Annotated in this window: 57 protein-coding genes (1 of these 57 cut by a window edge); 30 read left to right on the top strand and 27 right to left on the bottom strand. The window is 62.9% G+C overall.

From position 1 onward, the window contains the following. The 3 genes in view from AMK05_RS25335 to AMK05_RS25325 are tightly spaced (at most 18 nt apart) and all read right to left on the bottom strand, a layout consistent with a single transcriptional unit that may run on beyond the window. Nucleotides 1-581: the 5' portion of an LLM class flavin-dependent oxidoreductase gene (locus tag AMK05_RS25335; protein WP_064842133.1), read on the bottom strand. Its footprint begins 817 nt before the window's first position; the window shows 581 of its 1,398 coding nt (coding positions 1-581); the start codon lies at nt 579-581; the stop codon falls past the left edge of the window. Between the two features lie 18 nt (nt 582-599). Further along, nucleotides 600-1,649, bottom strand: coding sequence for an ABC transporter permease (locus tag AMK05_RS25330; protein ID WP_064842131.1), 1,050 nt, complete (start codon nt 1,647-1,649; stop codon nt 600-602). Next, nucleotides 1,646-3,130 carry a sugar ABC transporter ATP-binding protein gene (locus AMK05_RS25325; RefSeq protein WP_064842128.1) on the bottom strand — a complete coding sequence of 495 codons (1,485 nt, stop codon included), beginning with the start codon at nt 3,128-3,130 and terminating at the stop codon, nt 1,646-1,648. The genes AMK05_RS25330 and AMK05_RS25325 overlap by 4 nt, the downstream gene beginning before the upstream one ends. A 229-nt stretch (nt 3,131-3,359) precedes the next feature. On the opposite strand from AMK05_RS25325, the gene AMK05_RS25320 reads away from it, so the two are divergent. Beyond that, a complete protein-coding gene (locus tag AMK05_RS25320) occupies nt 3,360-4,406 on the top strand; it encodes a substrate-binding domain-containing protein (RefSeq protein WP_064842126.1) in 1,047 nt (348 codons plus the stop codon). 76 nt (nt 4,407-4,482) lie between these two features. Next, nucleotides 4,483-5,691 (top strand): acyl-CoA dehydrogenase family protein, encoded by a 1,209-nt coding sequence (locus tag AMK05_RS25315; RefSeq protein WP_064842124.1) that lies wholly within the window; start codon nt 4,483-4,485, stop codon nt 5,689-5,691. A 79-nt stretch (nt 5,692-5,770) separates the two neighbouring features. On the opposite strand, the gene AMK05_RS25310 is transcribed toward AMK05_RS25315, so the two are convergent. From AMK05_RS25310 to AMK05_RS25295, 4 genes are all read right to left on the bottom strand, one after another. Continuing rightward, entirely contained in the window at nt 5,771-6,988 is a 1,218-nt protein-coding gene (locus AMK05_RS25310) for an SfnB family sulfur acquisition oxidoreductase (RefSeq protein ID WP_064842122.1), read from the bottom strand. 254 nt (nt 6,989-7,242) lie between these two features. Continuing rightward, nucleotides 7,243-7,554, bottom strand: a complete 312-nt coding sequence (locus tag AMK05_RS25305; RefSeq protein ID WP_064842119.1) for a type II toxin-antitoxin system RelE/ParE family toxin — start codon at nt 7,552-7,554, stop codon at nt 7,243-7,245. Then, nucleotides 7,544-7,825, bottom strand: a complete 282-nt coding sequence (locus AMK05_RS25300; protein ID WP_064842116.1) for a ribbon-helix-helix domain-containing protein — start codon at nt 7,823-7,825, stop codon at nt 7,544-7,546. The genes AMK05_RS25305 and AMK05_RS25300 overlap by 11 nt, the downstream gene beginning before the upstream one ends. 150 nt (nt 7,826-7,975) lie before the next feature. Further along, nucleotides 7,976-9,019: a substrate-binding domain-containing protein gene (locus AMK05_RS25295; RefSeq protein ID WP_064842329.1), complete on the bottom strand. Its 1,044-nt coding sequence runs from the start codon at nt 9,017-9,019 to the stop codon at nt 7,976-7,978. A 134-nt stretch (nt 9,020-9,153) separates the two neighbouring features. Here AMK05_RS25295 and AMK05_RS25290 point away from each other — a divergent pair, with 134 nt between their 5' ends. The 7 genes from AMK05_RS25290 (at nt 9,154) to AMK05_RS25260 (ending at nt 16,404) form a co-directional block, all read left to right on the top strand. Further along, nucleotides 9,154-10,188, top strand: a complete 1,035-nt coding sequence (locus tag AMK05_RS25290; RefSeq protein WP_064842114.1) for a Gfo/Idh/MocA family protein — start codon at nt 9,154-9,156, stop codon at nt 10,186-10,188. Nucleotides 10,189-10,199: 11 nt separating this feature from the next. Next, complete coding sequence (locus tag AMK05_RS25285) at nt 10,200-11,102, top strand: sugar phosphate isomerase/epimerase family protein (RefSeq protein ID WP_064842112.1); 903 nt, start codon at nt 10,200-10,202, stop codon at nt 11,100-11,102. A 62-nt stretch (nt 11,103-11,164) separates the two neighbouring features. Then, nucleotides 11,165-12,397 carry an ABC transporter substrate-binding protein gene (locus AMK05_RS25280; protein ID WP_064842110.1) on the top strand — a complete coding sequence of 411 codons (1,233 nt, stop codon included), beginning with the start codon at nt 11,165-11,167 and terminating at the stop codon, nt 12,395-12,397. A gap of 268 nt (nt 12,398-12,665) precedes the next feature. Next, complete coding sequence (locus AMK05_RS25275; protein WP_064842108.1) at nt 12,666-13,568, top strand: carbohydrate ABC transporter permease; 903 nt, start codon at nt 12,666-12,668, stop codon at nt 13,566-13,568. After that, nucleotides 13,565-14,392, top strand: a complete 828-nt coding sequence (locus tag AMK05_RS25270) for a carbohydrate ABC transporter permease (RefSeq protein ID WP_049731567.1) — start codon at nt 13,565-13,567, stop codon at nt 14,390-14,392. The genes AMK05_RS25275 and AMK05_RS25270 overlap by 4 nt, the downstream gene beginning before the upstream one ends. Beyond that, a complete protein-coding gene (locus AMK05_RS25265) occupies nt 14,389-15,459 on the top strand; it encodes an ABC transporter ATP-binding protein (protein ID WP_064842106.1) in 1,071 nt (356 codons plus the stop codon). The genes AMK05_RS25270 and AMK05_RS25265 overlap by 4 nt, the downstream gene beginning before the upstream one ends. 111 nt (nt 15,460-15,570) lie before the next feature. Continuing rightward, nucleotides 15,571-16,404, top strand: a complete 834-nt coding sequence (locus AMK05_RS25260) for an inositol monophosphatase family protein (protein ID WP_064842327.1) — start codon at nt 15,571-15,573, stop codon at nt 16,402-16,404. A 227-nt stretch (nt 16,405-16,631) separates the two neighbouring features. Here AMK05_RS25260 and AMK05_RS25255 read toward each other — a convergent pair whose 3' ends face one another. Both AMK05_RS25255 and AMK05_RS25250 read right to left on the bottom strand, forming a co-directional pair. After that, on the bottom strand, nt 16,632-17,495 hold the full coding sequence (locus AMK05_RS25255; RefSeq protein WP_064842103.1) for a class I SAM-dependent methyltransferase: 864 nt from the start codon (nt 17,493-17,495) through the stop codon (nt 16,632-16,634). A 37-nt stretch (nt 17,496-17,532) separates the two neighbouring features. After that, nucleotides 17,533-18,180, bottom strand: coding sequence for a TetR/AcrR family transcriptional regulator (locus AMK05_RS25250; protein ID WP_064842324.1), 648 nt, complete (start codon nt 18,178-18,180; stop codon nt 17,533-17,535). Between the two features lie 32 nt (nt 18,181-18,212). Here AMK05_RS25250 and AMK05_RS35355 point away from each other — a divergent pair, with 32 nt between their 5' ends. The 3 genes from AMK05_RS35355 (at nt 18,213) to msrA (ending at nt 20,286) form a co-directional block, all read left to right on the top strand. Beyond that, nucleotides 18,213-18,476 carry a hypothetical protein gene (locus AMK05_RS35355; protein ID WP_171899855.1) on the top strand — a complete coding sequence of 88 codons (264 nt, stop codon included), beginning with the start codon at nt 18,213-18,215 and terminating at the stop codon, nt 18,474-18,476. After that, nucleotides 18,469-19,362 carry an NAD(P)/FAD-dependent oxidoreductase gene (locus AMK05_RS25240; protein ID WP_064842099.1) on the top strand — a complete coding sequence of 298 codons (894 nt, stop codon included), beginning with the start codon at nt 18,469-18,471 and terminating at the stop codon, nt 19,360-19,362. Before AMK05_RS35355 ends, AMK05_RS25240 begins: the two co-directional genes overlap by 8 nt. A gap of 414 nt (nt 19,363-19,776) precedes the next feature. Continuing rightward, entirely contained in the window at nt 19,777-20,286 is a 510-nt protein-coding gene (gene msrA, locus AMK05_RS25235; protein WP_064842097.1) for a peptide-methionine (S)-S-oxide reductase MsrA, read from the top strand. 4 nt (nt 20,287-20,290) lie between these two features. Here msrA and AMK05_RS25230 read toward each other — a convergent pair whose 3' ends face one another. After that, complete coding sequence (locus AMK05_RS25230) at nt 20,291-21,163, bottom strand: LysR family transcriptional regulator (RefSeq protein WP_064842094.1); 873 nt, start codon at nt 21,161-21,163, stop codon at nt 20,291-20,293. Nucleotides 21,164-21,260: 97 nt separating this feature from the next. Here AMK05_RS25230 and AMK05_RS25225 point away from each other — a divergent pair, with 97 nt between their 5' ends. Together AMK05_RS25225 and AMK05_RS25220 are read left to right on the top strand one after the other, a co-directional pair. Then, nucleotides 21,261-22,046: an SDR family oxidoreductase gene (locus tag AMK05_RS25225; protein ID WP_064842092.1), complete on the top strand. Its 786-nt coding sequence runs from the start codon at nt 21,261-21,263 to the stop codon at nt 22,044-22,046. Between the two features lie 25 nt (nt 22,047-22,071). After that, complete coding sequence (locus tag AMK05_RS25220) at nt 22,072-22,770, top strand: ribonuclease activity regulator RraA (RefSeq protein ID WP_064842090.1); 699 nt, start codon at nt 22,072-22,074, stop codon at nt 22,768-22,770. A gap of 264 nt (nt 22,771-23,034) precedes the next feature. Here the strand turns inward: AMK05_RS25220 and AMK05_RS25215 are convergent, their stop codons facing one another. From AMK05_RS25215 to AMK05_RS25190, 6 genes are read right to left on the bottom strand one after another with little or no spacing between them, the layout of a single operon-like run. Next, nucleotides 23,035-24,324 (bottom strand): amidohydrolase family protein, encoded by a 1,290-nt coding sequence (locus tag AMK05_RS25215; RefSeq protein WP_064842088.1) that lies wholly within the window; start codon nt 24,322-24,324, stop codon nt 23,035-23,037. A gap of 25 nt (nt 24,325-24,349) precedes the next feature. After that, nucleotides 24,350-25,294 carry an ABC transporter permease gene (locus AMK05_RS25210; RefSeq protein ID WP_064842086.1) on the bottom strand — a complete coding sequence of 315 codons (945 nt, stop codon included), beginning with the start codon at nt 25,292-25,294 and terminating at the stop codon, nt 24,350-24,352. Next, nucleotides 25,291-26,340 carry an ABC transporter permease gene (locus AMK05_RS25205; protein WP_064842083.1) on the bottom strand — a complete coding sequence of 350 codons (1,050 nt, stop codon included), beginning with the start codon at nt 26,338-26,340 and terminating at the stop codon, nt 25,291-25,293. Before AMK05_RS25205 ends, AMK05_RS25210 begins: the two co-directional genes overlap by 4 nt. Next, nucleotides 26,330-27,862, bottom strand: coding sequence for an ABC transporter ATP-binding protein (locus AMK05_RS25200; RefSeq protein WP_064842081.1), 1,533 nt, complete (start codon nt 27,860-27,862; stop codon nt 26,330-26,332). Before AMK05_RS25200 ends, AMK05_RS25205 begins: the two co-directional genes overlap by 11 nt. Further along, on the bottom strand, nt 27,859-29,271 hold the full coding sequence (locus AMK05_RS25195; protein ID WP_064842078.1) for an amidase: 1,413 nt from the start codon (nt 29,269-29,271) through the stop codon (nt 27,859-27,861). Before AMK05_RS25195 ends, AMK05_RS25200 begins: the two co-directional genes overlap by 4 nt. A gap of 8 nt (nt 29,272-29,279) precedes the next feature. Next, nucleotides 29,280-30,266, bottom strand: coding sequence for a BMP family protein (locus AMK05_RS25190; protein WP_064842076.1), 987 nt, complete (start codon nt 30,264-30,266; stop codon nt 29,280-29,282). Between the two features lie 329 nt (nt 30,267-30,595). Between AMK05_RS25190 and AMK05_RS25180 the strand changes: the two genes are divergently transcribed. Genes AMK05_RS25180 through AMK05_RS25170 form a run of 3 tightly spaced genes read left to right on the top strand, consistent with a single transcriptional unit; the run spans nt 30,596 to nt 32,768 of the window. After that, nucleotides 30,596-31,225: a CDP-alcohol phosphatidyltransferase family protein gene (locus AMK05_RS25180; RefSeq protein WP_064842074.1), complete on the top strand. Its 630-nt coding sequence runs from the start codon at nt 30,596-30,598 to the stop codon at nt 31,223-31,225. Next, complete coding sequence (locus AMK05_RS25175; protein WP_064842072.1) at nt 31,222-31,842, top strand: lysophospholipid acyltransferase family protein; 621 nt, start codon at nt 31,222-31,224, stop codon at nt 31,840-31,842. Before AMK05_RS25180 ends, AMK05_RS25175 begins: the two co-directional genes overlap by 4 nt. Continuing rightward, nucleotides 31,839-32,768 carry a phosphatidate cytidylyltransferase gene (locus AMK05_RS25170; protein WP_064842070.1) on the top strand — a complete coding sequence of 310 codons (930 nt, stop codon included), beginning with the start codon at nt 31,839-31,841 and terminating at the stop codon, nt 32,766-32,768. Before AMK05_RS25175 ends, AMK05_RS25170 begins: the two co-directional genes overlap by 4 nt. Before the next feature lie 2 nt (nt 32,769-32,770). Here AMK05_RS25170 and AMK05_RS25165 read toward each other — a convergent pair whose 3' ends face one another. The 3 genes from AMK05_RS25165 to AMK05_RS25155 form a co-directional block, all read right to left on the bottom strand. Then, nucleotides 32,771-33,115, bottom strand: a complete 345-nt coding sequence (locus AMK05_RS25165; protein ID WP_064842068.1) for a chaperone modulator CbpM — start codon at nt 33,113-33,115, stop codon at nt 32,771-32,773. A gap of 2 nt (nt 33,116-33,117) precedes the next feature. Further along, nucleotides 33,118-34,032 (bottom strand): DnaJ C-terminal domain-containing protein, encoded by a 915-nt coding sequence (locus AMK05_RS25160; protein ID WP_064842066.1) that lies wholly within the window; start codon nt 34,030-34,032, stop codon nt 33,118-33,120. A gap of 107 nt (nt 34,033-34,139) precedes the next feature. Next, nucleotides 34,140-34,607 (bottom strand): universal stress protein, encoded by a 468-nt coding sequence (locus AMK05_RS25155; protein ID WP_064842064.1) that lies wholly within the window; start codon nt 34,605-34,607, stop codon nt 34,140-34,142. Nucleotides 34,608-34,817: 210 nt separating this feature from the next. Between AMK05_RS25155 and AMK05_RS25150 the strand changes: the two genes are divergently transcribed. Further along, a complete protein-coding gene (locus tag AMK05_RS25150) occupies nt 34,818-35,681 on the top strand; it encodes an NAD(P)-dependent oxidoreductase (protein WP_064842062.1) in 864 nt (287 codons plus the stop codon). Between the two features lie 69 nt (nt 35,682-35,750). Here the strand turns inward: AMK05_RS25150 and AMK05_RS25145 are convergent, their stop codons facing one another. Continuing rightward, nucleotides 35,751-36,575 (bottom strand): phosphoenolpyruvate hydrolase family protein, encoded by an 825-nt coding sequence (locus AMK05_RS25145; protein ID WP_064842059.1) that lies wholly within the window; start codon nt 36,573-36,575, stop codon nt 35,751-35,753. After that, entirely contained in the window at nt 36,572-37,783 is a 1,212-nt protein-coding gene (locus AMK05_RS25140; RefSeq protein WP_064842057.1) for a Tm-1-like ATP-binding domain-containing protein, read from the bottom strand. Before AMK05_RS25140 ends, AMK05_RS25145 begins: the two co-directional genes overlap by 4 nt. A 131-nt stretch (nt 37,784-37,914) precedes the next feature. Between AMK05_RS25140 and AMK05_RS25135 the strand changes: the two genes are divergently transcribed. The 8 genes from AMK05_RS25135 (at nt 37,915) to yghU (ending at nt 45,355) form a co-directional block, all read left to right on the top strand. Further along, nucleotides 37,915-38,568, top strand: coding sequence for a GntR family transcriptional regulator (locus tag AMK05_RS25135; RefSeq protein ID WP_064842055.1), 654 nt, complete (start codon nt 37,915-37,917; stop codon nt 38,566-38,568). Nucleotides 38,569-38,660: 92 nt separating this feature from the next. Continuing rightward, nucleotides 38,661-39,914 (top strand): ABC transporter substrate-binding protein, encoded by a 1,254-nt coding sequence (locus tag AMK05_RS25130; RefSeq protein ID WP_064842052.1) that lies wholly within the window; start codon nt 38,661-38,663, stop codon nt 39,912-39,914. A gap of 59 nt (nt 39,915-39,973) precedes the next feature. Then, nucleotides 39,974-40,909, top strand: coding sequence for a carbohydrate ABC transporter permease (locus AMK05_RS25125; RefSeq protein ID WP_064842322.1), 936 nt, complete (start codon nt 39,974-39,976; stop codon nt 40,907-40,909). Next, on the top strand, nt 40,906-41,733 hold the full coding sequence (locus AMK05_RS25120) for a carbohydrate ABC transporter permease (protein WP_064842050.1): 828 nt from the start codon (nt 40,906-40,908) through the stop codon (nt 41,731-41,733). The genes AMK05_RS25125 and AMK05_RS25120 overlap by 4 nt, the downstream gene beginning before the upstream one ends. A 2-nt stretch (nt 41,734-41,735) precedes the next feature. Continuing rightward, nucleotides 41,736-42,827: a Gfo/Idh/MocA family protein gene (locus tag AMK05_RS25115; RefSeq protein ID WP_064842047.1), complete on the top strand. Its 1,092-nt coding sequence runs from the start codon at nt 41,736-41,738 to the stop codon at nt 42,825-42,827. Nucleotides 42,828-42,841: 14 nt separating this feature from the next. After that, entirely contained in the window at nt 42,842-43,222 is a 381-nt protein-coding gene (locus tag AMK05_RS25110) for a cupin domain-containing protein (RefSeq protein ID WP_064842045.1), read from the top strand. A gap of 21 nt (nt 43,223-43,243) precedes the next feature. Then, on the top strand, nt 43,244-44,323 hold the full coding sequence (locus tag AMK05_RS25105; protein ID WP_064842043.1) for an ABC transporter ATP-binding protein: 1,080 nt from the start codon (nt 43,244-43,246) through the stop codon (nt 44,321-44,323). A 156-nt stretch (nt 44,324-44,479) separates the two neighbouring features. After that, the gene (yghU, locus tag AMK05_RS25100) at nt 44,480-45,355 is read left to right on the top strand and encodes a glutathione-dependent disulfide-bond oxidoreductase (protein ID WP_064842041.1); all 876 of its coding nucleotides are present in this window, start codon (nt 44,480-44,482) and stop codon (nt 45,353-45,355) included. Between the two features lie 77 nt (nt 45,356-45,432). Here the strand turns inward: yghU and AMK05_RS25095 are convergent, their stop codons facing one another. Genes AMK05_RS25095 through AMK05_RS25075 form a run of 5 tightly spaced genes read right to left on the bottom strand, consistent with a single transcriptional unit; the run spans nt 45,433 to nt 51,398 of the window. Beyond that, the gene (locus AMK05_RS25095; RefSeq protein ID WP_064842038.1) at nt 45,433-46,947 is read right to left on the bottom strand and encodes an ABC transporter substrate-binding protein; all 1,515 of its coding nucleotides are present in this window, start codon (nt 46,945-46,947) and stop codon (nt 45,433-45,435) included. 19 nt (nt 46,948-46,966) lie between these two features. After that, nucleotides 46,967-48,676 (bottom strand): dipeptide ABC transporter ATP-binding protein, encoded by a 1,710-nt coding sequence (locus tag AMK05_RS25090; RefSeq protein ID WP_064842036.1) that lies wholly within the window; start codon nt 48,674-48,676, stop codon nt 46,967-46,969. Then, on the bottom strand, nt 48,673-49,521 hold the full coding sequence (locus tag AMK05_RS25085) for an ABC transporter permease (protein ID WP_064842033.1): 849 nt from the start codon (nt 49,519-49,521) through the stop codon (nt 48,673-48,675). The genes AMK05_RS25090 and AMK05_RS25085 overlap by 4 nt, the downstream gene beginning before the upstream one ends. Continuing rightward, a complete protein-coding gene (locus tag AMK05_RS25080; protein WP_064842030.1) occupies nt 49,518-50,456 on the bottom strand; it encodes an ABC transporter permease in 939 nt (312 codons plus the stop codon). The genes AMK05_RS25085 and AMK05_RS25080 overlap by 4 nt, the downstream gene beginning before the upstream one ends. 51 nt (nt 50,457-50,507) lie before the next feature. Further along, the gene (locus AMK05_RS25075) at nt 50,508-51,398 is read right to left on the bottom strand and encodes a proline iminopeptidase-family hydrolase (RefSeq protein ID WP_064842028.1); all 891 of its coding nucleotides are present in this window, start codon (nt 51,396-51,398) and stop codon (nt 50,508-50,510) included. A 127-nt stretch (nt 51,399-51,525) separates the two neighbouring features. On the opposite strand from AMK05_RS25075, the gene AMK05_RS25070 reads away from it, so the two are divergent. Both AMK05_RS25070 and AMK05_RS25065 read left to right on the top strand, forming a co-directional pair. Further along, nucleotides 51,526-52,323: a helix-turn-helix transcriptional regulator gene (locus AMK05_RS25070; RefSeq protein ID WP_064842025.1), complete on the top strand. Its 798-nt coding sequence runs from the start codon at nt 51,526-51,528 to the stop codon at nt 52,321-52,323. 61 nt (nt 52,324-52,384) lie between these two features. Next, a complete protein-coding gene (locus tag AMK05_RS25065) occupies nt 52,385-53,287 on the top strand; it encodes a proline iminopeptidase-family hydrolase (RefSeq protein ID WP_064842319.1) in 903 nt (300 codons plus the stop codon). Nucleotides 53,288-53,315: 28 nt separating this feature from the next. On the opposite strand, the gene AMK05_RS25060 is transcribed toward AMK05_RS25065, so the two are convergent. After that, on the bottom strand, nt 53,316-54,227 hold the full coding sequence (locus AMK05_RS25060; protein ID WP_064842317.1) for an acetamidase/formamidase family protein: 912 nt from the start codon (nt 54,225-54,227) through the stop codon (nt 53,316-53,318). Nucleotides 54,228-54,406: 179 nt separating this feature from the next. Between AMK05_RS25060 and AMK05_RS25055 the strand changes: the two genes are divergently transcribed. Both AMK05_RS25055 and AMK05_RS25050 read left to right on the top strand, forming a co-directional pair. Next, nucleotides 54,407-54,661, top strand: coding sequence for a type II toxin-antitoxin system Phd/YefM family antitoxin (locus AMK05_RS25055; protein WP_064842023.1), 255 nt, complete (start codon nt 54,407-54,409; stop codon nt 54,659-54,661). Next, nucleotides 54,658-55,080 (top strand): type II toxin-antitoxin system VapC family toxin, encoded by a 423-nt coding sequence (locus AMK05_RS25050; RefSeq protein WP_064842021.1) that lies wholly within the window; start codon nt 54,658-54,660, stop codon nt 55,078-55,080. Before AMK05_RS25055 ends, AMK05_RS25050 begins: the two co-directional genes overlap by 4 nt. Nucleotides 55,081-55,164: the final 84 nt, after the last annotated feature.

The following is a 55,164-nucleotide window of genomic DNA, read 5'->3' as shown; positions in this document are numbered from 1 at the left end:
TCGGGATGGGTGAAGATGCCGGCTTCCCGGTCGCGGACGACGGCGCCGTCCTCCCAGCTGCCCTCCCACAGCTTGTAGCAGACCTCGAGATATTCCTCGGCGAGATCGTAACGATCGTCATGCCTGGTCTGGGCGGGCTGACCGATATTGAGCGCGCCGCTGTTGAGATAGGAGGTGACGATATTCCAGCCGACGCGCCCCTTTGTGAGATGGTCGAGCGTCGAGATGCGGCGGGCGAAGGTGTAAGGATGCTCGAAGGAGAGCGAGGCCGTCAGGCCGAAGCCGAGATGCTCGGTGGCGTAGGCCATGGTCGGGATGAGCTGCAGCGGATCGTTGACCGGCACCTGCGCCGAATGGCGAAGGGCCGCATCGACATTGCCGTTCAGCACGTCGTAGACGCCGAGCACGTCGGCGATGAACAGGCCGTCGAACTTGCCGCGCTCCAGCGTCTTTGCCAGATGCACCCAATAACCGAGATCCTTGTAAGTCCAGGACTTGTCGCGCGGATGGCGCCAGAGCCCCGGCGACTGGTGTCCGACGCAATTCATGTCGAAGGCGTTCAGCCTGATTTGGCGGGTCATGTCTTTCTTCCTTGGAATTTACGGATTGCTGCGGCCGAGGCCGTAGGTCAGCGCCAGGGCGCCGACGAGCACGGCGCCCTTGACGAAATCCTGGGTGTAATAGGGAGCGTTCAGCATGGTGAGGCCGTTGAGCAGGACGCCGACGAAGACGGCGCCGGCAATCGTACCGAGCACGTTCGGGCGCCGCAGGTTGAGAACCGCAAAACCGATCAGCGCGGCGGCCACCGAATCCATCAGCAACGAGCCGCCGGAGGAAATGTCGCCGCGGCCGACGCGGGCGGCGATGACGATGCCGCCGAGCGAGGCGAGCGTGCCTGAAATGACATAGGCGAGCGTCTTCAGCCTGACGGTCGAGGCCCCGGCGAGCCGGGTGGCGGCTTCGTTGCCGCCGGTTGCAAACAGCAGCCGGCCGATACGGGTGCGTTCGGTGAGAACGAAGAGCAGAACGGCGACCGTCGCCATCAGCACGACGGCGACGGGCAGGGTGCCGAGGATGCTGTAGCGGCCGATCATCAGGAAGGCCGGATCGTAGGCGCCGGTCGCCTTCGAACCATCCGGCAAGGTCAGGCCTGATGAAATCGACCGGCCGGCCGTGGGGATCAGCTGCAGGCCGGAGAGCAGAAACATCATCGCCAGCGTCGCCAGCAGATCTGGCACCTTCAGGCGGACGATCAGCAGCGCGTTGACGAGGCCGACCAGGGCGCCGAAGGCGAGCACCAGCGGCACCGTCGCATAGGCGTCGAGATCCCAGACGATCATCGCATAACTCGCGGCCATCACGCTCGATGCGGCAACGGCGCCGATCGACAGGTCGAAACCGCCGACGGCGAGCGTAACGGTGACGCCGGCGCCGAGAATGGCGACGACCGATACCGCCTGCAGGATGCTCATCAGATTGGCGATGGTGATGAAGGCGGGCTCGGCGATGGTGAAGCCGACGATCAGCAGCGCCAGCAGGATGAACACCGCGCCCGCCCGCAGGAAAGCGCCAAGGGCCGCAAGCCGATGGCGGTCGGCGCCCGGCAGGATGCCGGTGTGCGGCAGAGTTTCGTCATCGATTGTCGTCATGCGGACATTCCATGGATTTCGGGATGAAGGGCGAGCCCGCCTGCAGCAGGGCTCAGCACGTGGCGGTCGATGACGAGGATGCGGTCGGCCACCTCATAGGCCTCCTCCGGATCGGAGGTGGCGATCAGCGTCGCTCGGTCTGTGCGGGCGCGGATGGCTTGGATGATATCGCGGCGCGCGCCGACATCGACGCCCTGGAAGGGTTCGTCGAGCAGCAGCAACCGGCTCGGCTCCGCCTCCCAGCGGGCGATCACCGCCTTCTGCTGGTTGCCGCCGGAGAGCGACCAGACAGAGGCAAGCGGGCTTGCCGCCTTGATGCCGAGACGGGAGATCGCCTGTTCGGCCTCGCGCCGTTCGCGGCCGCCGGCAAGAAAACCATGCGGATACCATTTGGAAAGATGCGGCAGGCTGATCGTCGCCGCCAGCGAATGGCCAGGCCAGGCCGGCGGCATCAACGAGGACCGGTGACGGTCTTCCGCTGCCATGGCAACACCCGCCGCGATCGCTTCGGCCGGACTTTTCGGCCGGTAGGGCCGGCCGTCGAGATACATCGCGCCACCCTTAAGCGCCGTCACGCCGAAGATCGCCTTGAGCAGCCGGCTCTTGCCGGCGCCGAGCACGCCGGTCACCGCCACCACCTCGCCCTCATGCAGCGACAGATCGAAAGGCGCGCCCGCCGGCAGCAGACTGGCATCGCGCATTTCGAAAATCACAGGGCCGGTCGCGGGCCGAGCATGCGGCCGCGCCGCATCGAGCCTGCGGCCGATCATCGTCTCGATGGCGCTCGAAAAATCGATCGGCCGGGTGAAAGTGCCGACGACGCGGCCGCCGCGCATCACCAGCGCGCGGTCGGCGATCGCTTCAAGATCGGCGGTGCGATGCGAGATATAGAGGATCGCCAGCCCGCGGCTGCGAAGCCTCAAGAGAATATCGAAGAGCCGGCGGCTCTCTTCCCCGGAAAGGCTCGCCGTCGGCTCGTCGAGAATGAGGAGATCGGCGCGGTTGGCAAGGGCGCGAGCGATCGCCACCAATTGCCGGTCGGCGCTGGCGAGTTCGCCGAAATCGCGATCGAGCGGCAGGGTGAAGCCGGCGGCATCGAGCATTGCCTGCGCGACGCGGCGAATGCCGGCGCGCGAAACGAAGAAGGGCGTGCTGCGGTCGGCGAAACGGTTGAGCAACAGAGCATCGGCGACGGTCAGGCCGGCCGCGCCGACCAGATCCGTCGACTGGTGCACTGTGACGACGCCGGCTCTTGCCGCTTCGGCCGGGCTCTGCGGCGCGAAGGGGCGGCCATCGAGACGGATGGTGCCGCCATGGGCCGGCAGCACGCCGGACAGGATCTTCACCAGCGTCGATTTGCCCGCGCCGTTTGCGCCCATCAGCGCCACGATCTCACCGCGCTCGATCACAAGATCGGCGCCGGCAAGCGCCCGCGTCGAGCCGAAACTGCGGCTTATGTTTTCAACGTGAAGAAGCGGCATCGACAAGATCCGGGACTACATTTGTCTCGGAAGTGTGCCTCGTTCGGACGGTCGAATTCCAGGCACGCATTTCCCCGGCAGCCACCGCCCCGGAAACAAAGAATCTCCCGCAACCCGCAAAATCGGATCATTTAATCTACTAAAAACATAGAGATTATATCTAATAACTTGACGCGTCGCGGGGGCCGCCTGTCAGACGACGCCGCTTATTGTTAAAAGGAACGCGACGATGAAATCCCTCGCACGGCTCGCACTGTCCGCCGCCGTCATTCCGTTCATTTTCATTCAGGGTGCACAGGCCGACGGCCTTTCCGGCGCTCCGGCTCCCTTCGACAAGGGTGGGGTCAAGGTGGCGCTGATCAGCTACATCTCGGCCGGTGATTTCTTTCAGGCCTATCAGGCGGGCGCGGAGGCCCAGGCCAAGGCTCTGGATATCGACCTGCGCGTTTTCCCCGGACGTCAGGATGCCGCCGAACAGCGCGAGCAGATCCTGCAGGCAATCAATCTCGGCGTCTCCGGCATCGTCATCGACCACGGCCTGCCGGAATCGCTCGGCGACGTGGTGCAGCAGGCGCTCGACAAGGGCATCAAGGTCGTGGCCTTCGACGTCAACCTGAACAACCCGAAAATCCCGCAGGTGGAGCAGAGCGATCACGAGCTTGCCTCACTGGCGCTCGACCAGGTGGTGAAGGACAACGGCAAGAGTTTTAACGCCGGCTACGTCTATGTCGCGGGCTTTGCGCCGCTCGACCGCCGCAACGAGGTTTGGGACAAGTTCAAATCGGAGAATGTCGGCGTCGTCGAAAAGGCCCGCTTCGGCAATGTCAGCGACACCACCGCGACCTCGACCGCTGACCAGGCGAAGGCCGCGCTGACTGCCAATCCGGATATTTCGGTGGTCTTCGCCCCCTATGACGAATTCGCCCGCGGCGTGAAGCTCGCCGCCAACGACCTCGGCATATCAAGCAAGCTCAAGATCTATTCGGCCGACGTTTCCACGGCCGATATCCAGGAAATCACGGAGGAAGGCAGCCCTTGGGTTGCGACCGTCGCCACCAACCCTGCGGTGGTCGGCGCAGTCTCCATCCGCGCCGCCGCCCTCGAAATCGCCGGCCAGACGGTTCCTCACCAGATCACCGTGAAGCCGACGCTGCTGACCCAGGAGAGCCTGCGCGCGGCTGGCGTCAAAACGATCGAAGATCTGGCTGAGAAAATCCCGGCCTTCAGCACCAGCGATGCGGCGACCGCCAGCTGGATTCCCGACAAGCTGTTCTGAGGCTCTTTTACTCGATCCTTCCGGCGGGAGCGTGCGGCTCGCGCCGGATCATCTTTTAAAGAATGGAGTTCCGCCCATGAGCCAGTCCAATGTCATCTTCGCCGCGAGCCGCAACCCAACGCGGCAAGACCTCTTTGCCCGTGCCGAGACCATCTCGGACGACCTTTCCCAGCGCGCGGCCGAGCTCGACCGCGACGGCCGACCGCCGCTCGCGGAGATCGTCAAGCTGAAGAATGCCGGGCTGCTGAATGCGCTGCATCCCAAAGAGATCGGGGGCGGCGGCCTCGATTGGATCGACGGGCTGCGGCTGGTGCGCATCCTCGCCCGGGGCGAGAGCTCGATCGGCCAGTTGCTCGGCTACCACTTCGTCAACAGCCAGTACATCTACTGGGCGCTCGATCCGGCGCGTGCCCATGTGCTGGGCAGTGAAACGGTGGCGAAGAACCTCTATTGGGGTGCGGCCGTCAATCCCCGCGATCCCGGCCTGGTGCTGACGCGCCGCGGCAACGGCTATGTGCTGAACGGACGCAAATCCTTTTCCACGGCGGCGCGGGTTTCCGACTACATCAATGCCAATGCGGCGCTCGACGACAAGATCGCCGGCTTCGCCGTGCCGACCAATCGCCCGGGCTACGTTGCCAATGACGACTGGGACAATATCGGCCAGCGCCTCTCCGACAGCGGCAGCGTCGAGTTCCACGATTTCCCGGTCTACGAGGAGGATTTCGTCGGCGCGCCCGCAGCAGCCCATGTGCCGTCGCCGGTGCTGTCGACCTTCAACACGCCGTTCATCCAGCTGGTCTTCGTCAATTTTTATCTCGGCACCGCCGAAGGCGCGCTGCACGCGGCCGTCGATTATGTCCGCACCACGACCCGGCCGTGGATTACGTCAGGTGTCGAGCGGGCAGCCGACGATCCCTATATCCTCGAACGCGTCGGCGAATTCACCGCGGCGCTAAAGGCCTCGGCGGCCCTTGCCGACAGCGCGGCAGCCGCCGTGCAAGCCGGTCTCGACCGCGGCCGCGACGTGACGGCGCGCGAGCGCGGCGAGGCGGCGGCGGAAGCCTATGCCGCCAAGGTCCATGCCACCCATGTCTCGCTCGACATCACCTCGCGCGTCTTCGAACTGACGGGCGCCCGCTCGACGGCGGACAAACACCGCTTCGACCGCTTCTGGCGCAATGTCCGCACCCACACGCTGCACGATCCGGTCTTCTACAAGGCGAGGGAAGTCGGTGAATTCGTGCTGAACGACCGGATACCGGAGGTCAGCCTCTACAGCTGAGGCGCGCGCCGACGGCCGAAAAGCAAAATCCCACCGCCGGCGCCGGCGGTGGGATTTTCATTTGTAACGAGGCGAAAACTCAGAGCGCGCCGTTCTTCGGCGGCGTCACGCCGTTCAGATGGTAATTGCCGACGACGTGATATTTCCAGCGCACCGGATCGTGCAGCGTATGGGTGCGGGCATTGCGCCAGTGACGGTCGAGATTGAGACCGACCTGCACGGACGAGGTTCCGGCCAGCTCGAAGAGCGTGTTCGAAGCCTCGAGCGCCACTTCTGTGGTCAGCACCTTGGCGGCGGCGACCGCAAGCGTTGCCTCGATCACCTTCTGCTCCGTCGTCTCGACCTGCGCGGCATCGACTTTGTGGCCGGCACGCTCGACAAGGGCGGTCGCGGCTTCGAGCCGGATGGCGATCTGGCCGACCTTGGCGATCGTCAGCGGGTCGTCGGAGGCGCGGTCGAGACCGCTATCCATCCACGGGCGCGATTTCGTCCTGACGAAATCCAGCGTTTCGGCGAAAGCCGCGCGAGCAATGCCGAGATCGATGCCGGCATGGATGATCTGGCCGACGGAGCCGATCGTTGTCGGCCGTTCGAAACCCTTGTGATGGAAGACGACGGAATCGGCGCTGACATAGACATTGTCGAGAACAGTCGTGCCGCTGCCGGTGGTGCGCTGGCCGAAACCGTCCCAGTCATCGACGATCTCGACACCTTCGGTGCCCTTCGGCACGAAGGCCATGGTCAGCCGCTCCTCCAGATCGAGGGCGAAGACAGTGATCCAGTCGGCGAAGAGCACGCCTGTGGAATAGAACTTGCGCCCGTTGATCCGGTAGCCCGGGCCGTCGCGGGTGATGCGCGTGTTGTAATGGCCTACCGTCTTGGTGCCGCGCTCGGAAAGCGCATTGCCGAAACGGTCGCCGGCAAGCACTCGACTGAAGAAGTAGCGTTGCTGCTCGTCGCTACCGTCGGTGCGGAGCGCCTCGAGAATATAGAAATGGTTCTGCGGGATCTGGCCGATCGAACCGTCCGCCTGCGACAGGATCGCGGTGATTTCGGCAAGCACCGCGTTCGAAACGTCGAGCCCGCCATATTGCGCCGGCACGGTGATCGCCAGCAGGCCCGACTGAGCGAGCAGGTCGAGCTCGGCAAAAGGCAGGATCCGATCGGCGTCGCGCTCGGGAGCGCGCGCGGCAAATTGCGCCGCCAGCCTGCGGGCGGTTTCAACCGCCTCCTCATCGCTGCCGATACGGTCGGCCACCGGCCGGATCTGATCTGCTTGCCTCAGCACGGTATTCATCGATGTCTCCAATTCTGACGGTCCTATCGGTGAAAGAAATCGAGCGCCGAGATAAGAGTACAAATTCTATAGATGTGATAGAAAATAAAAAGTGTTTGCTTATCGGCCTCCGACCGCCGCGGTTAGGGTTTCGGCCAACCTTCGCGCGGCGACGCGCCCCGGGTGACGATGAAATTCCCGCCTTCGAATATTCTGCAAATGGAGAAGATTGAGGTGTTTGAGAAGCATCCGATGCTCCCGCGTCGCGCGCCAGCTTAATCGAGCGATGCGAGATCACGCCTGCCATGAAGGACGCGCACGATATTGACGGTTTGGACCGGTCCTTCGTCCGTGTCCGGAACGGTCTCATAGAGCATAACAAACGGTGCTTCGACCAACATGCGCGCGCCCGGCCGGATTTCCGGTCGGCGCCTGCCAATACGCGGCTGTTCGATCAACAGCTTCGCCTTCCGCTCGAAGCTATCGAAAAGCCGCTCGGCTGCCTGCGGCTGTTCCAGACCGACCTGAACATAAATGTCACGAATGTCGGCCAGGGCCTGGGGCAACCAAACGAGATCAACGGGCATTGTTCAGGGCAGCACTTAGTTCCTGACGAGCCTCCTCGCGAAGCCTGTCGAAATCGACCCGCACAGGGTCGCCGCTAGCCTTGCCTTCGTCCCAAAGTTCCCGCAAGCGTTTAGCATCAGCCTGGCGGGCTTCCCATTTGGCCTCCCAGTCGCGAACTGCTTCGCGCACGATTTCGCTTGTGGTGGCATAGGCGCCAGTCTTGACCGCGTCGCGAAGCAGGGCCGCCTGATGCGTGGTAACGGCCACGCTTACTTTCTCGACATTCGGCATTTCTCACATCCTCGATCTGATAGTGGTAAAGTTTACTACCGTCTAAACACTTTGCCAAGCACCACTTCGATTAATCGCCGAAGTTGCCGTTCCAGTGGTCGCCGGTCGAGGAGGGGAGGGGATGGTTCCCTGGAGGCAAGCCGGCAGCGCTCAAACCATGGCCCCAACGTGAAAGGCGTCGCTTTCCCCCGGTATCAACTCAAGCGGCCAGATGATGTTTCGTGCGCCATCAGGATAGAACGCGCGATAGGCCGGCACATGAGCGAGAAGCATTTGTCCGAGCGCGACGCCGAGATCATAGAGCGACATACGGAAGCAACTGAGCGAAGGGTTTAGGAACCGTGCGCGCGGGGCATCGCGGAAGCCGATCACGGCAAGGTCGCGCCCAGGCATGACGCCCGATTCCATCAGGCGGCGGTAGAGGCCGATCGCCATCAGCTCGTAGATCAGGATCACCGCCGTCGGCCGCTCCTCGAGCAGAAGCAGCTCATGCGCCGCCTGATAGCCGCCCTGTTCGCTCGATTTGACGCGGATGACGAGTGACGGATCGAAGGCGATACCGTGCCGCGCGAGCGCGCGGCGATAGCTCTCGAGAAAGACATAGCCGAGGTTGACCTCGCTCGACGGCGCCGTGATCGCGATCCGGCGGTGGCCGCGGGCGACCAGCCGTTCAACGGCACGCTCGGCCACGCCTTCGAAATCGAGATCGATCCAGGGGAAATTGCCTGGGGAAAGGCTGCGGCCGACCGCAACGAAGGGGATCTTTGCCCGCGACAGAAGATCGATGCGCCGGTCGATGCGCTGCATATTCGAGATGATCATCGCATCGACGATCCGGCGCGCCACGATCCGCTTCAGATATTCGTGCGGATCCTCGTCGCTCGGGCAGGGCAGCATGATCAGGTCGAGCTTGTGCCGGGCAAAGACGCTCTGCAACCCGCTGGTGACGCCGAGAAAGAAGTTGTCGGCATTTTCGACCGCCTCCGCGCTGGATTCGATCATTAACCCGATGACCTTCGTCTCTCCCTGCCTCAGGCTCCGGCCCGACTGGTTGGCGACGTAGCCCAGTTCCTCGGCCGCCTCCAGCACGCGCCGCCGCGTTTGCTCGTTGACATCGGGCTTGCCGTTCAGCGCCCGGGAAACCGTGCCGATCGAAATATCCAGGTGTTCGGCAAGCTGGCGAATCCCTTTCATCGGCTGCGTTTCCTTCCCATGCATAATTTCGCATTTGGTGTCCCTTGACATCGCAAAATGTTTCCGCCAACATTCGTAAACGTTTACGGAGTGCGTGTCACGAGGAGAGTTGGCGCCATTCCCTGGAGGAAATCGTGAAATTCAGTGCCATTCTGTGCGGGTGCGGAGCTATGTCCAAAGGTTGGTTGCGGGCCATCGCGTCCAACCCTGATCTCGCCGACTCCATCACCATTGTCGGCCTCGTCGACCTCAATCGCGAGACGGCGGAACAGCTCGCCGGGGAGTTCGGCCTTAACGACGCCGTCATCGGCTCGGATCTCTCCGAGGTCATCGCCGCCACCAAGGCCGATCTGGTCTTCGACATCGTCATTCCGGCCGCTCGTCACGATGTCGTTTCGACGGCGCTGAAGGCCGGCTGCCATGTGCTCAGCGAAAAACCGATGGCCGCCTCGCTTGCCGAGGGCGCCGCGCTGATCGATCTCGCCGCTGAAACCGGCCGCATCCACGCCGTCATCCAGAACCGTCGCTTCATCTCGGGCATCCGGCGCCTGCGCCGTTTCGTCGATAGCGGCGCGATCGGCGAACTCACCGGCATTCATTGCGACTTTTTCCTCGCGCCGCATTTCGGCGGCTTCCGTGAAGAAATGGACAATGTCCTACTGCTCGACATGGCGATCCATACCTTCGATGCCGCCCGTTACGTCGCCGACCGGAAGCCGCTCACCGTCTATTGCGTCGAGCGCAATCCGAAGGGGTCGTGGTACCGGCACGGCGCTTCCGCGAACGCCATCTTCGAATTCTCCGACGACATCGTCTTCACCTATCGCGGCTCCTGGTGCGCCGAGGGCGAGCGCACCAGCTGGGAAAGCCAGTGGCGTCTCGTCGGCTCGAAGGGCATGCTCACCTGGGACGGCGAGGAGAGTTTCAAGGCGACCGTTGCCGGCGAGGAGCCCGGGCTTCTGCGCGGCTCTGCCGCCGTAAACGTTCCCGGTCCGGAGCACGACGCGGAAACCCACGGCCATGCCAGCGTCATCGCCGATTTCATCGCGGCGATCCGCACCGGCAAGCAGCCCGAAACGGTTAATTCCGACAATATCAGAAGCCTCGCCATGGTCTTCGGCGCCATTGAAAGCGCCAAGACCGGCAAGCGCATCGAAATTTCAGCATAGGAAGACGTGACGTGAGCAACCCTGCAAAATCCATTCGCATCGGCACCATGGTCAGCGGCAACAAGGGCGATGCCGCCACCCGCATCGGCCAGATTGCCGACATGGGCTTCGAAAGCTTCGAACCCTTCTTCTGGCAGACCACCAAGGGGCAGAACCTCGCCGAACTCGGCAAGCGCTGCCTCGAGGCGATCGGCGACCGCGACATCACCATCTCGACGCTCGGCATGTTCGGCAATCCGCTGGAAGAGAGCGCCATCGACCTGGAAACGCTGCAGGGCTGGAAGGACTGCATCGACAATGCCCATCATTTCGGGGCAACCTGCGTCGCTGGCTTCACCGGCCGCATCCGCGGCAAACCGCTGACCGACAGCCTAGGCCGCTACAAGCAGGTCTGGAGCGAGCTTGCCAAGCGTGCCGCCGATAAGGGCATCAGGATCGCCTTCGAGAATTGCGCCATGGACGGCAACTGGGAAAGCGGCGACTGGAACATCGCCCATAATCCGGACGCCTGGGAGCTGATCTTCAACGAGACGCCGGATGATCATATCGGGCTGGAATGGGAACCGTGCCATCAGATGGTTTATCTGATCGACCCCATGCCGCAGATCCGCAAATGGGCGCACAAATTCTTCCACGTCCACGGCAAGGACGCGACCATCCGCTGGGAGGTCATCAAGGAACACGGCATCTTCGGCAAGGAGAAATTCGTCTTCATGCGCACGCCGGGCTTCGGCGACAGCAACTGGACCGACATCATTTCCGAGCTGCGCCTTGCCGGCTGGTCCGGCTCGATCGACATCGAAGGCTGGCACGATCCGGTCTATCGCGACGAACTCGAAATGACCGGCCAGGTCTATGCGCTGAACCACCTCAAGCATGCCCGGGGCGGCGCATTCGTCGTCGATCCGGTCTGATGATATCGTTTCCGGCAAGGAGGAATTGCCGGACACGGGGATAACCACAAAGGAGGAGAACCATGGCTATCCGCAAATATGCAATTCTCGGCGCTCTGGCGCTTGCAGGCGTTTCACTCTTCGGCCTTTCGGCCAAGGCCGAGGACGTCACGCTGACGCTCTGGTCGCTGGATAAGGACACCCAGCCGGCGCCGAACCTCGTTAAGGAGTTCAACGCCCAGAACAACGGTATCAAGATCGAATATCGGCTGATCCAGTTCGACGACGTCGTCACCGAGGCCATGCGCGCCTACGCCACCGGCCAGGCGCCCGATATCATCGCCGTCGACAATCCGGAGCATGCGATGTTCTCGTCGCGTGGCGCCTTCCTTGACCTCACCGACATGATCGCCAAGTCGACCGTGATCAAGCCGGATAATTATTTCCCCGGCCCGCTGAAATCGGTCGAATGGGACGGCAAATATTATGGCGTGCCGAAAGCGACGAACACGATCGCGCTCTACTACAACAAGGACATGTTCAAGGCTAAGGGCCTCGATCCGGCGAAGCCGCCGCAGACCTGGGACGAGCTGGTCGAGGACGCGCGCAAGCTGACCGACCCCGCCAAGAACGTCTACGGCCTCGCTTTCTCGGCCAAGGCCAACGAGGAGGGCACCTTCCAGTTCCTTCCCTGGGCGCAGATGGGCGGCGGCAGCTATGAGCACATCAATGCCGACGGCGCGGTGAAGGCGCTCGGGATCTGGAAGACGATCATGGACGAGAAGCTCGCGTCTCCCGATACGCTGACGCGCGGCCAGTGGGATTCCACCGGCACCTTCAACTCCGGCAATGCGGCCATGGCGATCTCCGGTCCCTGGGAGCTCGACCGCATGACCCAGGAAGCGAAATTCGACTGGGGCGTTACCCTGCTTCCGGTTCCCAAGGAAGGGGCCGAACGGTCCTCGGCCATGGGCGACTTCAACTGGGCGATCTTCGCCAGCAGCAAACATCCGGCCGAAGCCTTCAAGGCGCTCGAATATTTCGCCTCGCAGGACGACAAGATGTTCAAGAACTTCGGCCAGCTTCCGGCCCGTTCCGACATCTCCATTCCCGAGAGCGGCCAGCCGCTGAAGGACGCCGCGCTCAAGGTCTTCCTCGAACAGCTGAAATACGCCAAGCCGCGCGGCCCGCATCCGCAATGGCCGAAGATCTCCAAGGCGATCCAGGACGCCATCCAGGCGGCGCTGACCGGCCAGATGAGCCCGAAGGACGCGCTCGACCAGGCCGCGGATAAGATCAAGGCTGTACTAGGCTGAGGCTTGCTCCCCCTTCTCCCCAGCGGGGAGAAGATGCCCAACGGGCAGATGAGGGGGTGAGGAACGAAGCGACGAGCGTTCTGAACGCAAGGGAAGAACAGCAGACGCCGAGCCTGTCGCCCCCCATCCGACCCTTCGGGCCACCTTCTCCCCACTGGGGAGAAGGGGACTACCCACCGATGGCGAAGGCCATCAACCATTTCCTCCCGGCAGGGGCCGTCTTCCGCATCATGCGCCAGGCGGCCCCGATCGGAGCATCGGAGGACGCATGAAAAGGATCCTGATGAGCGTCAGGGACGGCCGCGGTTTCGATATCGTGCTCGTCGCTTTCCCGCTCGGCTTTCTGTTCCTGATGGCGGGTCTGCCGCTCATCTACAATGTGGTGATGAGTTTCCAGGAGGTCGACATGTTCAGCCTCGGGACGTTTTCGCGTCCTTTCGTCGGCTTCAAGAATTATACCGACCTCTTCGCGCAGCCGGAAACGCTGCCGATCCTCTACAATACCGTCATCTTCGTCACCGGCTCGATCGCCGGCCAGTTCCTGATCGGCTTCGGGCTGGCGCTGTTCTTCTGGGTCAATTTTCCCGGCGCCTCATGGATGCGCGGCCTGTTCCTGGTCTCCTGGGTGATGCCCGGCCTTGTCGTCGGCGCCATCTGGAACTGGATTCTCTCTGGTGATTTCGGCGTGCTGAACTTCATCCTCAGGGAAAGCGGCATCATCTCCGGTAATATCTTCTGGCGCTCCGATCCGCATTATTCGCTCTATGCCGTGATCATCGCCAATATCTGGCTCGGCACCTCGTTCAACATGATCCTGCTGTCCGTTGGCCTCGCCGGCATTCCCTCCGATCTCTACGAAGCGGCCGAACTCGACGGCGCCAATGTCTGGCAGCGCTTCTGGACGATCACGCTGCCGATGATGCGCTCGACGATCGGCGCTATCATCGCGCTCGGCCTGATCTTTACGCTGCAGCAGTTCGATCTCTTCGCCGCCATCACCTCGGGCGGGCCGAACAATTCATCGAACGTCACCCAATATTGGGCCTGGGACCTTTCCTTCCGCCAATATGATTTCGCCAAGGGCGCGACGATCTCCGTCATCATGATCGTCTTCGTGATGTTCGCCTCCGTCGTCTATGTCAGGTCCACACGGCACGAGGTGCGCGGATGACGACGACCAATCGCGACCGGCTGATGCTGGCAATATCGATCGTCATGGCGGCGATCTATCTCTTCCCGCTCTATTGGATGTACATCACCGCACTGAAAAGCGGCTCGGAGATGTTCGCCACGCCGCCGAGCTTCTGGCCGGCAGCACCCCAATGGGGCACCTACACCTATGTCTGGGAAAGCCGCGACATGGGCCGCTACCTCTGGAATTCGCTGGTCATCGCTCTCGGCTCCATGGCGCTGATCACCGTGCTCGGCGTCGGCTGCGCCTATGTGCTGGCCCGATACCGCAATGTCTGGGTGGATATCGGCCTGTTCCTGATCCTGATGCTGCAGGTCCTGCCGGCATCGCTGATGATCACGCCGATCTTCGTCGGCTTCTCGCAGATCGGCATGCTGTCCACGCCGCGGCTCGCCGTCATCATCGCGGTCGCGGCCAAGAGCATGCCCTTCTTCGTCATCCTGGTGCGCGCCACCTTCATGAGCGTTCCCCAGGAACTGGAGGAGGCGGCCCTCGTCGACGGCAATTCGCGCGTCGGCGCCTTCTTCAACATCGTGCTGCCGCTTGCCCGCAACGGTATCCTCGTCAGCGCCATCCTGATCTTCATGCAGGCCTTCGGCGAATTCGTCTATTCGAAGTCGATGATCCAGGCAGTCGACCTTCAGCCGGCGAGCGTCGGTCTCAATTCCTTCATGGGGCCGAACACCAACGAGTGGAACAACATCATGGCCTACGCCACGATGTATGTGACGCCGATCCTCGCCATCTTCGTTCTCTTGCAGCGCCGCATCGTATCCGGCCTCACCTCTGGAGCCCTCAAATGACCACACAGATCGAGCTCAGAGGCGTCAATAAATATTACGGCGCCTTCCACGCCCTGAAGAACATCGACCTGTCGATCGCCAAGGGTACTTTCGTCGCGCTCGTCGGCCCTTCGGGCTGCGGCAAGTCCACGCTGCTGCGCTCGCTTGCCGGCCTCGAAAGCATCTCGACCGGCGATCTCAGGATCGCCGGCGAGCTGATGAATGGCGTGCCGCCGCGCAAGCGCGACGTCGCCATGGTCTTCCAGTCCTATGCGCTCTATCCGCACATGACGGTCGAGGAGAACCTGACCTACAGCCTGCGCATCCGCGGCATCGCCAAGGCGGAAGCCAAGAAGGCGGCCGAGGAGGTGGCGGCGACCACAGGTCTTTCGCATCTGCTGAAGCGCTACCCGCGCGAACTGTCCGGTGGCCAGCGCCAGCGCGTCGCCATGAGCCGCGCCATCATCCGCCATCCCAAGGCCTTCCTGTTCGACGAGCCGCTCTCCAACCTCGATGCGGCGCTGCGCGTCCATATGCGCAAGGAAATCCGGTCGCTGCACGACCGGCTGAACGCGACTTTCGTCTACGTCACGCACGATCAGGTCGAAGCGATGACGATGGCCGACCATGTGGTGGTGATGCGCGACGGCATCATCGAGCAGCAGGGCGCGCCGCTCGATCTCTACGACCGGCCGGCGAACCGGTTCGTGGCGGGCTTCATCGGCTCGCCTGCGATGAATTTTATTCCGGCGATCGTCCCGGAAGACGGCAAGAGCCTGATCCTGGACTTCGGCGCCGTGAAGCAGACACTTGCCATCAACCGCGCCATCGAGCCTGGGCGGAAGCTCATCGCGGGTGTCCGGCCTGAACACATCGAGGTTGTCGCTCCCGGGCATGGCAGCTTCGACGTCCCGATCGCCTTCGTCGAATCCACCGGCTCGTCGACCTTCATCGTCGCCGAGACGCAGCCGGAACTGACGATCGTCGAGACCCGCCGCGACAGGGTCAAGGCAGGAGACAGGATCGGACTATCGGTCGACCCGGCACAGGTCCATCTCTTCGATGCGTCGACGGACCGCCTGATATGACAACCGGTGGACAGCGACGGCAGGCGGCTTCATAAAACCAACATCGGTCTCTGCGAAGGGAATGGTTTCGCACGAGTCACTCCGTCACATCTGCAGCATCCGGATCTTCTCATGACATCCTCCCCGATTTCAGTGCGTCTTTCGCCGACCGCATCGCCTCGCCTCGTCGTGCTTGCCGAAACGGTCGTTAAGGCCGGCGAAACCGCCCGGGCTTCGCTGCGGCGGCGAACCTCTCAGGAAATGCTGGCCAAGGCGCCGCGCGATTATCAAACCGAGATCGATGTCGCGGTCGAACGGATCATCGTCGACGAGATGATCAAGGCCTTCCCGGATTACGCCATCCAGGGCGAGGAAGCCGTCGGCAACCGCACGGCCGGACCGGAAACGCCGATCATCTACATCGACCCGATCGACGGCACCACCAACTACGCCTGGGGCCTCCCGCATTTCGGCATGACGATCGCGATCGCCGAAGGCGGCAGGCTGGTCGCCGGCGTCGTCTATGACGCCATGCAGGACGAGCTGTTCAGCGCCGAGCGTGGCGGCGGCGCCTATCTCGACGGCGAGCGCATCCGCTGCACCGATGTCGGCGACATCGAGAACGTGCTCATCGGCGCCGGCCTGCCGATCCCCGGCCAGCTCAAGGCGGTGGCGGAAGAGACCTATTTCGACGCCATCAAGCGGCTGATGGCCAACACCGCGGGCGTGCGCCGCCTCGGCTCGGCAGCGCTGTCTATCGCCTATGTCGCCTGCGGCCGGCTGGATGGATTCTTCGAGGACGGGCTTTCGATCCATGATTTCGGCGCCTCGGCGCTGATGGTCGAGGAGGCGGGCGGCATCGTCACCCGTTTTTCCGGCGCCGCCGTCGACGGGAAGGGCGATATCCTTGCCGCGAGCAAGGTGCTGCACCCCTGGCTCAAGGAAGGCTTCCGTATCAAAGCCTGATTGAAGTGGATAGCGCGGATTGGTCTGAATCGTTCGAGGGGGCGGTCAATTTCGTTCCAGAGGTAGTCGCCGATGAGCGCGATATAAACCAATGGCAGCGGTGCGACCTGGGACACAAGCCCGCCGCCCTGCCTCCTCTGCGTTCCGGCCGCAAGCGGCGCGGGGTCGATCGCGCGACGGCCAACGCCGAACCATCGAGAAGGGGCGTCTCCCCCTGTCAATCCCTGTCAGCTTGCCGGATTGCGCGCCGTGACGATCCACGCCGCGCCGTCGATCATCACCGACCGCTCACCGGGGCAGCCCGCGAAGGCGGCACGAACCGCGGCCGAGACGCGGGCGCGGATGTCGTCGGGCTGATCAGCGAGCGCGCGCGACAGCGGGCCGACCTCGAGTGTCATCTCCACCGCGTCGTCGATCGCCGCGTCCCGCGTCCCACCCTCGCCGAACGGGATGGAGGCATCAAATGGCGCGATAGCGATATCGGTGAAGCCAGCCGCCGTCAGGATACGCGCCACCCGCCCTTGGTCGCCGAACGAGAACGGGCCGGGCGCTTCGGGATCGGGCGGCGCGGTCGGCGGGAGGATGCCCCTGATCGCGCCCATCGGCAAGCGCACCCAATCGTTCTCGGCTATGCCGCGCCAGCAGACGAAAGCGACCCGCGCGCCCGGCTTGAGCGCACGGCGCATATGAGCGAACGCCCCTGTCGGATCGTCAAAGAACATCACCCCGAAGCGCGAGAACAGGATGTCGAACGCGCCCTCGGGCAGCTCGGCGCTGCTGGCGTCAGCCACCTGGAACAGGGCCGGCGTGTCCTGCGGCGCTAACGCACGCGCTCGGTCGATCAGCGGTTCAGATATGTCCACGCCCAGCACTTGGCCCCCCGCGCCGACGCGGGCGGCCAGATCCAGACTAGACGCCCCCGCGCCGCAGCCGACGTCTAGCACGCGCTCGCCTGTCGCAGGCGCGGCGGCTTCGATCGCGGTCTGGCCGAACACCGCCATCATGGCATCGAGCCGGGCCTGGTAAGCGACCCAGCGCTCCCCGCTTTGGCCATTCCAGTCGGCTACCTGATAAACATTTTCCTCTGCCATGATGCCATATCCTTGTTCTGATCCGTTCTTAGCTCGGCTATCCGCCCGCGTGGTCGCTGCCACCGTGCGCGGCGATGAACATGGCGACGGCCGACCGGCAATAGGATTCGATTTCGTTGTCGTCCTCTGCTCTCGCCTGATCGAAGCGTGCGATAATCAGGAGATCGGATCCTTTGAAAAGCGCGGCAAACAAGCGGGCGGACTGGAGAGGATCGGGCACGTTCAGAACCGCCTTCGCGTGCAACTGACACAACAGGGCCTCGATTTGGGCGATGACATGGGCGGGGCCCGCTTCGTAATGGAGCTTGCTTAGCGATTTTTGGTTCGTCTTGTCGGCCATGACCATGGCTTCGACACTGCGGACGTCCGGGCTCAACAGCGTGCGAAGGAGGGATGATCCCACCGCCATGAGTTGATCTTCGGCCGAACCGTCGATGCCTTCAAAAAGGGCTTGTGGTGCAAACTGATGGCAGCGGGCGGAGACGGCCGCGCTGAATAGCGCCTCCTTGTTCTCGAAGTGCCGATAGATGCTGAGCTTGGATATCTTCGCTCGCTGGGTGACCTTGTCCAAGGTCGTCGCTTGAAAACCCAATTCCACAAAGAGTTCGTATGCTGCGTCGACTATCGTTTGGCCAAGCGCCTCGTTGGCCGGCCGGCCGCGCCGACCTCGACTATTTTCGGTCACGACCATTAGGATCCTTGACAGTATCGTTATTCATGCTTTATGATACCACACAGTATCAAAAACATGCAAGTCAAAGAGTGGATTTTATCCTGTCCTCCAAATCAAGTTTCCCCTGGCCGCCCGGCGATATCGAATGCGGCATTGTGCCGACGGCCAAAACAGTGATGGGCGACTTTCTCGCCGATGCCGAAGCCCTGCGCGCTGCCCGTCTCGATTGCGTATCGCTGGACGATATTGCGCGCCAACCCCAGCTCAACCCCCTCCATCCGCAACACGGAGCTTATCACCATGGATGACGTCATCATCATCGGCGGCAGCTTTGCCGGTCTCGCCGCTGCCCTGCAGCTCGGCCGTGCCCGCCGCAAGGCCACCATTCTCGATACCGGCCTGCCGCGCAATCGTTTCGCCGGCCACTCGCATGGTCTGCTCGGCCACGATCACAAGCCGCCGCTGGACATCCTGGCCGAGGCGCGGCAGCAGTTGGCGCGTTATCCCACGGTCAAGCTGGTCAATGCCCGAGCCGACAGCATCTCCGGCGCCATCGATAATTTCTCCGTCCTCACCGGCGATGGCGAAAGCTTTGGCGCGCGTCGTCTGATCCTGAGCTATGGCGTCGCCGACCAGATGCCTGATGTTCCGGGCTTTGCCGAAAGCTGGGGCACCTCCATCGTGCCCTGCCCCTATTGCGATGGCTTTGAAGTCGCCGACCAGCATTGGGGCCTCGTCTGGTCCGGCCCGCCGTCGCACAATTATGTCAGGCTGTACCAGCACTGGACCGACACGTTGACGGTCTTCGCCGATGGTCACGACATTGCACCCGATATCCGCGCCGATCTAGCGCGCCGCGACATACCTGTCGTTGATGGCCGGATCGCCGAAATCGCCCATCACCGGGGCCATATCACTACCGTTAATCTCGAGAGCGGCCGCAATGCCGGGGTCGATATCCTGTTCGCGCATCCGCGCAACAAGCCGTCCGCAAGCCTGCATGAATCACTGGGCCTCGCCACGGTCAATACGCCCTTCGGCATCGCCCTCAAGGTCGACGAGCGCCGCGAAACCAGCATGCCCGGAATCTACGCCGCCGGCGATCTCGCAAACCCAGCCATGAACTCGGTCACCACGGCAATATCGCAGGGCGCGACGGCAGGTATCTCCGCCCAGCAGTCGATGTTGGCTTGAGAGCGCAGATTCCCTTCTCCGGTTGCCGCGGGCAATCATGTTCAGAATCTGGTCGACGCGCAGCAGGCCCATCCTTTCGCCGCCGTCTGGGCGGCGAAGCCAGCCTCGAATACGATGCGAAATACGGCGAACGGCGTCCGAGGCCAGGGTATCGTTATTCCGGACGAGTTGCTTTCTCAGGTCGCACCGCTTCCATGGGCCTATATCGCGCCCATCGGCGACTATCTCAGGCCGATCCGCGCGAACCGCTTCAATCCAAACAACTTCAATTCCCTTAGCGGGTATTATTGTAGAAATGCCCACGGAGCCCCGACCTCATCTTCCCTTGGGGACGATAGCAAGGCCGCGTCTCATTGCGCCGTATGGAAATCGGCGGTGCGAGACACTATCTCTGGGCAAACAAGGAGACATCCAATGACCGAAGAACGTGCAGTGCTCGCCGGCGGCTGCTTCTGGGGCATGCAGGACCTGGTCCGCCGATTGAACGGTGTGATTTCGACCCGCGTCGGCTATACCGGCGGCGACGTGCCGAATGCGACCTACCGCAACCACGGGACCCATGCCGAAGGCATCGAGATCATCTTCGATCCGGCCAAGACCAGCTATCGCGACATCCTCGAATTCTTCTTCCAGATCCACGATCCGAGCACGCGCAACCGGCAGGGCAACGACGTCGGCACGAGCTATCGCTCGGCGATCTTCTATACCAGCCCCGAGCAGGAGCGTGTCGCCAAGGATACGATCGCCGATGTCGACGCATCGGGCCTGTGGCCCGGCAAGGTCGTCACCGAAGTCGTGCCGGTGAGCGATTTCTGGGAGGCCGAGCCCGAACACCAGGACTATCTGGAGCGCATCCCGAACGGCTACACCTGCCACTTCGTCCGGCCCGGCTGGAAGCTGCCGGTTCGTCAGAAGATCGCCTGAGCCATCAGGCCTCCATCGCCGCGCGGCTGGTTTGCAGAAGTGCGGCGATGAGGTTTGCCCGCGGCGACGAACGCGTCGCGACGATGCCGACCGTGCGCATGGCCGACGCACGCGATAGGGGCAGCTTGACGATATCGAGCCCAGCCGGCCACGGCGGCGCCCAATCCGGCACGATCGAGATCCCGAGACCGCGATTGACCATCACCGCGATCGACTCGAGCGCGTCGAGTTCGTAACGCTCGATGGGGCGAATGCCGATCTCGCGCAGATATTCGTCGGCGATATGGCCGCCCCATTGGTTGCGATCGTAGCGGATGAAGGGTTCGGTCCTCAGCAGCTCGAGCGGATCGGCCCCCTGGAAGCCTCGCGGCGCGATCAGCACGAGGGGTTCCTGGCGCAGCGTATTGAAGGTCAGCGTCTTCTGCATCGGAAATCGCGGTTCGATGATGAAGGCCGCATCCAGCGCGCCGTTCAGAACCTCGGTATAGAGATCCATCGAAGCGCCCGGCCGGATGAAGATCTCGATCAGCGGAAAATCCTGGGCAAGGCGGTGGAGAATGTCGGGAACAAGGCCCGTCAGAGCCGTGTTGATCGCGCCGAGCCGCATCTCGCCCGAGATCGTCGCGGTACCGGCCATCGCCTTCAGGTCGCGTGTATCGCGCACCAGGTCCCTGCAGCGTTCGAGAATGGCAAAACCCGCCTCGGTCGGCCGCATGACGCGGCCGGAGCGCACCAGCAGCCGTACCCCCAATTCGGCCTCCAACGCACGGATGCGCTGGGCGACGGCGGCCGGCGTCAGGTTCAGCCGCTGGGCGGCCTGCGCCAGCGAGTGCCGCTCGGCAACGACAATGAAGGTTTCGAGAAAGCGCGTGTCCATCGATAGTTTTTCTATCTCTTGAACGAAGCAAAAGCGATATTTTATTTACAGTCCGATGCTCCGAAAGATGGCTCGACCATATGCGGAGACGAGCGAAATGGATTTGGGCCTCACGGACAAGACGGCTCTGGTGCTTGGCGCCGGCGGCGGACTGGGCAGTGCGATCGCCGCCAGGCTTGCGCGCGAAGGTGCCAGAATTGCCGCTGCGGATATCGATCTCGCCGCCGCGCAAATGACCGCAGCCGCGATCGAATCCGAAGGCGGCAAGGCGCTGGCGTTGCAATGGGACCTTGCGGATCTCGCCTCGATCGATGCGCATGTCACAGCAATCGAACGTGGCTTCGGACCGGTCGATATCCTCATCAACAATACCGGCGGCCCGCCGCCGACCACGGCCTCCGGCCAGGACGCTGATATCTGGAATCGGTATTTCCAGAGCATGGTGCTCTCCGTCATCTCGATAGCCGATCGTGTCCTGCCTGGGATGCGGGCGCGCAAATGGGGGCGCATTGTCACCTCGACCTCGTCGGGCGTGGTCGCGCCGATCCCCAATCTCGGCATCTCGAACGCACTGCGCCTGTCGCTGGTGGGATGGTCGAAAACCTTGGCGCGCGAGATTGGCCGCGACGGCATCACCGTCAACATCGTCCTGCCGGGCCGCATTGCCACCGGCCGCATCACCTTCCTCGATGAGCAGAAGGCCAAGCGCGAAAACCGATCCATCGATGACGTCATCGCTGAAAGTACCGGCGGCATTCCGCTCGGCCGTTATGGCCGGCCGGAAGAGTACGGCAATGTCGTCGCCTTCCTGGCGAGCGAACCCGCCTCCTATCTCACCGGATCGGTGATCCGCGTCGACGGCGGCATGATCCAGAGCATCTGAACGAAACCCGATTGGAAACGATACAATGGCTCTCGACGCTCAAGCGATAGCAATCCTCAACACCGTCTCGACGGCGACCCTGACGACCGTTCTTCTGAAGAAGGGACTGCGGAACGTCTGGATTCGCGGCGCCGTTCCGTTGAAGCCCGGCCAGCCGCGCATCGTCGGCCCGGCCTTCACCCTGCGCTTCGTCCCGGCCCGTGAAGATCTGGCGACACCCGCCTCCTGGGCCTCGCCGATCTCGACACGTGCCGCAATCGAGGCGATGCCTGAAGGTTGCGTTGCGGTCGTCGATGCGATGGGTGTAACCGATGCCGGCATTTTCGGCGATATCCTCTGCGCCCGCATGCAGAAGCGCGGTGTCGCGGCCCTCGTCACCGACGGCGTCGTGCGCGACCTCGCCGGTGTGCTCGACAGCCACCTGCCGGTCTGGTGCCGCGGCGTCGCAGCCCCGCCTTCGGTCGCCGGCCTTACATTCGTCGCCTGGCAGCAGCCGATCGGCTGTGGCGGCGTCGCGGTCTTCCCCGATGACATCATCGTCGTCGACCAGGACGGCGCGGTGCTGATCCCGGCCGATCTGCTCGGCACCGTGCTCGATGAAGCGCCGGAACAGGAGCGCATGGAAGCCTGGATCATGACCAGGATCGATGAAGGCGTGCCGCTGCCCGGCCTCTATCCGATGAACGCCGACGCCAGGGCGCTCTATGAGGCTTCGAAGAAATAGGCCTCTGAATAAGACGGATTGAAGGGGGCTGCGGCTTCGCGACCCCTCAGTTTGTTGAAAGCCTCGTTCTTCACTCGGCGTCATCCTCGGCCTTATGCCGAGGACCTGCTGAGCCGGCTGTAGATACTCGGGACAAGCCCGAGCAGGACGAAAGAGGAGTTGGCCGGCCTTTGTCAGCAGTCTGGCGGGTCGCAGCTTTGCTGCCCCATATTGCTGACTCCGATCCAAAGCCGCTCCCGTAGGCCGGCAAGCCTCCGCCGCCTCTCAATAATGAGGCACGTAATCCCGACCGCCGTCGATCCGCGTCGGGCGCCCGTCCAGGAAAAGCTCGCCGATGCGCGGCGCCGAGCGGGCGATGACCTTGCCGCGGCGGATTACCGCCAGCCGGTTCGGCTTCAGCCGCAACGCCTCCAGCGCGTCGCTTGCCTGGAGGATGACGAGGTCGGCATTGCATCCCTTCTCCAAGCCATAGGCGGCAATCCCCATCGTCCTCGCCGAATTGACGGTCAGCGCGTCGAAGATCCTCTTCTTGTCGTCGATACCGGCCATCTGGGCGACATGGATCGCCATGTGGCCGACCTCCAGCATGTCGCCCGATCCCATCGAATACCAGGGGTCCATGACGCAATCGTGCCCGAAGGAGACATTCAGCCCGGCATCCATCAGCTCGCGGACCCGGGTCATGCCGCGGCGTTTCGGATAGGTATCGTGCCGGCCCTGCAGCATGATGTTGATCAGCGGATTGGGAATCACGTTGATCTCCGCCTCCGCCATCAGCGGGATGAGCTTGGAAACATAGTAATTGTCCATCGAATGCATCGAGGTCAGATGCGAGCCGGCGACACGTCCCTGCAGGCCGAAGCGGATGGTTTGCGCGGCCAGCATCTCGATGTGGCGCGAGAGCGGATCGTCGGTTTCATCGCAATGCATGTCCACCGGCAGACCGCGATCGGCGGCGATGCGGCAGAGCGCCTCGACTGACGCCGTGCCTTCGCCCATCGTCCGCTCGAAATGGGGGATGCCGCCGACGATATCGACGCCCATGTCGAGGGCGCGGTTGAGCGCATCGATCGCGCCCGGCGAGCGGTAATAACCATCCTGCGGGAAGGCGACCAGTTGCAGATCGATATAGGGCGCGACCTTTTCGCGGACTTCGATCATCGCCTCGACGGTCACCAGTCTGGGATCACTCGTATCGACATGGCTGCGGATGAAAAGCAGGCCCTGCGTGACCGCGAGATCGCAGTAGCGCAGCGCGCGGTCGACCAGTTCCTCCTTCGTCACAATGGGGCGCAGCTCCCCCCAGAGCGCGATGCCTTCCAGCAGTGTACCCGACACGTTCATCCGCGGCAGGCCGAGCGATAGCGTGGCGTCCATGTGAAAATGCGGATCGACGAAAGGCGGGCTGGCCAGCCTGCCGGTTGCGTCGATTTCCTCCGGCGCCTGCGCCTGCAGATTGCGCTCGACGGCAGTGATCCTGTCGCCCTCGATGCCGATGTCGATGCCGGTTCGGCCATCGGGGAGATTTGCGTTTCTGACGATGAGATCGAACATCGGAACCTCGTTGGAAAAGGCGGCATCACCGCTCGCCGCGACGATAGGGCTGCATCAGCGCCTGCGGGACGCGGGCGCGGCGGGCCATGATGGCAAGAGCGGCAACGGAAAGGATATAGGGCGTCATCAGGAAAAGCTGATAGGGCACGAGCCCGCTCAGCGCCGTTTGCAGCCGAAGCTGAAAGGCATCGAAGAAGGCGAAGAGCAGCGCCCCGAACAGCGCGCGGCCCGGCCGCCAGGAGGCGAACACAACAAGCGCGATGCAGATCCAGCCGCGCCCCTGCACCATGGTCGGGAAAAAGCTGTTGAACGCCGACAATGTCAGGAAAGCGCCGCCCATTCCCATCAGCGCGCTGCCGATGATGACCGCGCCGTATCGCACCTTCATCGGATTGACGCCCTGGGCGTCGGCTGCATGCGGATTTTCACCGGTCATGCGGATTGCGAGCCCCACGGGAGTGCGGAAGATGATGTAGGCCATCAGCAGGGCGATAAGGATCGCAAGATAGGTCGGCGCCGTCTGCGTAAAGAAGGCCGGGCCGATGAACGGCAGCGTCGAGAGACCGGGGATGGCGATCGGCTGAAACGGCACGATGGTGGGCGGCGTATTGGCGAGCGGCACGATCAACCGGAAGACATAGTAGCTGAAACTGGAAGCAAAGAGCGTGACGCCGAGGCCGGAGACATGTTGGGACAGGCCGAGCGTCACCGTCAGCGACGCATGCAGCAGGCCGAAGATGCCGCCGGCGACCGCGGCGATCAACAGGCCAGTCCACAGATCGGCGCCGTGGTAGACGGAAAGCCAGCCGATCATCGCGCCGAAGGTCATGATGCCTTCGATGCCGAGATTGAGCACGCCGGCCCGTTCGCAGAGCAAAGCGCCGAGCGTGCCGAAAATCAGCGGCGTGGCGATCCGCAGGACTGCCGCCCAGAGCCCGGCGGAGGCGATGATATCGAACAGCTGCGTCATCGCCTTATCCTGTATTGGGTGAAGAACAATGCGATCAGCATCGTCAGCAGCGACAGCGCCACCGTGACGTCGGCAATATAGGTCGGGATGCCGAGGCCCCGGCTCATGCCGTCGGCGCCGACGAACATCGTGGCCGTGAAAATGGCGGCGAAGACGACACCGAGCGGATTGAGATTGGCAAGCATCGCCACCACGATGCCGGCGTAGCCGAAACCGGGCGACAGGTCGGTCGTCACGTACCCCTTGACGCCCATCACCTCGATCGCTCCCGCAAGCCCTGCAAGCCCACCGGAGAGACAGGCAACCTTCACCAATGTTCTTCCGAGCGGCACACCAGCAAAAACCGCACCGGCAGGATTGAGGCCGGCGGCGCGCGACTGCATGCCAAACACGGTGCGGGACTGGATGAAGTGAACGACGATCGCCAGGGCGATCGCGATCGCAAAACCGATATGCAGGCGCGAACGGGCGATCAGCTTCGGCAGCATGGCATGATCGCTGACGGATTGCGACTGGGGCCAGCCGAAGGCGAGCGGATCCTTGAGGACGCCGTCGATCAGCATCGAGACGAAAAGCACGGCGATGAAATTCATCAGGAGGCTGGTGACGACCTCATCGACGGAAAAGCGCAGTCTCAGCCACAGCGGAAGCAAAATCAGCACCATGCCGGCGATCGCACCGACCAGCAGCAGCAGCGGAATGAGAATGGGTGCCGGAAGATTGCCGAGCAGCTTCGAGCTTGCCGCCGCAACGGCGATGGCGCCGAGATAGAACTGGCCCTCGGCGCCGATATTCCAGAGCCGCGCCCGGAAGGCGACGGCGGCGGCAAGTCCGGTCAGCATCAGCGGCGTTGCCCGCGTCAATGTTTCGGTCGCCGAAAGCCGCGAGCCGAAGGCGCCCGTCAGGATGCGCCAATAGGCGTCCAGAACAGGCGCGCCGGCGATCGAGATCAGGATGCCGGCCAGCGCGAGTGCCGCGATGATGGCGATGACGGGTGTGGCGATCAGCAGGTAAAACGGGCGGTGCTCGCGGCGCTCAAATCGCATGATCGGCCCCGCGCGTCTCTTGCCATTCCCCGGCCATCATCAGCCCCAGCCTGCGGGCGTCGGCGCCATCGGCATCAATGGGCGGCGACAGCCGGCCGCCGACGATTGCCTGTATGCGGTCTGCGAGCGCGATCACCTCGTCGAGATCCTCCGAGATCAGCAGCACCGCAGTTCCCTGCCGGCGGGCTTCGAGCAGGCGCGCATGCACGGCGGCAACCGCCCCTTCGTCGAGGCCGCGGGCAGGCTGGGCCGCAATCAGAATGCGCGGCCGGCGATAGAGGCTGCGCCCGAGAATGAGCTTTTGCATATTGCCGCCAGACAGCAGCCGTGTGCGGATCGTCGGACCGCCGCCGCGAACGTCGAAGCCGTCGATAATCTCGCGCGCGAAGGTTATGCCGGCCTTGCGGTTGACGAGGCCGTGGCGCGAGAAGGCCGGCGAGGCGATGCGCTCCAGCACGGCGTTTTCCCAGATCGCCATTTCGCCGATCACGCCCTCGTGGTTGCGGTCCTCGGGAATGCGGCCGATGCCGGCGTCGACAACATCGGCGACGCCAAGATTGCCGACCACTTCGCCGAACAGCCTGAGATCGCCGCTGCTGCGCGCCAGCGTGCCGGAAAGAAGATGCGCCAACGCCGCCTGGCCGTTGCCGGAAACGCCGATAATGCCGAGGATCTCTCCCTGGTGCAGCCGGAAGCTGATCGATTTCAGACGCTCGATACCGCCGGTTCGCACGGTCACGCCTGAAGCCTCGAGTGCAACGGCGCCGGGGGGCGACGGTTGGCGAACGGGCCGCGTTACGCGATGCCCGACCATCAGCTCGGCGAGTTCCGCCTTGCTGGTTTCCCATGCCCTGCGCTCGGCGACCATCCTGCCAGCACGCAACACGACGATGCGGTCTGCCGCCGCCATCACCTCGTCGAGCTTGTGCGAGATGAAGATCAGCGACAGGCCCTGGCGGGCCATTTCCTTCAGCGTCGTGAACAGCCGCTCGGCTTCGATGTTGGTCAGCACCGCCGTCGGCTCATCGAGGATCAGGATGCGGGCATCGTTGTAAAGCGCCTTGAGGATTTCCACTCTCTGCTGCTCGCCGACCGAAAGGTCGCCAAGACGGGCATCCGGATCGACCTGCAGGCCGAAGCGCTCCGAAATCGCCAGGAGTTTCTTGCGCGCCTGGGATGTTGCCGAGCGCCAGGACCAAAGGCCTTCCGTGCCGGTCATGACGTTTTCGAGAACGGTCAGATTGGGCGCGAGCGAGAAATGCTGATGCACCATGCCGACGCCGGCGCGGATCGCCGCGCGCGGCTTGCCCTGCGGCAGCTCGGCGCCGTCGATCAGAATTCGGCCGGCATCCGGCACATAGTGGCCGAAAAGCATGCTCATCAGCGTGGTCTTGCCCGCGCCGTTCTCACCGAGCAGGGCGACGACCTCGCCCCTGACCAGCGTCATGGAAATATCGTCATTGGCGAGATTGGCGCCGAAACGTTTGCTGACGCCGACAATCTCGAGAACAGGCCCGGTCATGACAGCAACCCCGCCACCGGAAAACGGTGCTGCCATCGCCCCTCCGCCTCCAGGCGTGCCGCCAGCGACAGAAGCCCCGGCTCGTGACCCATCGGCATCATGAGCTGCACCGGCAGCGGCATGGCATGCTCATCCTCTCCGAAAGGCAGCGTCAAAGCAGGAAAACCCGAAACATTGGCAAGGCAGGCAAGCGGCGCAAACGCGGTCATTCGCTCCAGATGCAGATCGGTGTCGGCATGATCGGACGGAAACGAGCCGATCGCAAGCGGCGCGGAGGCGAGCATCGGCATCAGGATGCAATCGACCGTATCGAACAGCCCCCAGACCGCATGGCTCACCAGAACTGCATCGTTCAGCGTATGCCAGAGCCTGGCGGCTGAAAGCGCCCGTCCGCGCATCGCAAAAGCCTGTGTGAGAGGCTCGGCCTTGCTTTCTTCAAGCGCTGCCGTCTCGATGAGGGCTGCGAGGTTGACGGAGACGATATCGGCAAAGGCACGGCTGCTGGCGGCGACGCTCCATTCGAAGTCGGCCCAGGCCAATGGAACGATGACGTGCCCGTCCTTCTCGAGCGCACGTGCCGCGTCCGCGACGGCCGCAAGGCGATCACCCTCGGTCGGGTGGGCCGGTCCGGTGTCGGTCAACAGGCCGATCCGCAAACGGCCGGTGTCGAAATCGATGGGAGAGGAATTCGGGACGGGTCCACGTGCATTGCCGCTCAGCCGGTCAAAAATCAGCGCCGTATCCCGCACCGAGCGGCAGACCGCCAGTTCGCTCGCGATGCCGGCAAGATGATTGCCGAAAGATGGTCCGCCGGGGATAGCGCCGCGGGTCGGCTTCATTCCGACAAGGCCGCAGCAGGCGGCGGGCACGCGGATCGAGCCGCCGGCATCGGTGGCATGGGCAATCGCCACGATTCCGGCGGCAACCGCTGCCGCCGCACCGCCGGACGAGCCGCCGGCGGTGCGGGCCGGATCGAGCGGGTTGCGGCAGACAGGCCCGATTGCCGGTTCGCTGGCGAGCGAAAGGCCGAATTCCGGGCTCGTCGTCAGGCCGAACAGACAGAAGCCGGCGTCGCGGAACCGCGAAGCGAGATCGGAGTCGGCTCCGCCGCCCTTTCTCTCGAAGAGGCGGGAACCGGCCGTTACCGGCAGTCCGCGGAAGGGACCGCCAAGATCCTTCGCCAAGGTGGGCACGCCGGCAAAGGGTCGCGCCGAGAAATGCTCGGGCGCGCTCTGCCGCTCCCGGTCGCAGGCCTGCGCCGCGGCGAGACCCATGGCGCCGTCGAGATAGGCGATCGCGCCGAGCGGCTCATGCCGCGCGGCAGCCTCGAGGGAGATCTGCATCGCTTCTGCAGCGCTCAGACTGCCATGCCTGATCGCTGCCGCCAGTTCCGTCGCATCGCCCTGCATCAGCCGAGCTACTTCGGCTCTTCCATCATCTTCGGAACTTCGAAGGTGCCGGCCTTGATCTCCGCCCGCTTGGCCTCCATCGCGGCCTCAGCCTCGGCAGGCGCCACGCCCTTGACGAAGACGATATCGCTGCCGCCTTCCTTCATCAGGCCGTAGGACGTGTAGTTCCTGCCGACCGGTTTGCCGGCGGCGACATCGGCGATCGCGGCATTGAGGATCGGGCGGAAATACCACATGGCGTTGGCAAACACCGTATCGGGATAGCGCGGCGTATAATCGACCAGCGAACCGACCGACTTGATGCCGCGTTCCTTGGCGGCATCGGCCGTGCCGATGCGCTCGCCGAACAGGATATCGGCGCCGGCGTCGATCTGGGCGAGGCCGGCCTCGCGGGCCTTCGGCGGGTCGAAGAAGGTACCGATGAACGAGACGAGGTGCTTTGCGTCGGGATTGACAGCCTTGACGCCCGCGGCAAAGGCATTGATCAGCATGTTGACCTCGGGGATCGGAATGGCGCCGACCGAACCGACGACGTTCGACTTGGTCATCTTGCCCGCAAGCATGCCGGCCAGATAGGCGCCGTCATGATTCCATGTGCCGAAGACGCCGAAATTGTCGCCGGCCTGCTCGCCGCTCGAACCCAGCACGAAGGCGGTCTCGGGATAGTCGGCCGCGACCTGCCGGGCCTCCTTCTCCACCGCATAGGCTTCGCCGATGATCAGCTTGTTACCCTGTTCGGCATATTCGCGCATGGCGCGCGGATAGTCGGTGCCGGAGACACCTTCGGAAAAGACATATTCGATGACGCCTTCCTTGGCAGCGTCCTGAAGGGCCTTGTGAAGACAGGAATTCCAGGCGTTTTCAACCGGCGAGGCATGAATGCCGGCAACTTTCAGCGGGGCGGCGGCCCTTGCGAGCGGGGCGAAGCTGCTCACTCCGAGCGCAATGCCCGATGCGATCATTGCCCGTCGTGAAATCAGGATGTCTTTGGTCATCGATTGCTCCCCTTTTTTTACCATCCGGTTCAAAAATCATAGTAGCGCCTAAAAATGTGTCAAGGAGAGAGCGGGCTTAAAAATCAGGCTGATCAGCCCCTTGTGCTCGTTCATTGTACGCCGTTTTTCCGGCGTCGCGACTTGGCGCAAGGAACACGGCATGGCAGGCTGCATCCCCGATGCCACCGTGCTTTTCGGTTCAGATTTCCTCGCTTCAAGAAACGCGCTCTTGGCTTCGTGGCGAACGGGCTCCAGACCGGATCTGCAGGGCTTGGCGCGGCGGCATTGGCAGAGTATGCAGAAGGCTATCGGGCTGGGGTAACAAGAAAATGGGTGAAGAAGAGGACGCCTCGCGGCGGCCGATCGCGAGCCGGTCGTCGTCCTGGGCGATCGGCATGAGCGCATGGCTGGCGCGCACCGGTGTGACGCCGAACGGCATTTCGCTTTTTTCGATCCTGTTTGCCGGCATCGGCGCGGCGCTGATCCTGCTCACGACCCATCCGATCGCCATGATCGGCGCAGCGTTCTCGGTGCAGCTGCGGCTCGTCTGCAATCTGCTTGACGGCATGGTCGCGATCGAAGGCGGAAAGAAAACCAGAAGCGGGCCGATCTACAACGAGTTCCCCGACCGGATTGCCGACAGTCTGCTGCTCGTCGCGGCCGGTTATGCCTGCGGCTTTCCCTCGCTCGGCTGGCTGTCCGCGCTGCTTGCCGCACTCACCGCCTATATCAGGGTCTTCGGCGGATCGGTCGGCCTCGCCCAGGACTTCAGCGGCATCATGGCCAAGCAGCGCCGCATGGCGGTGCTGACGGCCGGCCTCGTTGCCCAGAGCATCGAGACGCTGGTGTCCGCCAGCCATTGGTCGCTGATCCTGAGCTCAGCCATCATCGCCGCCGGCAGCCTCGTCACCTGCATCACCCGTACGATAACGCTTTCCCATTCGCTGGAGAGACTATGACCGCGCTTGTCCGTCGCCTCCTTGTATTGTTCGTCCGTATCATGGTCGGCGCCCGAAGCGAGTGGCGGGGCTGCACGCCCGACACGCGCCGCCGCATCTATTTCGCCAATCACAACAGCCATGTCGATACGGTGGCCGTCATGGCCGCCCTGCCGTATCAGGTGCGGCGGCTGACCCATCCGGTTGCGGCGCGAGACTATTGGGGTACGAGCGCCTTTCGCCGTTTCATCGCGGAGAAGGGCCTTCGCGCCGTCCTGATCGACCGCAAGCCTCTGCCGGACAGCAACCCGCTGGAGCCGCTCGAGCGCCTGCTCGAGGAAGGGCGTTCGATCCTGATTTTTCCCGAGGGAACGAGAAGCTCTACCGATGAGATCGCCCCGTTCCGCAGCGGCATCTATCGCCTTGCCTGCCGCTTCCCCGATGTCGATCTTGTGCCGATCCATCTCGACAATCTGCAGCGCATCCTGCCCAAGGGAAGCATGCTGATCGTACCGATCACCTGCACGGCGCGCTTCGGCAAGCCGCTGCGCGTCGAACCGGGCGAAGGCAAGGACGCCTTCCTGGCCCGCGCCCGCGCCGCGATCATCGAGCTGGCAGACGGAGGGCGCACCGCATGACCAGCCTTTTTTCGATCGTCCTTGCCGCGATCCTCGGCCTGCTCGCCGTCGCCTCCACCATCGGTTTCATCCTGCAGCGGCGCGCGACCGAACCCGGTTCTGTCGCCACCGTCCAGAACCTCAATGCGCGCATCCGCTCCTGGTGGATCATGGTCGCGGTCTTCGGCGGCGCGATCCTGCTCGGCGATACCGCGGTGGTCATCCTGTTCGCATTCCTGTCCTTCATGGCGCTGCGCGAATTCTGGACGCTGACGCCATCACGGCGCGGCGATCACCTGGCACTGTTCCTGTCCTTCTTCGTCGTCCTGCCGCTGCACTATGTGCTGCTCGGAACGCTATGGTACGGCCTCTTTTCCATCTTCATCCCGGTCTATGCCTTCCTGATACTGCCGGCGGTGGCGACGCTGACCGGCGACGTCAACGAGTTCCTGGCGCGGACCGCGAGGGTGCAATGGGGACTGATGCTGACGGTTTATTCGATCAGCCATGCGCCCGCACTGCTGATGCTTGAGACCGGAACGCCGCCGGCGCTTCTTCTCGTCTACCTCGTCATCGTCGTGCAGCTCAGCGACGTCTTCCAGTACGTGTGGGGCAAGCTTCTCGGAAAACATCGTTTCTCGCCGAATATCAGCCCATCGAAGACCCTCGAAGGCCTGATCGGCGGCGGCGCCTCGGCCATCCTCGTCGGAACGCTGCTCTATCGCCTGACGCCGTTCTCACCCCTGCAGGCGGCTGCCGTCAGCACGGTTATCGTCGTCGCCGGCTTCTTCGGCGGCTTCGTGCTCTCGGCCATCAAGCGCGATCTCAACGCCAAGGACTGGGGTTATGTGATCGAGGGCCATGGCGGCGTGCTCGATCGTCTCGACTCCATCACCTTCGCCGCGCCGCTGTTCTTCCATATCGTCCGCTACTGGTTCACCGCCTGAGGTCAAGGCATGCGGCCGGCCGTTCCAAACCGGTCGATATCCTCGAGGCTCTCGAACAGCCGGCGCTGGACATCCCGCTCCTGCCTGCCGATGGCGGTCATCAGCCTCTCCATCGTTGCCCGCAGGCCGTGTAACTGGTCGACCAAGTCCATGACGACATCGACGCCGGCTTCGTTGACGCCCATATCGCCCATCAGGTCCAGGATGAGCCGCGCGCGCGCGACGTCGGCGTCGTGAAACTGCCGCCCTTCGTTCGACATCTCCGGGATCAGCCAGCCCTGTTCGATCCAGAGATCGAGCTGGACGACATCGATTTTCAAGCAAAGACGGAATTCGAGATCATCCATGATCAAGCCTCCATGTTCTTCCTCGGATCGTGTGGATGTGCCGTCGCCCATTCCTTCATCAGGGCTGTCAGCCGTTCGTCGGGATTGTCGGGCAGCACGATCTTCAGGGTGACATAGACGTCGCCGTGCCCGCCGCCGCGTGTGGCGACACCCTTGCCCTTGAGACGCAGGATCTTACCCGTATTCGAGTGCGGGGGCAGCGTCAGGTTGACCGGTCCCGACGGAGTCGGCACGCGGACCTTGCCGCCAAGCACCGCCTCGCCGAGCGAGATCGGCAGCTCCAGGCGGATGTCGTCGCCGTCGCGTGTGAAGAAGCGGTGGGGAGCCACGCGGATTTCGATGAGGGCATCACCCGGCGGCCCGCCGCCAATGCCCGGCTCGCCCTTGCCGCGCAGCCGCAAGGTCTGGCCGTCGCGGGTTCCGGGCGGGATCTGCACATCGAGCTGCGGCCCGTCCGGCAGCTTGATCTCGGTCCGGGTGCCGTTGACGGCCTCGAGAAAATCGACCTCCATGGAGAAACGCCGGTCCTGGCCCTGACTGCGCATCCTGCCGCCGCCGGCGCGGCGCGAAAAGAAATTGGCAAAGGAATTGTCGGCATCGGCGAAATCGGCAAAGCCGGAACTGTTGCGGTAGGGATCGCCGGGACCGCTCGCCGAGGCGTAGTCGCGGTAATAACTGCGCTGCGCCCGCTCGGCGCCCGTCATATCGATCTCGCCGCGGTCGAAGCGTCCGCGTTTTTCCGCATCGCTCAAGATCTCGTAGGCGGTCGAAATTTCCTTGAACCGTTCCTCAGCCTTTCTGTCGCCCGGGTTAAGGTCGGGGTGAAGTTTCTTGGCGAGCTTGCGGAATGCGCTTTGAATATCCTTCTGCGTCGCATCCCGTTTCACGCCCAGAAGCTCATAGGGATCCTGGCTCATGCATATCTCCGGTCAAGGCAGTCAATACTGCCGGTTGGCTTACCAGAGATATAGTCTCTCAAGCCGCCGGCGGGGAGGGGAGGCCGCATGCCGGTCTTCGAAGCCAATTAGAGGAGTGCTGTGTCTTCAGCTTGCGATTCCGAGCCGGAGTGCCTGCGATCGAAACGCCGATCGATGAGAACAGAGCATCCGGCGTGGCGCACGACCTTGTCGACGATCGAGGAGAAGATGTAGTCGGTGATATCGCGCGCATGCGATGACAGCAGAATAAGGTCGGCCGACGTCTCCCTGGCGACCGCGACGAGCAGGGAGGCGGCCGTGCCGACGCGAACCTCGATCGTCGCCGGAATCCCGAGCTCCTTGCAGAGTGCTGCCAGTTTCCTTTCCGCGTCGGCGATGGCAGTCGTTTCGAATTCCTCGGGAAGCTCCATCAGGTGACGGTGCGGGATATTTTCGATGACGTGCACGACGACGATGTTTCCGCCTTCCTCCACCAGCGCCGCCGCCCGGCGCAACAGGCGGTTTGCCGTTTGCCTGGAACCCATGCCGATGCCGCAGATGATCGTCCGATACATTGAGATCCATGTCCCCAGAATACAGATAGCCGCCCCCACGATACTCGTATCGACGGTGTCTGCTTTGACCAAAATCAAACAAAAATGCGCAACGACCCATCGGCGCGGCGGAAACGCCCCCTCAAGACCAGAGGTCGCCGACTGTCGCAGTTGACGGCAGCCCGATCGGCCATAGCTCTCACGCATTGCCGTCATACCATTGAGGTTCACATGCCGGATTTTGCGATTATCGGAGCGGGCGCCATGGGAAGCGCTGTCGCCAAACGACTTATCGACCATGGCGCCACGGTGCTGACCTGTCTCGAAGGCCGTAGCGAGCGGACGATTGCACGGGCTAAGGCCGCCGGCATGGTGCCGGTCAGCAGGCAGGATCTGGCGAAAGCCGACCTCGTCCTGTCGATCGTTCCGCCGGCGGAAGCGATAGGTGTTGCCGAGCTCGTCGCAAACATATCGTCGGGATTGCAGCCGCCGCCCTTTATCGACCTCAACGCGATTGCGCCGAAAACGATGCAGGCGCTGGCGGCAAGGTTCGAAGGCAGCCGGGTGGACGTGCTTGACGGCGCCATCATCGGCGGGCCGCCGGCTGCCGGCAAACCAGGTCCGACCCTCTATGTCAGTGGCGATAGCGCTGGGCGGAGCAGGCTGCTCGAAGATTACGGCTTGCGGGTCCGCGGGCTCGATGGACCGCTCGGCGCGGCTTCGGCGCTGAAGATGTGTTACGCCGGCATCAACAAGGGATTTACCGGCCTCGGCGCGGCTATGCTGCTTGCCGCATCGCGCTCCGGCGCTGCCGAAAGCCTGAAGGCCGAACTCGCCGAAAGCCTCCCCGACGTCGACCGCAAGCTGTCGAAATCCATTCCCGACATGTATCCGAAAGCCTATCGCTGGGTCGCCGAAATGCAGGAGATCGCCGATTTCCTGGGAGAGGATGATCCGGCTGCGACGGTTTTTCGGGGCATGGCTGAGGTTTTCTCCAGGCTGGCCGACGACGTTGAGGGCGACCGCATGCTGGTCAGGCAGCTGGACGAGATCCTCGGCTCCCCGGAAACCGCCGGTGCAATGGTCATGCCATAGTCTCTGTACTCTGCCGGCGCCCCACATCGGAGGCGCCGGCAACTGGTGTACGGCCGGTCCGAGCCGCGCCTAAATCTTTGCAAAATCCTCGACCTGCGCCCGGATCGCGACTTCGGTCGGCAACCGCTCCATCGAGCTTGCACCGTAAAAGCCGTTGCACCCCTTGCAGCGGGCGAGCACATAGGCGGCGTCCGCCGGCATGGCGATCGGGCCGCCATGGCAGAGCACGATGACGTCGTCGCGCACGGATCTGGCGGCATCCGTCCATGCGTTGATCTTCTCCACGCATCCGTCGAGCGTCAGCGCCGTTTCGGCGCCGATCGCGCCCCCCGTGGTCAAGCCGAGATGGCAGACGACGATATCGGCGCCGGCCCGGGTCATGGCAATGGCGTCCTCGGCACTGAAGACATAGGGCGTCGTCAGCATGTCCTTGGCGTTGGCGCGGGCGATGATATCGATCTCGAGATCGAAGCCCATGCCGGTTTCTTCGAGATTGGCGCGGAAGGTGCCGTCGATCAGCCCGACGGTGGGAAAGTTCTGGATGCCGGCAAAACCCATCGCCTTCAACTCGTCGAGGAAGAAATCGGGCAGCATGAAGGGATCGGTGCCGTTGACGCCGGCCAGCACCGGCGTGTGGCGCACGACCGGCAGAACCTCGCGGCCCATCTCTTTGACGATTTCATTGGCATTGCCATAGGCGAGCAGGCCTGCCAGCGAGCCGCGCCCGGCCATGCGGTAACGACCGGAATTGTAGATCACGATCAGATCGATGCCGCCGGCCTCCTCGCTCTTGGCCGAAAGGCCGGTGCCGGCACCGCCGCCGATGATCGGCCGGCCCTCGGAGATCTTGCGGCGAAGCTTGTTCAAAATGGCGTTCCTGTCGATACGGGTCAAAACTCTCTCCTGGAGGCATGGATGTCGTGGAAGTTGGCAACGAGTGCGGCGGCGAATTCCGGGCTGTTGATATGGGCGTCGATCTCGATGAGGCGTCTGTTTTCCGCATCGCGCCAGCCGCTGCGGATGGCTGAAAACAGTGCGGCATCGGCGTCCGGATCGTGGAAGGGCTGGCCGGCGGCATCGATGGCCGAAACGCCTTGAAGCGGCAGCAGGAAGCGGACCGGGCCTTGCATCCGGTTCAGTCGTTCGACGATGAAAGCGCCGATCCGGCTATTATCATCCGGCGTGGTGCGCATCAGCGTCACCTGCGCATTGTGGACGTGAAGCCTGCGGTCGCGGAAAGGCGCCGGCACGGTTTCGCGTGCGCCGAAATTCACCATGTCGACGGCGCCGACCGAGCCGACATAGGGCAGGCCGGTGCGGATGACGGCGCCGAAGCGATCCTCGGTCGCCGGAAATACGCCGCCGATCAGAAGATCGGCAACCTCCGTCGTCGTCACGTCGATCACGCCCTGCAGCAGACCGGAATCGACCAGTTTCTCCATCGACTGGCCGCCGACGCCGGTCGCATGAAAGACGTAGATTTCATGCGTTTCGCCGAGCAGCTGGCGCATCTCGGTGACGCAAGGCGTGGTGACACCGAACATGGTCATGCCGATGCCCGTCCGATCATCACGCGAAGCGGCGATCGGATTGCGGGCCATGCCGGCCGCCGCGTTCGCCGCATTGCCGATCACCCTGCGCGAGATCGCATTGAGGCCGGCGACATCGACGACCGAATACATCATTGTCAGATCGTTCGGTCCGACATAGGGCGCGACATTGCCCGAGGCGACCGTCGAGACCATCAGTTTCGGCAGGCCGATCGGAAGCGCGCGCATCGCCTCGGTCACGAGCGCGGTGTTGCCGGTTCCGCCAAGGCCGAGGACGGCTCCGATGTCGCCGCGTGATCTCAGGAAGGCCGTCAGCGCCTTGGCCATGGCCGAGACCGCCGTTCCCCGATCGGTTTGCCCAAGCACGGCCGCCGCACCCTCGGGATGAAATTCAGCGACGTCGCGCGCCCGGATATCGGCGTCGGCATCCTCCCCAAGCGTGCCGACATCGACCAGCACGGCACCGGTGCCGGCCCGATGTACCACCTCCTTGGCGTAATTCAGCTCGGCGCCCTTGGTGTCGCAGGTGCCGACGATATAGACCTTTCCCATTGTTTCTCCTCCTCTTTCTGGTCTTCCCCTGTGCATTCCCGATAAAATTCCAAGTTTTTGTATTTTCCATATTGTATATTCTTTCGCATATTGCATACTTAAATCACGAAGACCAGACGGAAATGGAGACCATGAACGCACCGCGCCACCTCACCCTTCGCGAGCGCATCTACGAGGAAATCGTTCGGCTGATCGTCTCCGGCGAGCTGCCGAGCGGCGTCTCGATCGATGAAAAGGAATTGACCGAACGACTGCAGGTCAGTCGCACACCGTTCCGCGAGGCAATCGGCACGCTCGCCAAGGAAGGGCTGATCGAGATCAAGCCTTATCGCGGCTTCTTCGTGCGCAGCTTCACGCCGAAGGAGATCGATGATCTCTATAATCTGCGCAAGACGCTCGAATGTTTCGCGGTCGAACTCGCCGTTCCGCAGATGAGCGACCGGCACATCGCCGGCTTCGAGCGCATCCTGGACGAGGCGGTGGCGGCACTCCGCCGCGGCGACATGGAAACCTACGGCATTCGCGACAAGGAATTTCACGAGACCATCGCCGAGCTTTCCGGAAGTCTGCCGCTGATCGAAACACTGGCGCGGCTGGCGCTGCAGATCCAAATCTGCCGCTCGATCGCCAATGAGAGCCGCGATCTGGCCGAAAGGGCAGCCGAAGAGCGAGACCAGATCCTGCAGGCTTTCCGGGCGCGCGACATTGCCCGCGCCAAGGCGCTGATGCACGCGCATATCAGTGACGTCCAGCAGGCCGTGATGACGCGATTCCAGAAGAGCTAGCCAAAGGACATGAAGGAGAGGGAGGTCTCCTTCAACAATCGAAAAACATGGGCCGAAAAACATGGGCCGAGGAGCGGCCCGGAGGAGGGACAATGCTGAAATTTCTTGCCCGCGGCACGGCACTGGCGGCGATGATCGCCGTAAGCTCACCGGCAGATGCCGAAACCCTGAAGATATGGGGGCCGGAACAGATCACCGAACCGCTGGTCGCTCAGCTCTGGAACGGTATCAAGGCCGATTTCGAAAAGGCCAATCCCGGTGTGACCGTCGAATTCATGCCGCCGACCGGCACGATCAGCAACGGCGCGGTGCAGGCGGCGATCCAGTCGGATGCCGGTCCCGACGTGGTCCTCACCAACTCGGGCATCGGCCGCATCAGCGTCGTCAAGAACGCCAAGCAGGTCATGCCGCTCACCGAGCAATATGAAAAGCGCGGCTGGAAAGACCAGATCTACCGCTGGCTCTACGCCGAGCTGAAGGGCCAGTTCGGCGGCGAGATCTATGAGGTTCCCGATGGTCTCGACGCGCTTGGAATCTGGTACCACAAGGATCTTTTCGCGCAGGCCGGCTGGAAGATCCCGGCGAGCTGGAGCGAATTCGAAGCGCTGATGAAATCGATCGAGGAGACCGGCCTGCAGCCTATCGCCATCGGTCCGCGCACAACAGGCAGCGCCGGTCACCTCTTCGGCAACCTGCTGCAATCGGCGAGCGGCAAAGAAGTGATCGGCAAGGCCTTGCGCCGCGAGATCGCCTGGGACGATCCCGCGGTCGCCGCCGGCGCCATCCGGCTGCAGAAGCTGGTCGAAGCCGGCGACATCAAGAAAGAGATGGCGGGCCTCGATCTCGACGGCGCCTCGCGCCTCTGGTTCAACAAGCGCGCAGCGATGTTCGTCGCCGGCCCCTGGTTCACCGCCAATGCCCGCAAGGCCGGCTACGACCTCACGAACGCCGGCTATGCACCGATGCCCTCCGACATCAAGGGCGCGGCGATCCCGACCGGCGGCGTCGGCTGGAGCTGGCTGATCCCCGTCAACTCCAAGCAGCCGGAACTCGCGATGAAATGGATCGACTTCATGCTGTCCGATGCCGTGATGAAAAAACGCGCGCAGGACCCGGCGAGCACGATGATCTATCCGCGCGAAATCCCTGGCCTCGAACCGCCGACCCCGGTGCTCAAGGATATCTTCGCGGCCGCGGCCGGCGGCGTCGGTTACAATCCGAGCGTCTATCTGCCCGGGCCGGTGCTCGACACCTACTTCCAGGTCATTCAGGGCCTGATCTCCGGCCAGATCGGCGGCGCGGACGGCATGAAGCAGATCCAGGCGAAGATGACAGAGGCGAAATAGTGGCCATTCCAAGAACGCCCGGCAGCAAGGCCGTGGCTCCTCTCAGCGCTGCACCTGCCATGGCAGGGCATACGGGCGGCCTGTCCGCCCGCATGCCCAAACGCCGGACGGCCGGGTCCGGCTCGGCCGGTGGGGACGCCAGCACCGCATTCTGGCTGATGGCGCCGGCGCTCGGCCTCTACGCCGTCTTCACGCTGCTGCCGATCGCCGCGACTTTCTGGCTGAGTTTCAATAGCTCGGCCGGCTTCAATACGTCCGCCAGCTTCGTCGGCTTCGACAATTATGCCAAGGCGGCGGATGATCCGATCGTCTGGAAGAGCCTCGCCCATACATTTCTCTGGCTCGCCTACCATGTGGTGATGGCGGGCGGTCTCGGCCTGCTGCTGGCGCTCGCGGTCAACAGGCTCAGGATCACCCAGGTTTTCTTCCGCACCGCTTTCTTCCTGCCGCATCTGGTGTCGCTGGCGGTGGTCGGCGTCATCTGGGCCAATATCTACGATCCGTTTTTCGGCCTGATGAATACGGCGCTGACACGGATCGGGCTCGGTGCCTTCACGCAAGGCTGGCTTTCCGATCCCGCCCTGGTGCTCTTTTCCGTCAATGTCGCAAGCTCCTGGCAGGGTTTCGGCCTCTACATGCTGCTCTTCATCGCCGGGCTGCAGAATATCGACCGCTCGCTTTACGACGCGGCTGAGGTGGACGGCGCCAACGCCTTCCAGAAGCTGATTTATGTGACGCTGCCGGGGCTTCACGAGGTGACGACCTTCGTTGTCTCGCTGGCGATGATCAACGGTCTGAAGGGTTTTGCCACGGTCTTCGTCATGACCAATGGCGGCCCCTTCTACCAAAGCGAACTGATCACGACCTATATCTACCGGCTTGCATTCCAATCCCAGGATCACGGGCTCGCGGCAGTGCTCTGCATCCTGCTCAGCCTGCTGGCGATCGCCATCACCATCGTCTTCAACCGCTGGCGCGCGAGGCTTTCGCAATGAGTATGCGTAATCGCGAATGGCCGGTGGCGCTGGCGCTGACCCCTGTTTTGATCCTGATCCTCGCCCCGTTCGTCTGGCTGCTGATCTCCAGTTTCAAGACCGAAGCCGAAATTGGCCGGGCCGACCCCTTCACCTGGCCCGCCGATCTGATGTGGCGGAATTATCTGGATGCCTGGCAAATCGGCGGCTTCGGCGACCTCGTCGGCAACAGCCTCATCAATCTTGTCGGCGTCGTCATCCTGTCGCTGATCACCTGCGCGCCTGCCGGCTACGCACTCGCCAAGATCCGTTTTCCCGGTCGCGAATGGCTGTTCTACGCCTTCATCCTCGGCCTCACCGTGCCGGTCCAGGCGATCGTCATTCCGCTTTACCAGGTGCTCTTCGGGCTGAACCTCGTCAACACGCTGACTGGAATCGTCCTGGTGCAGGTCAGCAACGGCATTCCCTTCGGCATCTTTCTCATGCGGAGCTTCTTCATCGGCGTGCCGGATGATCTGATCGAAGCCGCCAAGATCGACGGCGCCTCGCATGTCCAGATCCTCACCAAGGTCTTCCTGCCGATCTCGACACCGGCGGTGCAGGCGCTCGTCATCATCAGCGCACTCTCCACCTGGAACGATTTCTTCCTGCCGCTGATCGTGCTGATCAGCCCGGAGGTGCAGACGCTGCCGCTCGGGCTCGTCCGTTTCGCCAGCACCTATGCTTCCGACTATCGCCTGGTCTTTTCGGGCACCGTCATTTCGTTCCTGCCGATCATTCTTCTCTACATCCTGATGCAGCGCCGTTTCACCGAGGGGCTGACGCAGGGAGCAATCAAGGGCTGACCATGTCGCACCATGTCCAGCGGGAAATCCGCTACAATTTCGAGTTCGATCATCGCATCAAGGCCTGCTTCATCGGCGCCGGCGGCCATGCCTACCGCAATGTCTATCCGGCGCTGCGTTATGCCCCGGTCGAGCTTGCCGGCATCTGCGATCTCGATCTTTCCCGCGCCGAAAAATTCGCCAAGCTTTTCGGCGCCGGCAAAGCCTATACCGATCACCGTGATATGCTCGAGCAGGAAAGACCGGAGCTGGTCTTTCTCGTCACCGCCTATCATCCCGACGGCCGGGTGCAGGCGACCGACCTGGCGCTCGACGCGCTGACCGCAGGCGCGCATGTCTGGATGGAGAAGCCGACGGCGGCAAGCCTTGAGGATATCGAAAGGCTGCGGGCGGCAAGTGCCGCGGCCGGCCGCATGGTCATGACCGGGCTCAAGAAGACCTTCTTTCCGACGATCGAGAAACTCAAGGATCTGATCGGCTCGCCCGGTTTCGGCAGGCTGACTTCGATCAATGTCCGTTATCCCCAGAGCCTGCCGAAACCGGAAGAGCGCGACGATCTCGTCAGGATGCAGAGCTTCCTCGATCACATCTATCATCCCGGGGCGATCCTCAATTTCCTCGGCGGCGAGGTCGACCGCGCCAGTTATGAATGGGAAGCGCTGACCGGCGCCACCGTCACCAGCCTGCGCTTCCGCTCCGGCGCGATCGGCACGCTGCACCTGGCCGCCGGCCAATCCGGCGGCAGCATCTTCGAACGAGTCGAGATCATCGGCGAGGGCGCCAACGCCATCGTCGAAAACGGCAGCCGGCTGACTTATTTCCGCAAGGCGGACCTGCCGTCCTATGGCCGCGCCGCAAGCTTCATTCAGCCGGACGAGAATGCGGCGCTCACCTACGAGCCGGAGCATTCGCTCGGCCAGCTCTACAACAATAACCTCTTCTATCTCGGCTATGTGCCCGAGATCCTGCATCTGACCGATGCGATCCTTTCCGGCACATCGATCACCCGGGGCACGCTCGAAATCGCCCGAGAGATCATGAAACTTTTCGAATTCTACCGACGCACGGATGCCGGCGTCACCACCCATCTCTGACCCGGGAGACAGTCTTGAGCGAAACCGACATTATTTTCAGGAAAGCCGGCGGCGAATTCATGCCGACCACATGGGGCGAACTCAACTGGAAGATTACCGGCGACGGCACGCCCGGCACCGAGATGACCTTCGGCACCTGCCGCATTAATCCCGGCGAGCGCAACCAGTTGCACTCGCATCCCGATTGCGAGGAGATTCTCTACGTCGTTTCCGGCCTTTGCGAGCACAAGCTCGGCGACGCCCTTTACCGGCTCGAAGCCGGCGACGCGATCCGCATTCCCCGCAATGTCCGCCATTGGGCGCGCGCGCTTGGCACCGAACCGCTCTTCGCCCTGATCATGTTTTCCTCAGGCACCAGGACGGCGGTCAATCATGAAGGCGAAGGCGCGGCCTGAGCGTAATCTGAGGAAAATATCATGGCGTCGATAGCGCTTCACAACATCCGCAAATCCTACGGCACTCTGCCTGTCATCCACGGCGTCGACGTCGATATCGACGATGGCGAATTCATCGTGCTGGTCGGCCCTTCCGGCTGCGGCAAGTCCACACTGCTGCGCATGATCGCCGGCCTCGAAACGATCTCGGAAGGCCGGCTTTCAATCGATGGCCGAATGGTCAACGAGCTGCCGTCGAAGGAGCGGGACATCGCCATGGTGTTCCAGAGTTACGCGCTCTATCCGCATCTGACGGTGGCCGAAAATATGGGCTTCTCACTGAAGCTGCGCGGCACGGCCCGGGACGAGATCGGCCGCCGCGTACAGTCCGCCGCCAGGATCCTGGCGCTCGAACCTTCTCTCGATCGCCATCCGCGCCATCTCTCGGGTGGTCAGCGCCAGCGTGTCGCCATGGGCCGCGCCATCGTGCGCGACCCGAAAGTGTTTCTCTTCGACGAGCCGCTTTCCAATCTCGACGCCAAACTGCGGGTTGCCATGCGCGCCGAGATCAAGGAACTGCACCAGCGGCTGAAGATCACCACCGTCTATGTCACCCACGACCAGACCGAGGCGATGACCATGGCCGATCGCATCGTCGTGATGCGTGACGGCATCGTCGAGCAGATCGGAACGCCTTTGGAGATCTACGACCGCCCGGCGACCACCTTCGTCGCCGGTTTCATCGGCATGCCGGCGATGAACCTGCTCAAGGGCCGTATCCAGGCCGACGCCCCCTCGATCTTCCGCAGCGACAGCGGCGTCGCCATGCCGCTATCGCTGCGTCCCGGCACGGCCGATCCCGGCGAGGAACTGATCTACGGCATCAGGCCGGAACAGTTCATCATCGCCGAGGAGGGCACACCGGCGAAGATCGTCGTCGTCGAGCCGACTGGGGCAGAGACACAGGTTGTCGCCCGGATCGGCGAAGAAAACGTCAATATGCTGTTTCGCGAGCGTATCGCGATAAAGCCCGGCGACACGATCCGCTTCACCTTGCGTGCGGTCGGCGAACATCTGTTTTCGGCCGCGACGGGCAGGCGCCTTTCCGAAGCGAGCGCCTGACGCTGTCGTTTTCTTCAGCTTTGCCAAGAACCTGACGATTGCGTGAACAGCTCTGACACCTGTGACAAACCCTCATCGCCTCTGCTATGTCAGGAAAAAGGCAGGCCGCCCAACGAGGCGCCGTGCTCGATCCGACCAATGCCCGGAGTTTGAAAGATGAGCGGTTCTTCCGATTATATCCCCCCGAAGGTCTGGACCTGGAACAAGGCGAATGGCGGCCAGTTCGCCAGCATCAATCGCCCGATCGCAGGCCCGACGCATGAGAAGGAGCTTCCGATCGGCCGTCATCCGCTGCAGCTTTATTCGCTCGGCACGCCGAACGGCCAGAAGGTCACCATCATGCTCGAGGAGTTGCTGGCGCTTGGCCATAGCGGCGCGGAGTATGACGCCTGGCTGATCAGGATCGGCGATGGCGACCAGTTCGGCAGCGATTTCGTCAAGATCAATCCCAATTCGAAGATCCCGGCGCTGATGGACCGCAGCGGCGAAAAGCCGATCCGCGTCTTCGAATCCGGGGCCATCCTCACCTATCTCGCCGAAAAGTTCGGCGCCTTCCTGCCGATCGAGCCGGCGGCTCGCGCCGAATGCCTGTCATGGTTGTTCTGGCAGATGGGTAGCGCCCCCTATCTCGGCGGCGGCTTCGGCCATTTTTATGCCTATGCGCCGACGAAGATCGAATATGCCATCGACCGCTTCGCCATGGAGGTGAAGCGCCAGCTCGACGTGCTCGATCGCCGCCTGGCCGAAAGTGAATATCTGGCCGGCAGCGAATATACGATCGCCGATATTGCCGTCTGGCCCTGGTATGGCGGCCTGGTGAAGGGCTGGACCTATGGTGCGGCCGAATTCCTGCAGGTCGAAGACTATAAGAACGTCCAGCGCTGGGCCGACGCTATCTTCAGCCGCCCCGCCGTGCAGCGCGGCCGGATGGTCAACCGCCTCTCCGGCGACCCTTCGAGCCAGTTGCACGAGCGCCACGACGCCAGCGACTTCGACACCAGGACGCAGGACAAGCTCGCGGCCGCCGAGTAGGCAAGCGGCACGTGTCGCAGCCATAAACGATGCTCCGCCGCCTTTACGGCGACGGAGCATTTGCACGCTGCCGGAACTTAGTTCTTCAAAGTATCCTCCAGGAAAAACCGGCCGAGCGGGTTCTGGTAGAAGTTCTCGATATTCTTGCGCGAGACGTTGATGTAAGGGCTGTAATAAAGGTCGATCCAGTTGACGTCGTCCTTGGCCATCTTCTGCAGATCGACATACATCGCTTCTCGCTTCTTCGGGTCGAGCTCCAGACGGGCCTTGGCGACGAGCTCCTTCACCGCCTCGTTCTTGTAGTTGGTCGCATAATTGTTGTTGGAATCGTGGCCGAGCACGAAGGTGGTCTTCTGGTCCGGATCGAGAATGTCGTTGGTCCAGTAGTTGACCGAGACGTCATAGTCGCCGGCAACGATCATGTCCCATTCCTGGCTCGGATCGACCTTCTGCAGGTTGGCGGTGATGCCGGCCTTCTGCAGCTGCTGCTGCACCAGCACGGCCGTCTGTTCGTCGACTTCGTCGCCGGCGCGCACCAGATAATTCAGCGTCAGGTCGGAAGCGCCGGCCGCGGCCAGCAACTCCTTGGCCTTGGCGGGATCATAAGGTCGCTGTAGGTTATCGGCGTAATAATAGAGAGCCCCCTTCGGAATGTAGGAATTGGCGACCGTGCCCTGGCCGAAGGTGACGGTATCGACGATTGCCTTCTTGTCGATCGCCAGATCCAGCGCCTGGCGGACTTCCTTCTTGCCGAGTGCGCCATGCGCATGGTTGATCAGCAGATGATCCTCACGGGTGGAAGCGTCGATATCGACGTTGAGGTTCGGGTCCTTCTTCAGTTCCTCGACGCGGGAAAAAGGCACGAAGATCGCCGCATCCAGTTCGCCGGCCTGGACATTCAGCATGCGGGTATTGTCGTCGGGCACCGAGATCCACTCGACGCCGTCGAGCTTGACGCGGTCGGCCTGCCAGAAATTCGGGTTCTTCTTCAGGATGACCCGGTCGCCGCGCCGCCATTCGTCGACGGTGAAGGCGCCGGATGCGATCGGCTTTTCGCCATAGGCGTCGGACCCGAGCGATTCCATGCCCTTCTTGGAGATGACGGAGGCATTCGGCAGCGCCAACGTCGACAGGAACGGCGCGGACGGATTCTTGAGCTTGATCGTCAGCGTATGCGCGTCGGTCGCAACCGCCGTGTCGATCACCTTGTAGGAATCGCTCCACAGCGAGGCGGCATCGTCGCGGATACGCAACAGGCTGTAGGCCGCATCCTCCGCCGTCAGCGGCGAACCGTCGGAGAATTTCGCGTCACGGATCTTGAGGGTGTAGGTCAGCCCGTCATCCGAAGCGGTCCAGCTTTCGGCGAGGCCCGGCTCCAGCTTGGTGCCCGTCTTGTCGACGCGGATCAGCACGTCATAGACATTTGAAAACACCCAGTTGTCGATGTTCTGGGCTGTCTTGATCGGATCGAACGTCGTCGAATCCTCGCGGCGGCCGATGGTAAGCACACCGGCGGCCTCGGCATAACTTGCGCTGAGCGTCAGGCCGGCGAGCAAGGCTGCGAGCCCGATTGATTTCCACCTGTTTGTCATGAATTCGTTCCCTTCGTTGTTATGGCATGCGTTTGATGGGTTGGACCGCTATCGATTGCCGATCGTCCTTGCCGCCGGCGTCTTGCAGCAGCGGCTTGTCAGGATCGATGTCGGGAATGGCGGCGATCAGCGACGCCGTATAGGCATGTCTCGGCCGCGCAAAGACCTCTTCGGATCGGCCTTGCTCGACGATCTCACCGCGATACATCACGACGACGCGTTCGCAGAGGTTGCGGACGATCGCCAGATCATGGGCGATGAAGATCAGCGTGAGGTTCATCTTCGCCGTCAGTTCACGGAAGAGCTCGACGATCTGCGCCTGGATGGTGACGTCGAGGGCGGCGACGCATTCGTCGGCGATGATCAGCTTCGGGTCGACGGCGAGCGCCCGGGCGATGCCGGCCCGCTGGCACTGGCCGCCGCTCATGCTGCGCGGTTTGCGGCCGGCGAATTCGCGGTCGAGGCCGACCAGATCGAGCAGTTCGCCGATCCTTGCCGGAATATCGGCCTTCGCCACCTTGCCCTGTACTTTCAGCACTTCGGCGAGCATCTGCCCGATCGTCAGCCGCGGATTGAGCGCATTGTAGGGATCCTGGAAGACCATCGCTGTCTCGCGCCTGAGTTTTGCGAGGCCGGCGTTTTTCTGGAGGGCGAGATCGACGCCGTCGAACGTGACGTGGCCGGAGGAAAGCCGCGTCAGGCCGAGCACGGCGCGGGCAAGCGTGCTCTTGCCGCTGCCGGATTCCCCGACAATGCCGACAGTCTCGCCGGGCATGATCTGCAGGCTGACGCCGGCCACGGCGCTGACCGTCCTGGCGCCGCCTTTGAACAGGCTGCCGCCGGCGCTGAAACGCACGTGGAGATCGTCGATTTCGAGCAATGGCCTCGCCGGCCGGCTGGCCTCGGCAATGTCCGGCAGCGGCGCTGATATCTCGCCCGGCAGGGAAGGGTGGCTGTTGATCAGGTTGATCGTATAGGGGTGCTGCGGCCGCGCCAGGATCGTCCGCTTCGGCCCTTCTTCGATGAGTTTGCCGCCGCGCAACACGGCGATGCGGTCGCAGGTCTGGGCGACGATGCCGAGATCGTGAGTGATCAGAATGATCGATAGGCCGCGCCGGTCGCGAATCTCCAGCAATAGCCGCAGGATCTGCGCCTGGATGGTCACGTCGAGCGCCGTCGTCGGCTCGTCGGCGATCAGGATCTTCGGGTTGCAGGACAGCGCCACGCCGATCATCGCCCGCTGCCGCATGCCGCCGGAAAATTCGTGCGGATAGCTGTCGTACTGGCGCTTCGGATCGGGGAAGCCGACCTGCGCCAGGATCTCCGTTGCGGCAGCGCGGGCCTCGCGGGCACCGATGCCCTGGTGATAGCGGATGCCCTCGGCGATCTGATCGCCGATCCGCATCACCGGGTCGAGATGGCTGGTCGGGTTCTGGAAGATCATGCCGATCTCGCCGCCGCGCACTTGCAGCATCTCGCCGTCGCCGATCCGCATCAGGTCGCGCCCGTCGAGCAGCACGCTCCCGCTTTCGATCTTCAGCCGCGAGGAGGGCAGCAGGCGCACCAGCGAGCGGCAGAACAGGCTTTTGCCCGAGCCGCTCTCGCCGACGAGACCGAGGATCTCGCCTTTGCCGAGATCGAGCGAGACCGCATCGAGCAGCGTGCGCGGCCCGGAATCGAGATGGGCGCGGACGGTGAGATCACGGACGGAGAGCACGGCGCCGCTCATTCATGCACCCCCAGCAATTCGCCGAGCGCATCCCCCAGCATGCTGAAGCCGAAGGCAAGGCAGACGATGGAGAGGCCGGGAAACAGCGTGATCCACCAGGCGGTGGTGATGAAGCTCTGCCCTTCCGCGACCATGACGCCCCATTCGGCGATCGGCGGCTGGACGCCGAGACCGAGATAGCTGACGGCGGCGCCGCTGAGCAGCACCAGCGTCGCATCGGACATGGAAAAGACGATCGAACCGGCGATCGCGTTTGGCAGCAGGTGGCGGAACATGATGCGCGAGCGGCTGAAGCCGAGACTGACGGCGGCAACGGCATAATCGCTGCTTTTGAGCACCAGCATCTGCGCCCGGATCAGTCGTGCATAGGAGACCCAGCCGACCAGCGCCATGGCGATGTAGAAGCTGCCGAGGCCGGGGCCGAGGATGGCGATGATCGACAGCATCAGCACGAGGAAGGGGAAGGCGAGAATGATATCGACGAGGCGCATGAACAACGCATCGACGATGCCGCCGAAGAAGCCGGCGATCGTGCCCACGATCGTGCCGATCAGAAAGGGGAAGATGACGCCGATCAGCGCCATCTGCAGGTCGAGGCGCGCGCCCCAGATGACGCGGGAGAGAATATCGCGGCCGAAATTGTCGGTGCCGAACGGATGCAGCAAGGAAGGCGCCTGCAGGCGCACCTCGGCGTTCTGCAGGATCGGGTCGTAAGGCGCGATAACAGGCGCGGCGATCGCCAGCAGCACGAAGAACAGCAGCAGGCCGGCCCCAACGGCAAGCATCGGCCGCCGGCCGAAGAGCCGGCGCAAGGCGGGGGCAGGGGCGATCGCCTCGATGCTCATAGCGTCACCCTGGGATCGACGGTGACGGTGACGATGTCGGCGATAAAATTGATGAGCACGGTGGCGCAGGCAAAGACCATGGCGACGCCCTGGACCACCATGTAGTCGCGCGAAAAGATCGCCCTGACGAGCAGCTGCCCCATGCCGGGCAGCGCAAAGACGGTCTCGACCACGACGCTGCCGCCGATCAGCCAGCCGATGTTGACGGCAAGCAGATTGATCGTCGGCACCAGCGAATTCGGCAGCACATGCCGCCAGAAGACGATCCCCTCCGGCATGCCGCGGGCGCGCGCCGCGGTCGCCACATCCGATTTCAGCTGCTCGATCATCGCCGCCCGCAGGCTGCGCGTCAGCACGGTCGAGAGCGACAGTGCGACCGTCAGGCTCGGTAGCACCAGATGCGACAGTTTTTCGCCGATCGTCGCGCCATAGCCCGAAACCGGCAGCACGCCGAGTTCGACACTGAACAGGATGATCAGCATCAGCCCCAGCCAGAAGGGCGGGAAACCGATGCCGAGGGTCGAGACGATGCGCACCGCATGGTCCGGCGCCCGGCCGGCGTTGCGCGCGGCGATCGCCGCCATCGGCACCGCGATCAGGACCGACAGCACGACGCTGGAGACGACGAGCGCCAGCGTCGGCTCGATGCGGGTGACGATCAGCTTCAGCACGTCTATCTTGTAGAGGATCGATTTGCCCATCTCGCCATTGGCGAGATTCTTGAGGAAATAGAGATATTGCAGCCACATCGGCTGGTCGAGGCCGTATTGGGCGCGGATGCTGGCAAGGGCTGCCGGCGTCGCGCGCGTGCCGAGGATGTTGCGTGCGGGATCGCCGGGGATCAGCCGGACCAGAATGAACGTGATGACGCTGATGCCGAAAATGACCGGCAGGAACTGGAGCGGTCGCGTCAGAACGAATTTATAGCGATGCATGACGGCGATCGCCCCTCTGTCTTCGTCGGGTTGGAGCCGCTTTTATCTGCATCAGGCTGCCTTGTGCCGGGCGAGGAAACCGAGAAGCGCCGGATAGTAGTCCTGCGGGTTCTCATAAAACGGCATGTGGCTGGCATTGGCAAATAGCTTGAGCTCGGCATTCGGCAGCGCAAGCCTCATCCTCAGCGCACAGGCCGGCGTCAGCTCGTCATGCTCTCCCGTCGTGATCAGCACCGGCAGCGTCAGCCGCGGCAGATCGGCGATGCGATTCCAGTCCTTGAGGTTGCCGGTATAGAGAAATTCGTTCGGCCCCTGCATGGTCGCATAGGGCGCCATGTTCCAATCGTCGAGCGAGCGGCGCACCGGCGCCGGCCATTCCGGCAGACGGCAGACATGGCGGTAGTTGAGAATGGTGACGGCAGCGAGATATTCCGGGTGATCGAAGGTGCCCTGCGCCTCGTGTTTCTGCATCATCGAAACGGTCTCGGGACCGAGCGCTGCACGCAGCCTTTCCAGTTCCGAGATCAGATGCGGCATGTCGGCGACGGTGTCCTCAAGGATCAGCGTCTTCAAATTCTCTGGATAGGTCAGTGCATAGTCGATCGCCAGCCACCCGCCCCAGGAGTGCCCGAGCATGTGGACCGTGCCGAGCCCCAGCGCCTTGCGCACGGTCTCCGTCTCCTCGACGTAACGCCCGATCGTCCAGAGCGAAAGATCGTCCGGCCGGTCGGAGGCGCCGGTGCCGAGCTGATCGAAAGCGACGACGCGATAGCCCTTGTCGACAAGACAGGAATGCGCCTCGCGCAGGTAATCGCAGGGCAGACCCGGTCCGCCGTTCAGGCAGAAAACCGTCTCGGTGCCGCTTCCGAAGCTGTAGGCAACGACGCGATAGCCATCGACATCGATCTCGAATCGCTCGTCCGGCTGTATTTCCCGCCACATTGATCGCTCCGGCAGAAGGTTTCACTTGCTCAATATTTGGGCGTGGTTAATTTTTTACCGCAAATCGCGTTCCGTGCCAGCTATAAGAAGTGATAGGGTCGGGCACCACGTCGAAACCGGAGCAGCCATGCTTGACGATATCGGAACGATCAGACGGCAGTTCACCGCGCATGAAACGCTGGACGGCCGGATCGACCAAGCCTTCGAGGCCATGCAGCGGATCGGCTTCGAGGCGCTGATCTACGACTATACGCCGGTGCCCTACGATCTCGACGGCGCGATCATGATACCGTCGCTGCTGAAGCTCAGGAACATCTCGGACGACATGCACGACTATTGGTTCGATCGCGGTTATTTCCGCATCGATCCGGTGCAGCAGGTGGCGCTGCGCACCTCGGCGCCGTTCTTCTGGAACTACGATACGAAGGCCGAGACGCCGATCAATCGCTTCATGAACGACGATACCGCGCCGGTGACGCGCTATCTGAGCGAACGCGACATGTCGACCGGCGTCACCGTGCCCGTTCACATGCCACGCGGCGACTATGCGACCGTCACCGGTATCCGCTTCGGTGGAAACAACGATTTCGAACGGCATGCACTGCGCTATATCGCCGACTTCAACCTGCTGGCCCATGTCTTCCACGAGACCGCCTATCCGCTGTTCGACATACGCGCAAAGAGCGTCGGCACGATTCGCCTGACCGAGCGGGAACGCGAATGTCTGCGCCATTCGGCGGAAGGCCATTCCGCCAAGGAAATTTCCCGCATCATCGGCCGTTCGGTGCCGACCGTCGTGATGCATCTGAACGCCGCGGCAAAGAAACTCGGCGCCCGCAACCGCACCCAGGCCGTGGTGCGCGCCACCCATTACCGCCTGCTCGAGGACCGGCCGACCCAGGCCTGGCCACCCTATAACTTGTGATAGCTGCCGTCACCACGGCCGTCGCGTTATGGTCTCCGACTGACGAAAGATGGAGACGCCTGTGACCGAAGTCGCGACCACCGAAGCCTACCTGCCTTTTCGCGACTATCGCACCTGGTATCGCATCACCGGCTCGCTGGAGAGCGGCAAGCTGCCGCTCGTCGTCGCCCATGGCGGGCCTGGCTGCACGCATGATTATGTCGATTCCTTCAAGGATATCGCCGCCCTCGACGGCCGCCCGGTCATCCATTACGACCAGCTCGGCAACGGCAATTCCACCCGGCTTCCGGACAAGAGCCCGAAGTTCTGGACGGTCGATCTGTTTCTCGAAGAGCTGGACGCGCTGCTTGCCCATCTCGGCATCCAGCATCGTTATGCCTTTCTCGGCCAGTCCTGGGGCGGCATGCTCGGCGCCGAACATGCGGTGCGCCGGCCGCAAGGCCTGAAGGCGCTCGTCATCGCCAATTCGCCGGCCAACATGCATACCTGGGTTTCGGAAGCGAACCGGCTGCGGCGGGAACTGCCGAAAGAGGTGCAGGATACGCTGCTGCAGCATGAACAGGCGGGAAGCCTGACCGATCCGGATTATATCGCCGCCTCGCGCGTCTTTTATGACCGCCATGTCTGCCGGGTGGTGCCGTGGCCGGCTGAAGTGGCGCGGACCTTCACGATCATGGACGAGGACAATACCGTCTACCGCAACATGAACGGACCGACCGAATTTCACGTCATCGGCACGATGAAGGACTGGACGATCGAGAACAGGCTCGACCGTATCGAAGCCCCGACGCTGCTGATCTCGGGAAAATACGACGAGGCGACACCCCTGGTGGTAAGGCCCTATCTCGAACGCGTTCCCGGCTGCGAATGGGTGCTGTTCGAAAATTCCAGCCATATGCCGCATGTCGAGGAAAAGCAGCTTTGCCTGGCGACCGTTTCCGGCTTTCTGTCGCGGCACGATTGAGAAAAGCGCTGCCGGTCGCGGCGACCGCCTATCGACGAACCAGCCATTTCTTGGCGACGCGGCAGGCCATCGTATAGGCCGGATCGAAGACGTTGCCGACATCGTAACGCACCACTTGGCCCAGCAGATGGCTTGCCGCCGTCCTGTCGAGGCCGTAATCCGAGGCCAGCCAATTCAGCATTTCGCTGGTCGCATGCTGAAGCGCCTGATCGAGGGGACGGGCATTGCCGATGGTGAAGATGTCTTCCGCGGTTTCGCCGCGTGGCCAGACCAGCCCGGCCCTCTTTTCCACCGTCAGCCGCACGGTGACTTCAAATGTGGTCTCGATGCCGGTGCCTACGATCTCGCCATCCCCCTGCACGGCATGGCAGTCGCCGAGAAAGAACAGAGCGCCGGGAGCCGATACCGGGAAACGAACGGTCGTGCCGGGACCGAATAGCCGATAGTCCATATTGCCGCCATATTCACCGCTGGTCGCGGTCGATATCGCCTGGCCGAGGCTGGGCGCCACGCCGAAACAGCCGATCATCGGGGCGAGCGGCAGAACGAAATTTTCCATGCCTGCAACCGGCTCGGAAAGCCGGACGGTCAAGGCCTCGCGGTCGATCGCCCAGATGGCGATATCGCGCGGCGGCAGGTCACGCACCGTCTCGGGATCGACCACGTTGGCGGCGACGATGCTGCGGGTAAACCCCGTATCCCTGGTCGGGATCATGCTGACGATCTCGACCTTCAGCGCATCCCCGGGCTCGGCACCTTCCACGAAGATCGGGCCGTTCATGGGATTGCCGCGGGGGGCCTGCCTGATGCCATCCTTGTCATTCCCGGCGGCATCCAGCGTCTCCGTGACCACCGTGTCGCCACTGGCGATATGCAGCGCCGGCGGAAGCGAGCCGATAACATTGTGAAAGGTCGTCGGGATGAAGCGGTGCGTGGTCATGAGAATACAGCTCTCGCTCGTTTCGAATGCCATCAGGCCGCAACGGGGCCGCCCGGCGGAGAGTCGCGACTAGATCAGAGATTATCTGCGAAGCCAACACGCCCGAGAGCATGTTATCTGATCTTGCCATTCCTCCTCCGAATACCATATGTAGGTAAGTACCTACATGGAGATGCGTTATGAACGTGACAAGTCTTTCCAGCCGCGAACTCAATCACGATGTGAGCAGGGCAAAGAAGGCGGCGCAAAATGGTCCGGTCATCATTACGGATCGCGGGAAGCCATCCCATGTGTTGATGACCTATGACGAATTCGAGCGTCTCACCGGCAAGCGCCGCAGCCTTATCGATGCTCTCTCCATGCCTGGTTTGTCGGATATCGACTTCGACCCGCCTCGTGTTGAGATCGCCCCGCGCGGGGTCGATCTATCCTGAAATATTTGCTGGATACCAATGTAGTTTCCGAATTGCGCAAGGTCGGAGACGGCAAGGCCGATGCCAATGTCGTCGCCTGGGCCGGCGCGCAAGATACGCCGAGCTTATGCATCTCCGCCATCACCATCCTGGAACTGGAGCGTGGAATACTCGGCGTGCAGCGCCGCGATGCGGCGCAGGGCGCTCGCCTGCGTGCGTGGCTGGAAAATCAGGTGCGGCCGGCATTCGCCGGCCGTATCCTGTCGATCGACGACGCGATCGCCACACGCTGCGCGCATCTGCATATTCCGGATCGGCGCAACGAAGCCGATGCCCTGATTGCCGCAACCGCCTTGGTTCTCGGGTTGACCGTGGTTACGCGCAATGTCCGGGATTTCGAAGGCGCGGGCGTTGTCGTGCTGGATCCGTGGCAAGGTTGATGCCTTAGAACAGCATGATTTTAGGCCCGGTCGGCCTAAAATCTGAATCCTGTTCTCAATTAAGGAGTTAGAGCATGATGTCGT

Source organism: Rhizobium sp. N324 (genome assembly GCF_001664485.1).
GTDB lineage: Bacteria > Pseudomonadota > Alphaproteobacteria > Rhizobiales > Rhizobiaceae > Rhizobium.
This window is presented reverse-complemented; position numbering and strand designations above follow the sequence as displayed.

Excerpts from the sequence above, each read along its gene's own strand:
- AMK05_RS25330 (WP_064842131.1), bottom strand. The coding sequence starts at position 1,649 with ATGACGACAATCGATGACGAAACTCTGCCGCACACCGGCATCCTGCCG.
- AMK05_RS25325 (WP_064842128.1), bottom strand. The coding sequence starts at position 3,130 with ATGCCGCTTCTTCACGTTGAAAACATAAGCCGCAGTTTCGGCTCGACG.
- AMK05_RS25320 (WP_064842126.1), top strand. The coding sequence starts at position 3,360 with ATGAAATCCCTCGCACGGCTCGCACTGTCCGCCGCCGTCATTCCGTTC.
- AMK05_RS25315 (WP_064842124.1), top strand. The coding sequence starts at position 4,483 with ATGAGCCAGTCCAATGTCATCTTCGCCGCGAGCCGCAACCCAACGCGG.
- AMK05_RS25310 (WP_064842122.1), bottom strand. The coding sequence starts at position 6,988 with ATGAATACCGTGCTGAGGCAAGCAGATCAGATCCGGCCGGTGGCCGAC.
- AMK05_RS25305 (WP_064842119.1), bottom strand. The coding sequence starts at position 7,554 with ATGCCCGTTGATCTCGTTTGGTTGCCCCAGGCCCTGGCCGACATTCGT.
- AMK05_RS25300 (WP_064842116.1), bottom strand. The coding sequence starts at position 7,825 with ATGCCGAATGTCGAGAAAGTAAGCGTGGCCGTTACCACGCATCAGGCG.
- AMK05_RS25295 (WP_064842329.1), bottom strand. The coding sequence starts at position 9,019 with ATGAAAGGGATTCGCCAGCTTGCCGAACACCTGGATATTTCGATCGGC.
- AMK05_RS25280 (WP_064842110.1), top strand. The coding sequence starts at position 11,165 with ATGGCTATCCGCAAATATGCAATTCTCGGCGCTCTGGCGCTTGCAGGC.
- AMK05_RS25275 (WP_064842108.1), top strand. The coding sequence starts at position 12,666 with ATGAAAAGGATCCTGATGAGCGTCAGGGACGGCCGCGGTTTCGATATC.
- AMK05_RS25270 (WP_049731567.1), top strand. The coding sequence starts at position 13,565 with ATGACGACGACCAATCGCGACCGGCTGATGCTGGCAATATCGATCGTC.
- AMK05_RS25265 (WP_064842106.1), top strand. The coding sequence starts at position 14,389 with ATGACCACACAGATCGAGCTCAGAGGCGTCAATAAATATTACGGCGCC.
- AMK05_RS25260 (WP_064842327.1), top strand. The coding sequence starts at position 15,571 with ATGACATCCTCCCCGATTTCAGTGCGTCTTTCGCCGACCGCATCGCCT.
- AMK05_RS25255 (WP_064842103.1), bottom strand. The coding sequence starts at position 17,495 with ATGGCAGAGGAAAATGTTTATCAGGTAGCCGACTGGAATGGCCAAAGC.
- AMK05_RS35355 (WP_171899855.1), top strand. The coding sequence starts at position 18,213 with ATGCTTTATGATACCACACAGTATCAAAAACATGCAAGTCAAAGAGTG.
- AMK05_RS25240 (WP_064842099.1), top strand. The coding sequence starts at position 18,469 with ATGGATGACGTCATCATCATCGGCGGCAGCTTTGCCGGTCTCGCCGCT.
- msrA (WP_064842097.1), top strand. The coding sequence starts at position 19,777 with ATGACCGAAGAACGTGCAGTGCTCGCCGGCGGCTGCTTCTGGGGCATG.
- AMK05_RS25230 (WP_064842094.1), bottom strand. The coding sequence starts at position 21,163 with ATGGACACGCGCTTTCTCGAAACCTTCATTGTCGTTGCCGAGCGGCAC.
- AMK05_RS25225 (WP_064842092.1), top strand. The coding sequence starts at position 21,261 with ATGGATTTGGGCCTCACGGACAAGACGGCTCTGGTGCTTGGCGCCGGC.
- AMK05_RS25220 (WP_064842090.1), top strand. The coding sequence starts at position 22,072 with ATGGCTCTCGACGCTCAAGCGATAGCAATCCTCAACACCGTCTCGACG.
- AMK05_RS25215 (WP_064842088.1), bottom strand. The coding sequence starts at position 24,324 with ATGTTCGATCTCATCGTCAGAAACGCAAATCTCCCCGATGGCCGAACC.
- AMK05_RS25210 (WP_064842086.1), bottom strand. The coding sequence starts at position 25,294 with ATGACGCAGCTGTTCGATATCATCGCCTCCGCCGGGCTCTGGGCGGCA.
- AMK05_RS25205 (WP_064842083.1), bottom strand. The coding sequence starts at position 26,340 with ATGCGATTTGAGCGCCGCGAGCACCGCCCGTTTTACCTGCTGATCGCC.
- AMK05_RS25200 (WP_064842081.1), bottom strand. The coding sequence starts at position 27,862 with ATGACCGGGCCTGTTCTCGAGATTGTCGGCGTCAGCAAACGTTTCGGC.
- AMK05_RS25195 (WP_064842078.1), bottom strand. The coding sequence starts at position 29,271 with ATGCAGGGCGATGCGACGGAACTGGCGGCAGCGATCAGGCATGGCAGT.
- AMK05_RS25190 (WP_064842076.1), bottom strand. The coding sequence starts at position 30,266 with ATGACCAAAGACATCCTGATTTCACGACGGGCAATGATCGCATCGGGC.
- AMK05_RS25180 (WP_064842074.1), top strand. The coding sequence starts at position 30,596 with ATGGGTGAAGAAGAGGACGCCTCGCGGCGGCCGATCGCGAGCCGGTCG.
- AMK05_RS25175 (WP_064842072.1), top strand. The coding sequence starts at position 31,222 with ATGACCGCGCTTGTCCGTCGCCTCCTTGTATTGTTCGTCCGTATCATG.
- AMK05_RS25170 (WP_064842070.1), top strand. The coding sequence starts at position 31,839 with ATGACCAGCCTTTTTTCGATCGTCCTTGCCGCGATCCTCGGCCTGCTC.
- AMK05_RS25165 (WP_064842068.1), bottom strand. The coding sequence starts at position 33,115 with ATGGATGATCTCGAATTCCGTCTTTGCTTGAAAATCGATGTCGTCCAG.
- AMK05_RS25160 (WP_064842066.1), bottom strand. The coding sequence starts at position 34,032 with ATGAGCCAGGATCCCTATGAGCTTCTGGGCGTGAAACGGGATGCGACG.
- AMK05_RS25155 (WP_064842064.1), bottom strand. The coding sequence starts at position 34,607 with ATGTATCGGACGATCATCTGCGGCATCGGCATGGGTTCCAGGCAAACG.
- AMK05_RS25150 (WP_064842062.1), top strand. The coding sequence starts at position 34,818 with ATGCCGGATTTTGCGATTATCGGAGCGGGCGCCATGGGAAGCGCTGTC.
- AMK05_RS25140 (WP_064842057.1), bottom strand. The coding sequence starts at position 37,783 with ATGGGAAAGGTCTATATCGTCGGCACCTGCGACACCAAGGGCGCCGAG.
- AMK05_RS25135 (WP_064842055.1), top strand. The coding sequence starts at position 37,915 with ATGAACGCACCGCGCCACCTCACCCTTCGCGAGCGCATCTACGAGGAA.
- AMK05_RS25130 (WP_064842052.1), top strand. The coding sequence starts at position 38,661 with ATGCTGAAATTTCTTGCCCGCGGCACGGCACTGGCGGCGATGATCGCC.
- AMK05_RS25125 (WP_064842322.1), top strand. The coding sequence starts at position 39,974 with ATGGCAGGGCATACGGGCGGCCTGTCCGCCCGCATGCCCAAACGCCGG.
- AMK05_RS25120 (WP_064842050.1), top strand. The coding sequence starts at position 40,906 with ATGAGTATGCGTAATCGCGAATGGCCGGTGGCGCTGGCGCTGACCCCT.
- AMK05_RS25115 (WP_064842047.1), top strand. The coding sequence starts at position 41,736 with ATGTCGCACCATGTCCAGCGGGAAATCCGCTACAATTTCGAGTTCGAT.
- AMK05_RS25105 (WP_064842043.1), top strand. The coding sequence starts at position 43,244 with ATGGCGTCGATAGCGCTTCACAACATCCGCAAATCCTACGGCACTCTG.
- yghU (WP_064842041.1), top strand. The coding sequence starts at position 44,480 with ATGAGCGGTTCTTCCGATTATATCCCCCCGAAGGTCTGGACCTGGAAC.
- AMK05_RS25095 (WP_064842038.1), bottom strand. The coding sequence starts at position 46,947 with ATGACAAACAGGTGGAAATCAATCGGGCTCGCAGCCTTGCTCGCCGGC.
- AMK05_RS25090 (WP_064842036.1), bottom strand. The coding sequence starts at position 48,676 with ATGAGCGGCGCCGTGCTCTCCGTCCGTGATCTCACCGTCCGCGCCCAT.
- AMK05_RS25085 (WP_064842033.1), bottom strand. The coding sequence starts at position 49,521 with ATGAGCATCGAGGCGATCGCCCCTGCCCCCGCCTTGCGCCGGCTCTTC.
- AMK05_RS25080 (WP_064842030.1), bottom strand. The coding sequence starts at position 50,456 with ATGCATCGCTATAAATTCGTTCTGACGCGACCGCTCCAGTTCCTGCCG.
- AMK05_RS25075 (WP_064842028.1), bottom strand. The coding sequence starts at position 51,398 with ATGTGGCGGGAAATACAGCCGGACGAGCGATTCGAGATCGATGTCGAT.
- AMK05_RS25070 (WP_064842025.1), top strand. The coding sequence starts at position 51,526 with ATGCTTGACGATATCGGAACGATCAGACGGCAGTTCACCGCGCATGAA.
- AMK05_RS25060 (WP_064842317.1), bottom strand. The coding sequence starts at position 54,227 with ATGACCACGCACCGCTTCATCCCGACGACCTTTCACAATGTTATCGGC.
- AMK05_RS25055 (WP_064842023.1), top strand. The coding sequence starts at position 54,407 with ATGAACGTGACAAGTCTTTCCAGCCGCGAACTCAATCACGATGTGAGC.